Genomic DNA, 56585 nt, shown 5'->3' with positions numbered 1-56585 from the left:
TTCGCGGCCACCTCGTGGGCGAGGTCGCGCGCCGCGTGGGCGAAGGCCTGCGCGGCTTCACGCGCCGGCTTCGTGGAGAAGATCGCCACGACGTGCTGCGCCGACGTCTTGCTCCCGACGGGGACGAGGAAAAACGCGAGGCTCCCGAGCAGGAGCACCACGCCGTTCACCAGGCGCTTGACGAGATCACCGAGCACGCTGGGCCGACCGTAGCCCGCCCACCCCCGATCCCCCCAATTTTCGGCCGCGATCCTTGCCAGGGAGTAAGCTCCTCCCGCGATCGCGGCCCGCTTGAACATCTGGGGGCGTGGGCGCACCTTAGGCGGAGCCGGCCAGCTCGGCCGCCCTTCCATTGGCCACCGTGACGGACGCACCTGGAACCTCGACCCTGACGCCCAAGCCGACCCAGGCCGTGGAGCGCGCGCCCGAGGGGGCCCTGAGCCCTGCCGTCGTCTGGCAGATGGTCCGCAAGTATTGGTCTACGGCGCTCGGCGCGGCGCTCGTGGTCTCGCTCGCGGCGACGTTCAACACGCTCGGCCAGGTCAAAATCTACCAGGCGCAGTCCACGATCCTCTTCGACCCGAACCCGCCGCGTCCCCTCGGCCAGAAGGTCGAGAACATCGTGGACCTCGGCTCGGGCAGCTTCTGGGACAACCGCGAGTATTACGAGACCCAATACAAGATCATCCAATCGATGAAGGTCACGACGGCCGTCGTGAGCGAGCTCGGGCTCCAGCACGACGGCGGCTTTCTCGGCAACCTCCCGCCGGGCACGCCCTCGCCGGACGCGAGCGTACCCGAGGAAATCGCGGCGGAGGTGCTCCGAAGTCGGATCAAGGTCGATCCGGTCAAGGAGAGCCGGCTCGCCGTGATCAAGCTCGAGGACGCCGATCCGCAGCGCGCCCAGCGTATTCTGAATGTCCTCGTCGATACGTACGTCCAGCAAAACCTCGACGACGCGGTGACCTCGACCGCGACGGCCGCGGATTGGCTGCGCAGCCAGCTCGACAAACTCAAGGTCGACCTCGAGTCGAGCGAAATGGCGCTGCACGAGTACAAGGAGACCAAGAACATCCTCTCCGTCGCGATCGACGACCAGTCGAACATGCTGCGCGAGGAGATGAAGCAGCTCAATGACACGCTGACGACGGTCCGGACGCGAAAAGAAGAGTTCCAGGCGCGGCGGGACGAGCTCGCGAAGGTGAAGGGGGAAAACCCCACGGATTTGCCGGCGAGCGAGCTCTTGGAGAGCCATGTCTTGATGGGCCTCCGGACCTCGTACGAGGAGGCGATTCGCACGCGGGACGGCCTGCTCGGCGAGGGCAAGGGGCGCAATTACCCCGACGTGAAGGAGGCCGACGCGCGGGCCGATGCGGCGAAAAAGGCCTTGCTCGCCGAGGTGAAGAACATCCAGCGCGCCCTCGACAAGGATCTCGCCGTCCTGAAGCGTCAGGAGGCGGGCCTCTCGGGGCTCTTCGAGCGGTCGAAGAAGCAGGCGCTCGACCTGAACCTGCTCGAAATCGAATACAACCGCCTCCGCCGCTCGAAAGAGAACAACGAAAAGCTTTATTCGCTCGTCCTCGAACGCACGAAGGAGAGCGATCTCGCGCGTGTCCTCCGCGTGAACAACATCCGCGTCCTCGATCGGCCGCTCGTCCCGCGTGCGCCGGTGCGGCCACAGGTGACGCGCAGCATTGCGATCGGCGTGTTCTTGGGCGTCCTCCTCGGCATTGCGACGGCGCTCGCGCGTGGGCTCCTCGATCGCAGCTTGAAGACGCCCGACGAGGTCGAAAAAGACCTCGGCTTGCCCTTCCTCGGCCTCCTGCCCGAGATCGATGAGGGCGGGAAGCCCGGAGCGCATTCGCCGCGGCGGCAGCGGGGCAAACCCGTGCGCGTGATGAACTCCGAGCTCATCGTGCACGAGCAGCCGACGAGCGGCATCGCCGAGGCGGCGCGCACCATTCGGACGAACCTGCTCTTCATGGCCCCCGACAAACCCTACCGCACGCTGCTCATCACGAGCGCAGGGCCTTCGGAGGGCAAGACCACGGTGGCCACGTGTATTGCGATCGTCATGGCCCAGGCGGGGCAGAAGGTCGCGCTCATCGATTGTGATCTGCGCCGGCCGCGCGTGCACCGCGTCTTCCGGAAGACCTCCGAGGTCGGCGTGACCACGGCGATGCTGGAAGATTCGCTCGACGAGGCCGTGCTCGAGACGGACGTGCCGAACCTGTCGGTCATCCCCGCCGGCCCGATCCCGCCCAATCCGGCGGAGCTGCTCCACAGCGAGAAGTTCAAGAAGTTCCTCGACGACGTGAAGAAGCGCTTCGACCGCGTGATCATCGACAGCCCGCCGATCGTGCCAGTCACGGACGCGGCCGTGCTCTCCACGCTCGTCGACGGCACGGTGCTCGTCGTGCGCGCCTTCAAGACGACGAAGGACCTCGCGCGGCACGCGGTGCGCGCGCTGCAGGACATCAGCGCGACGAAGGCGGGCGCGGTGCTCAACGCCGTGAATTTCAATCGTGACGAATACAAGTATCGATACTATTACTACCGTCGCGAAGGGTATTACGAGGGCGAGGACGCGGCGGCGGCGCGGCCCGCGCGGAAGGCGGCGCGGGCAAAAGCGGCCGCCGAGGACGAGCAAGGCGCAGGGAGCGCTCCGCCGGCTTGAATCGGCCGGCATCCGCGGCCCGGGGCGCCTTCCTCGTCGCAGCGGCCTTCGTCGCCTTGGACCCCTTCTCCAGCGTGAATCCCCGATAACGGCGAACCGCCCAAACGTGGCTCAGAACATGTCCATGTCGGCGTCGCGGTATTCCCACCCCTGATAGAGCGAGAGATCCGCGTTCGACGTCGCGATCGCCACGATGGGCGTCGTGGAGCGTCTCGATAGGAAACCCAGCGCGGCGAGCGAGCTCCCGAGCCGGGCCGAGCGTGCGATCGTATAGACCTGTTCGAGGCCGCGGTGCCGGGCCTCCATGGCGCAGGCCGCAAACAGCGCCCGGAGCGCGCCGCGGCTCCATGGGTCGACGAGAGAATCACCGACGTGCAGCCGCGGCGGCTCGTCCGGAATGGGCAGGCGGGCCGAAGCCCAGGCGCGGAGCACGCCCGCCTCGTCGCGGAGCAGCACCTCGATGTATTCGCGCCGCGGGCGCGACAGGCGCCAGCGGACGTAGGCGTGCGGGCGTTCGAGCATGCAATCGGAGGCGGCGAGCACCCTCGCCATGAAGCCTTGCCATTCGTGCTCGCCCGGAGGCCCGATCTCGTACCGGTAGCGCCCGAGGCGCAGCGGCAGCATTCGATCGAACGCGGCGCCTGCGCATTCCGCGGCGAAGACGCCCTGCGGACCGAATCGCGCGCCGAGCGGGCCCCACGACACCGGACGGGCGGAGCGGTCCACGGGGAACATCGCCGAGAAGCCGAGGCGGCCCAGATAGATCCGCAGCGCCGTTTCGTTGGGCCAGCCGAAGACGGCTTCGTGGCCACGTGTGGCCGCGGCCTCGACGAGGAACCGGATCAATCGCTGGAAGAGCCCTTTGCCGCGGTAGTCGGGATGCGTGAACGCGCTGCTCAGGATCGCGGCGGAGACGCGCCGCCCCTGCACGCGAAGGTGCTGCGCGGCGAACCCCACGTAGCCGACCAGCCTGTCGCCGTCGAACGCGCCTGCGAGCAGCCCCTCGTGTGTGGGGTTCTGGAAGAACCACCAGACCATGAAATCGGCGTCGAATTCCTCCGGCCGCACGCCGTGGAGCAACGCGAACGAGGCGACGTGCTCTCGGACCTCGTCGCGCGTGACGGCACGAATCAAAGGCTTCGTCATGGGCTCCTCAGGCGCGACGGTGCAGGCTCGCGCGCAAGCGGCGTTCAACGCGGAACGTGAGGAGCTGCCGCGCGAGGGGCGAGAGACGATAACGATCCCGCGGGCTGCGCATCGACGCGCTGATCACGTCGCGATACATCCAGAAGAGCGAGGTGGCGTCGTTCCGCGCCGGTCCGAAGCTACAACATGCGGCCTCGTAACCGGCGTGGCGCACGGCGCGGACCACGCGCGCGGAGAGCGAGCCGCCCGGATACGCGAACAATGTGACGGGTTTGCCGAGCAAATCCTCGAGGTCCTGCCGGCTGCCGCGCAGCTCGTCTTCCAGGCGTGTTTCGTCGAGTCGCGCGAGATCCGGGTGCGTCCGCGTGTGCGAACCGATCGTCATGCCCGCGTCCACGAGCGCCCGCAATTCCGCGGGCCCCATTCGCTTCGCGCAGGAAACCCCCTGGCGCAGGTGGTCCGTCGTGACGAAAAACGTCGCGGAAATTCCGAGCGCTCGCAGGATCGGCAGCGCGTATTCGTGCTGGTTCCGCCAGCCGTCGTCGAAGGTCACGAACGCCGACCGATCGTCCTCCGTGATGCCGTCGTCGAGCTGACGAACGAGCTGATCGAGCGAGCCGAACCGATAGCCTCGCCGCTGGAGCTCCTCCAGGTGAAATCGGAACGCCTCGGGGCTGTGCCGGAACGTGAGCCCATCTTCGGCGGAGAATCCTGCGTCGTCGTCCTCGGGCAGGAGATGATGATAAAGCAGAATCACCGCGGGGCAGCCTTGGCGATCCGAAAGCGGCCGTCAAGCCTTCTCCTCGGCGTGCTCACGTCCCCGACGTGGCCTCCAGCGCCGGCGCTTCGGCCGTCGCCGCTTCCGCCAGCACCCGCGGCGCGAGGTGGCTCTTTACGCGCGTGAGGCTCGCCTCCACCATGTCCGTCACGACCTGGAGGAGCACCTCGGTTTGCGGCGAGACGTCGCCGAAATCGCTGCGCAGGCCGAATTTCAGCTCCGCGCGCGCCGCGTCGTCCCGGCCGATCGGATAACGCGCGGACACCACGTCCCGGCCGTAGGGATCGTCGTCCGTCGGGTTCGTCCAGCGATACGCCGTCGGTTCGCCGCCGGCCACAGGGAGAATCTCGACGTACGCGAGTTGTCCTTCGAGCCCGAAGAGCCCGAGCGCGGCGAGCACGTCGGCCTCCGATCGCGCCGCCTCGAAGCGCGCGGGGAGCCGCGGCAGGAGGCGCCGCAGGATCTCGCTGTCGCGCGAGCGGAGCCGCTCTTTTTGTCGCCTGCGCCCGTGGGCTTGCTCGAAATACCCCACGGCGCGCACGAGCCCGATGAACACCACGCTGCTCGCCACGAGCGCGAGCCCCACCTGCCAGCTCCGGCCGAGCGAGATTCCGATCGCCGCCACCGTGAGCAGCACGCTCACGCCGTAAATGAGGAGCACCGCGCGGCGGTGCGTGATGCCCATGTCGAGCAGGCGGTGATGGATGTGCCCGCGATCCGGCGAGAAGAGCGGCCGCCGTTCGAGCCAGCGGCGCACCATCGCGAAGAGCGTGTCGAAGATCGGCACGCCGAGCGCCACCACCGGCACGAGGAGCGAGACCGCGGTCGACGCCTTTTGCGTCGCGCCGATGAGCGACGTCGCAGCGATGACGTACCCGAGGAAATAACTCCCCGAGTCGCCCATGAAGATACGCGCGGGGTTGAAGTTGTAAAAAAGAAACCCGATGATCGCGCCCATCATCGTCGCCATGAAGAGCGCCGGCAGCGTGCCGAACGACAGATACGCGACGACGAAATTCGTCAGGGCCGCGAAAAACACCACGCCCGCGGCGAGCCCGTCGAGCCCGTCGATGAGGTTCACCGCATTCACGATGCCCACGATCCAGAGCACCGTGACGGGCAGGGCGAAGATGCCCATCGAGAGCTCGCCCACGAAGGGCAAGGAAATCGCATCGATCCGAAATCCGCAGGCGAACGCGAGCACCGCCACCACGACCTGCGCATAAAGCTTGTGCAGCGCGCGGAGGCCCCGCGTGTCGTCGATCGCCCCCACGCCGCAGAGGATCGCGCCGCCCGCGAAGAGGCCGATGACCTTGCGGACGTCCTGCGTGAACGCCTGCGCCACCACCGATTGGACGAAAAAGAGGCCCACGAGCGGCGCGAAGAACCCCACGAAAATCGCGAGGCCGCCGAGCCTGGGCGTCTCGTGGCGATGCACGTGCCTTCCACCGGGCCGCGCGACCGCACCAAGACGGAATGCGAGGAGGCGCACGAGCGGCGTGAGGATCCCACTGACGAGCGCCGAGAACGCGAACGCCGCCAGGTAGGTCCTCATGATCCGATGCCTCCCATCATCGCTGGATCTTGGTTGTTCGGTGGGCTTGCCACATTCAAGCGCGCTGCGCGAGCGGCGGCGGCTCTTTCGACGCCTCCTCCAACAGGGCGCGGAAGCGGGCCGAGGATACGGGACGATCGTAACGTTCGTCGAAGATCCTGCGGGCCCGCGCGCCCTTTTCATCCCAGGACGTTCTTCGCGTCACCGCATCTTCGAGCGCGTGGCATAGGCCCTCGACGTCGCCGGGGCGGCCGGTCCAGCCGAGATCGTGCTCGTGCACCACGCGGGCGACTTCGCAACGCGGCGGTCCGAGGTAGATCACAGGCCTCCCCGCGGCGAGCGCGCCGTAGAGCTTGCTTGGGACGAGCAGGCCTTCGAGATCCTCGCGCAGCGAGACGAGATGTACGTCCGCGGCCGAGAGGCTCTCGCCGATCGCGTCGTGGGGCTGATACGGCAGGAAACGCACGTTTTCGAGGCCCTTCGCGAGCGCCTCGGCCTCGGCGCGTCGCACGCCGTCGCCGATGAAGAGCATGACGAGCTCGGGCAGGCGGTCTTTCAAGCGTCGCGCGGCCTCGACGAAGGTCCGTACGTCGTGGCCGATGCCGAGGTTGCCGCTGTACATCGCCAGAAATCGTCCGTCCAAACCGTGGGTTTTTCGGAAAGGATGGTCCTCGCGTCCGCGCGGCGACACGAGGCGGCCGTCGGACCAGTTCGGCAGGACGCGGATGCGCTCGCGGGGCGCGCCTTGCGCGACGAGGCGGTCGGCCATGCCTTCGGAGAGCGCGACGATGCGGGCGGCGGCGTGGTGCGTGGCGCGGCCGAGGCCGAGCAACGCGAGCGACGCGAGGCCACGGGGCGCGAGATAACCGAGCTGGATCGCCGCCTCCGGATAGACGTCCTGCACCCACGTGACGAGCGGCAAGCGGCGCGCGAGGGCGACGAGCGCGCCGCCGGCGGCGATCATGGGCGGCGTCGTGAGCACGAGCAGCACGTCGGGTTTGGCTTCGAGGGCGGCGGCGAGCACGCTCGTGGCCCAGAACGACAGGTAATCGGCGAGGCGGCCGGCCATCGTGGCCTTGCCGAAGCGCGTGGCGTAGGGGCGGACGACGTCGACGCCGCGCCGGAGTTCGCGGGCGGGGAGCGCTTCGCCGCCGAGGTATCCGCCGCGGCTCGCAATGACCGTCACCTCGTCGCCCGCGGCGGCGAGGTCCTCGCAGAGCTCGGTGAGGAGCTGCGAGGTGGCGGCGTGGTCGGGGGCATAAAACTGGTTGACGGCGACGACGCGCATGCGAAGGGATCCTGCGGGCGCGGGCCGCGCCGGCTTGACGTTGCCCGCTTTTGGTCGTTACCTTTCGCCTCCGCGCGGCCTGGGCGCAACGGAGAAATGAATGTCTCGTCTGGTCTTGGGCATCAATTCGGCCCACGGGGATGCGTCGGCGGCGCTCCTCGGTGAGGGGGGCATCCTGGCGGCGATCGCCGAGGAGAGGATCAACCGGAAAAAGCACTGCGCAGGTTTTCCGCGCCTCGCCGTGGCAGAGGTCCTGCGCCTCGCGGGGGCGACGCCCGAGGACATCACCGACATCGCGGTCGCGCGGGATCCGCGGGCGAACGTGGCGGCGAAGGTCGCGTTCATCGCATCGAGGCCGTTCACGGGCGTCCCGAGCGCGGTGAAGCGGCTCGCGGTGCACCGCGAGGTCGCGACGAGCGGGGACCTCGTGGCCGAGGCGCTTGGCGTCCCGGAGGCCTCGATTCGGGCGAAATTCCACCGGGTCGAGCATCACCTCGCCCACGCGGCGAGCGCGTATTACTGGTCTCCGTTCGACCGGGCGACGACGATCACCTGCGACGGCGCGGGTGATTTCGCGACGAGCCTCGTCGGCCTTTGCGAGGGCAATCGCATCGAGGTCCTGCGAAAGAACCTCTGGCCTCACTCGCTCGGCGTGTTTTACACGGCCATCTGCCAGTTCCTCGGCTTCGACAAGTTCGGCGAGGAATACAAGGTGATGGGTCTGTCGGCGTACGGCGTCAATCGATTCGCCCGGGAGATGCGGCGCATCGTGCGTTTTCATCCGGAGCAGGGCATCCGGCTCGATTTGACCTGGTTTCGGCACCACAAGACGAGCGAGGGGATGGAGACCGTGGAGGGCGCGGAGATCCAGGTCCCTCGGCTCTGGTCGGACGCGATGGCCTCGCTCTTCGGCCCTGCGCGGCGGCGCGGGGAGCCGATCACGGATCGGGAGCGGGACATCGCGGCGTCGCTGCAGACGCGATTCGAGGAGATCTACCTCGCGCTCGTGGGGGACGCGGTCGAGCGGACGGGCGTGCGCAGCGTGGCGATGGCGGGCGGGTCGGTGCTGAATTCGGTGGGCAATGGTCGGATGATCACCGAGGGCTGGGTCGACCGGGCTTATTTCCAGCCTGCGGCCTCGGACGACGGCACGGCCGTGGGCGCGGCGCTTTGGGTGAAGCACGGCGTGCACGGCGAGGCGCGGACGCCCGAGGTGCGGCATGCGTACTGGGGCACGAGCTTCCAGGACCATGAGATCGAAACGGCGCTCGTGCATTCGGGCCTCCCATTCAAGAAGCTCGGCCGGGATGGTTTGCTCGCGGCGGCTGCGCAGGCGCTCTCCGAGGGCAAGATCGTCGGCTGGTTCCAGGGCCGCGAGGAATGGGGCCCGCGCGCGCTCGGCAACCGGAGCATTCTGTGCCATCCCGGCTGGCCGGGAATGAAGGCCACGCTGAACGCGCGCATCAAGAACCGCGAGCCCTTCCGCCCGTTCGCGCCCGTCATTCGGCTCGAAAAGCTGAGCACCTGTTTCCGCGGGGATCACGAGGTGCCGTTCATGATCATCGTCTACAAGGTCCGACCGGAATGGAAGGACAAACTATCGGCGATCACGCACGAGGACGGCACGGGCCGCGTGCAGACGGTGCGGCGGGCCGATAATGAACTCTATTACGACTTGCTCGGGGTGTTCGAGGAGAAGACGGGGATCCCGGTTTTGCTCAACACGTCGTTCAATGAGAACGAGCCGATCGTGCACACGCCGGACGAGGCGATCGATTGTTATCGGCGCACGAAGATGGATGCGCTGGGGATCGGGTCGTTCTGGCTGGAAAAACCGGGCGGCGAGGGGGGCTGACGGCGAAGGGGCGGGCGTGCTACGTAGTGCGTGGAGGTTCGGTCATGGCGGAGCCGGCGGGGAAGCTGAAGGTCACGTTTGCCGAGTACCTTGCCCTCGAAGAGGCGAGCGAGACGAAGCACGAGTTCCTGGACGGACAGATCTACGACATGGCCGGTGGCACACCGGACCACGGACTCCTCGCGGGGAACGTGCTTCGGGCGCTCGGCAACCAGCTCGAAGGGCGCCCTTGCCGCGTGCATCCCGCAGACGTTCGCATCCGGATCCAAGCGACCGGCTTATCGACCTACCCCGACGTCAGCGTCGTCTGTGGCAAGCTCCAGGTGGATGCCGAGGACAAGAACGGCGTCGTGAATCCCATCGTGCTCGTGGAGATCCTCTCGGAGAGCACCGAGGCCTACGACCGCGGCCAAAAATTCGCGCACTATCGACGGATCCCCTCGCTCCGTGAATACGTGCTCATCTCGCACCAAACCAAGCTCATCGAGGTCTACCGTCGAGCGGACGAAGGCGCTTGGGTTTTGCACGAGGCGGAGAGCGGGTCGATCGACCTCGTATCGATCGGCTGCGCGCTGTCCGTGGATTCGGTCTATCGCGGAGCCTTCGAGGAGCCCGAGCTCGTCTCCTGATCAGCTTTGCGCAGCTCCAGGCCGCGTGACGCGGCGCGAGATTGCGCCGCCCGTCCGCTTCGTGGTACCGTGCGATATCGCATATCCGCCGAGGAATGGCATCATGGCGAGATCGCTTGGTATTTGCTTGATGGTCGCCGCGCTCCTGACGCTCACGTCGCTCGTGCGCGCGGAGGAGCCTTCGCCCGCGGCGCCTGCCGCGCCGTTCACCTACGATCCCACGTTCCTCGCAGCGGGGCCGCGGATGTGCAGGCCCGGCGCGCAGGCTCGTTGCGCCTGCCAGGATGGGCGGCCGGGCACGCAGACCTGCGATTCGCGAGGCATCTTCTCGCTTTGCGCGTGCGCCTCGGTGACGATCGACCTCCCGCAGGCGCCCTCCGTCTCCGTGGTCCCCGTCGACGTCGACGTCGAGCGGCTGCGCCGGCCGAAGCAAAAGAAGAAGAAGAAGCGCTCGTCGGGCGTGGGGCTCCTGATCGGCGGCGCCGTCACGCTCGGGATGGGCACCGCGAGCCTCGCGTGGGGCATCGATCGGGTGCGGGACAAGGGCAAGGACCCGCTCGGCATCGTGCTCATCTCGACGGGCGGAACGGCCATGCTCGTCGGGTTGCCGCTCACCATCGTCGGCATCGTCTTCGTGGCGACGCGCTCGTCGAGCCCAGACAAACCAACGAGCGCGGCGCGGAAGGACGAGAACAAGGTCCGCTTCATGCCCACGGCGGACGGGTTTGCCCTTTCATTCTGAGCAGGGCGTTTCTACCAGAACAAATGCAACACGAGGACCTCCCGCCCAGCCGCGGTCTTCTCGTGCTCGATGCGCGCCTCCTCATCACCCTCGCCCGTGTGAACCACCACGAGCGCGCCGTGCGCGACTTCGCCGCTCTGCAAGCAGCGCTCAATCTGTTCGAATTGTTTTGGCAGAGCGTCCCCGATCCTCCGTAACAGATGCACCTCGATGATCGAGCGGATCGCCGGGACATCGTTCGGATTTCCGATGAAAATGTCCGGCCGCGTCGCCTCGGGGAACGAGCGCTCCACGGAGACGGGCCCATCCACCACGTGGCTCAGCGCCGTGGCGATGAGCTGCACGAGCATTTCCTCGCGGGCCGCATCCTTCGCCACCTTGCCGCGGAGCTTGCGGTGAATGAACTCCGCCACCCGCCCGAGCGCCTTCTCCAAGAAGTGAGGATCCGACCGCGGAATACGCGTCGACCCTTCCGCTTCGAGCTCGTCGGCAGCCGTCTTGCTCAGCGCCGTGCTCATGCGCCGTTCGTCCACCACGTTCGCGAGCAACGCCGGATCGTCCACCTTCGCCGCCGCGGCACGCGCGACCTTCTTCGCCACCGCTTTCGACATCCGGCTGCTCGGCGCCTCGATGCCGAGCTCCTTCGCCACCTGCCTTTGCACGGCCTCCGGCGCCGCTTCCACGGCCTCTTCCGTTGCCCGGGCCAGATGCCTTCGCAAGGTGCTCGGCGTCCGTTTCTTTTCGGGTACGCCGAACGTGTGCGCGTAGCCGTCCTTCGCGTCGTCGGGGAACACCTTGGTATCAAGCACCCAGGGATCCGCGCCCGAGGCGTACGTGTACGGGGTGATTCGCACCTTGCCCGAGCGCGGCCGAAGCTCGCCGAGCAGGCAGCCATTCGGCCACGGGCTGCCCTGGTAGGCCGACGGAGCCGCGAGCTCGACGAACCCCCCGCGCTGCGAGGCAATGCCGCGGCTCTTCGGCTGGTGCATGTGGCCGCGCAGCACGAGGTCGAAGAGGCGTTCGAAGCGGTGCTCGATGATGTCGCGTTCCAGCTCGTGCAGCTCTTCGAACGGATGGTGCATGAGCGCGATCGCGGCCCGCGCGCCCTCGTCGGTGATGCGATCACTGGCGCGGTCCACGTTCGGCTCGCCGAGCCAGAGCTTTCCGTGATCGTCGTCGCCCTGCGCGAAAAACGCCGAATTGAACGACGCCACCGCGATCCGCACCCCGCGCACCGTCACGACCTCCACCGCATGCGCGCCGACGCCGAGCCCGAGCGCGCGATCTTGCCCGAGCAGCGGCGCGAGCGCCGCGCGATAGGCTTCGAGCTTCTGCATGTGGAACCGCCTTGCGTGCTCGTCCTCGAAGAATGCAATCGCCTCCTCGTCCTTGTCGAGCGTGCGCCGGAGCCAGCGGCCCACGTCGCGGTCGACGTCGTGGTTGCCGGGGACGACAAAGAAATGGGAGGGCGCGACGCCCGTCACCTCGAGGAGGTGCTCGAAGAGATCGACCACGAGCGCGAACTCGTCGGGTTTGCCGCTGTGGGCGAGGTCGCCCGTCACGAAGATCAGATCGAGCGGGAACCGCGCGCGGTCCTGCGCGAGGAAATCGACGAGGCCGCGGAGCACGCGGTCCTGATCGTATCGCTTCACCCGCTGGGGCCTCAAATGGAGGTCCGAGAGGTGGAGGAATCGAAGGGGCGGTTCTTCCGAGGGCACGCCCGGCGCGCGCTCGGGCAAGGCGCCGAGCTTTCGGGCCATCGCGACGAGCTCCGCGGGCGCGGGCAGCTCGTACGTCCGCGCGGCCCACGTGAAGAAATCGGGCGCCTTTTGCCGGAGGATTCGCTCCGTCTCGCGGGAGACGACGAGCAGCACGGGGCCGGCGAGCCGCCGCAAGAACTCGCGTTCGGCGTTCAGGAGGCCCGCGAACGCGCCGCCGCTGAAGGGGCCCCACGGCGCAGCGGAAAGCACGTAAGCGTCGGCCGCGCGCTCGTGCGTCAGCTCCACCCAGCGCGCCGGGCCCATGTCGACGTCACACGCGCCGAGGTCCTCCATGTGCATCGGCGCTCGCTGCAAAATGCCCACGAGCAGACCGCGCGCCTCGTCGAGCGTCGCGTCGGATTCGGCCACCACGACGAGCAAGGACGGCGAACCCTGCGCCAGCGAGAGCCTCGCCGAGAGCTCCTCGATGCGCGCTTCCGGCGTCATCCGGCCCAGGTCTCCATTTGCCGGAGGAGCTGCTCGACGGGATCGGGCAGCGAATACCAGGCGATGCCATTGCGATATTCGATCACCCAGAGCCCGTAGAGGAGCTGCTTCGTCACGTCGCCCTGGCCTTCGAGCCGGAACTCGCGCCGCACCTTTTCGAGCACCGACAAGAAGCGTGGATCGTACGCGCGGCGGAACGATTCGCGCTGGTCGGCGATCGCCGCGGCGACGTCTTGCTCCTCGATGAACGTGCCGCGGCGGACGTGCGCCTTCACGACGCTCGATTGGAGGAGCCGCGCGAGCTCGCGGATGTTGCCGCCCGAGCCCACGATGGCGCGCTCGACGGCCTCGGGCATCACGATTCGCGCGTCGATCGGCTCGACGCGCGCCTCCACGATGCGGCGCATGATGCTCACGCCCTGCTCGGAGCGCCGCCGCGTGTTCGTGTGCGGGTTGAGATCGTAGAGACGAACCGCGGGCAAGACCGCGCTGCCCGCGTTGTTGTACCGCTCGGAGAGGACGTTGAACGTGGGCTCGTAAATCAGCGAAATCGGGATCGTCAGAATCGCCGCGCCCGGCGCCTCGACCATCGGCTTCTTCTCGTCGCCGAGGAACGCGTCGCGTGCCTGCACGGGCGGGAGTTTGTCGAGGCCGTCGAGCAGCACGACGGGGCTGTGTTCTTCGAGGTCGTCGAGCAGGCCGGCCAGCATATCGATCGGCTCGAACCCCGATTCCTTGATTTGCCGGCGCAGCTCGTCGCGCAAGAGCTTGCTCTCGCGCACCGTGGAGAGCAGCCGGCGCAGCGCGGCGCCGAGGGCGTCGAGGTCGGGCGTGACGGGCGAGCCGAGCAGGCGTTCGAGGGCGCTGCGCAGCATCTCGGTCGTCTTCTCCGAGAGGCTGATTCCCGCTTGTTTCACCTCCGCGACGAGCTCGGCCTTGGCGGCAAGGTACATCTCCAGCGAGCCGAGGTCCTGCACGGCCGTCTGTGCTTCGAGGTCGACGAACGCGACGAGCCGCCCCTCGCGCCGCAGCCGGTGGGCGATGCTGAGCAGGAGCGTGGTTTTGCCGCATCCGGGCTGGCCGGCGAGCAGGAGCTTCGCGTTGTCGTTCAGATCGAGCGCGGCTTCGAGCTCGGCGCGATAGTGCTCGTGCGCTTCCGGGACGTACGAGGAGCCGGGGCCGTCGTCCGCGTCGAGGTACGGCCGGTAAATCGGATCGAAGACCCGGGTCAGCGCGCGGAATTTCGCTCGAGGATCGGGGCTCATGCCGGCACCTCGGATGAAACTAGCGGCCTCGCGGCCGGGGGGCAAGCGGGCGACACGGTCAGCCCCGCGGCTTCTGCGCGACGAGGAGCTGGATGTCGCCGATCTGCGTGACCACGCGCTGCCTGCGGCGCTCCCACGCGTCCGCGTCGAAATGGCGCAGCGCGCGCCCGAGGACGACGCCGACGAGCACGTTGCGCAGGCGCCGCGCGACGTACCTGGGCGCCGAGCGCTCGAACGAGGGCGTCGAATACACGACGTCGAGGCCCGCGGCCCAGACGAGGCGCGAGAGCGACCCGTACGAGAACACGTGAATGTGCTCGGGCGGGCAGAACCAGTGCGAGCGCGCCGCGACGTCGCGCTCCGAGGCGTCGCCGCAGAGGGGCGTGTCGCAAAAGAAAAAACCGCCCGGCTTGAGGACGCGGCGCACCTCGCGCATCGCCGCGTGCGGGTCGCGGACGTGCTCGATCACGGCCCAGGACGTGACGGCGTCGAAGCTTCCGTCCTCGAACGGCAAGCCCCCTTCCGCGTCGAGGTTGCCCGGAAAAACTTGGACCCCGGGTGCATATTCCTTCCGCACGGAGTAATCACATCCGACGGCGTCGAAGCCGGCTTCGAGGGCCTGCGAGAGGAACCCACCTTCCCCGCAGCCGACGTCGAGCAGGCGGCCCTTCGGCTGGTGTCGACGCACGAGCGCGAGCTTCGCGGCGTGGCGCTTCGGCATCTCGCGGGCGAACCGTTCGGCGCCCATGCCCGCGGTGTAGCTCTCCGAAAAACCAGCGTAATGTTTTGCCAGCTCCTCCACCGTGGGCAGAACGTTCGATTGCACGGTGCCGCAGGTGGCGCAGCGGAAACAGGCGATCTCCTCGAAGGACTCCTCCGGCGCTCCACGCGCCCCGCAGATTCGGCACGCGGAACGCGTGGTTTCGCGGGTCATGCTCATCGCGCCGCCAAACGTAGCGGGAGCGCGGCGCGGGGGCAAGCGCGTGGTTTCATCGCACGCGCAGCCGATCGAGCCGCGGACCGAGCGCCGCGAGCGCGCTCATGGCGAGGTTTCCAAGGAGCGGCGTACGCGCGCGGGCCGGACCTTCGGCGATCGCGCGGGCCACGGGCAAGAGCCGCGCAGGATCCTCGTCCCGCGGAGGACCCCGCCGCGCCTCGCCCCGCGCATAGCGCAAGAGCGCCGCGCGCAGGGATTCGGCATCCTCGGCGACCTCGATCCGCCCTTCTTGCCCGAGGGCCGTGACGATTTCGAGCTGGTGGTCGTTCACGATCTCGCCGAACCCGGCGCGGCGCGGGGCGACGATCGGGCGATGGCCGCGGCGGAGGGCATCGGAGAGCGTGCCGACGCCCGCGTGGCAGACGACCACGTCGGCCTGATCCATTTCGCGCTCGAATTCAGCGCGGGAGAGGTGCTCGCGTGGCGCGAGCGCACGCGGGCGAACCCGGCTCGGCCCGTGCTGGCAAAGGCCTTCCACGGGCACGTCGAGCGCCGACGTGGCCTCGTCGACCCAGCCGAGCAGCCGGTCGAAGGGCACGAGCGCATTGCCGACGGTGACGAAGATCCTCATCCGAAATGAATGCTCGCCTTCTCGGCCCGCGGGAAGAACCGCGCGAGCGTGTCCCATTGATAAAAGAAATGGTGCGCGAGCGGCGCCATCAGGCGGCCCGTGAGCGTCGGGCGGACGATCGCCGCGGCCGTCTCGACGAACACGATCCGCGCCCGCGTGCCGAGCCGCGCCACGAGCGCGACCGGGACCGCCGGGCCCGCGCCGGCCGAGAGCACGATGTCGGGATCCTCGTGCCGCAGGATCCGCGCGGCTTCGAGCAGGTTGAAGAGCACGCGCGCGTCTCGCTCGGCGTGCGCGATGCGGTAGACCCGGGCGAACGGAAAATCTGGCAATGCGGCCTCGTCGTTGAGGACGAGGACGACCTCATGGCCCGCGAGGACCGGGGCGAGCTGCATGATCTCGGTCAGGTGACCACCGACCGAGGAGACGACGAGGATTTTCATGATCGCCTCCCGCGCAGGGCGAGGGCCTCGTATTGCCCGAGCATCTGCTCTGCAATGGCGTTCCAGCCGAACCCCGCGGCCACGGCGCGCCCCGTTTCTCCCATGCGCCGGGCCCGCGCGGGGTCTTCGAGGATCAAAAGCAGCGCCTCGGCGACACGCTCGGGCGTATTCTCGACCCACGCACCCGCGCCGCGCTCTTCCAGGATCTTCCAGGGACAAGCCTTGCTCACGACGACGGGTGTACCCGCGGCGAGCGCCTCGGCCACGACGATGCCGAAGTTCTCGCCGTGCGAGGGCAACACGAGGACCGTGGCCGAAGCGAGGAGCGCCTGTTTTTCCCTCCCGTACACAGGCCCGAGAAACTGCACGCGGGGACGGGGCGTGACGCGGGCGAGCAGCGCCTCGACGCGTGCTTGTTCGCCATCTTCGTCCGGGCCCGCGACGAGCGTCTCCACCTCGGGCAGGACGGCGGCGACGCGTGCGAGCGCGGGCACGAGCACGTCGAACCCCTTCACCGGATGGATGCGGCCCAAAAAAACGATTCGCGCCTTCTCGCGCGGCACGTCGGGGAGCACATCGGGCACATCGACGCCATTGGGTACGACAAATGTACGCGCGCCGGGGACGTGGCGGAGGATCTCGCGCGCCTCCTCGTCGCTCGTCGCGTGCACGCCCGCGGCGGAGAGGACGTTTTTTCGCTCGACGAGCTCGAAATAGGGAGCCTTTTTCCAGCGCTTCGAGCCGATGGCCCACGGCATCAGCGTGCCCTGCGGCGAGAGGACCGCGGGCACACCCGCGCGCCGCGCGAGGGCCATGGCCGCGGCCGACGAAAACGAGAACAGGGCCGTGACATGGACCAGATCCCAGCGCAGGATCTCCCGGGCAAGGTGGAGCGCGAGCGGCGCGGAGACGGCGAACCGCGTGCGAGGCCTGCGCGGAAAATACCGGACGGGCACGCCTTCGGCGAGCGTTTTTTCTGCGTGGGGTACGGCGAGATCCCCCGCGCCGTCGGCGTCCGTCGTGACAACCTCGACCGTCACGCCGAGGCCGAGGAGGCGCTGGCAAAGACGAAGCACGCCTTCGATCGGCCCGCCATACCGCGTCGCGGGCCAGAAGCTCGGAATGACGTGGAGGACGCGGAGGGACATGAGAACGTCAGGCGAAATCCGCGAGGATGGTTTCGAGCCGGTGTCGATACGTGTGCTCGGCGAGGGCGCGGCGCGCGCCGGCTTCGCGAATCGCGAGCATGTCGGCCGGGAAGCGGCGCGCGTGTTCGAGGTGGCCCCGGAGCTCCTCGTACGTCTCGAAGGTGAGCACCTCTTTTCCGGGCTCGAAGCACTGGAGCAGCGTCGGCCGGAACTCCACGAGCTGGAGCCCGCCGGCGCCCGCGATCTCGAACGCACGGCAATTCAGCGAATTGCCCTCCGCCAGCGCGAACGTGTTGAGGCAAGCCATCCCCGCCCCGAACACGCGGCTCTTCTCCTCGCGGACGACGTATTTCCCGGAAAAACTCGCGCGGATCTCCTTTGCCGACCAGGGCGGCGGCTCGGTGCCATACAGTTCGAGCCGCGCGCCGTCGCGGAGCAGGCGCAGGAGGACGGCCTGGCGAAAGGCGTAATAGTTTCCTGCGACGACCACGGCGTCGCTCGTCTGCTTCGCGAGCGGCCGATGCCAGCGCGGGTTCATCGCCTCGTGCAGGAGCGCGCATTCCTTGCCCGCGAGCCGTAGCTTTTTCACGGCGTCCGGGTCCTTGACGTACACCTTGTCCCAGAAGGGATTCACGAGCCCGAACCTGCGGCTGTTCGCGGGCGCGTCGCCCCACCAGAGAATGCGCCGGCCCGGGACGAAGCGGCCGAGCGCGTCGAGGACCTCGGGGTGCACGTCCCACGTGAGCGCGAGCAAGACGTCCGGGCGGCGCGCCTCGACGAAGCGGAGGAGCTTGCGATCCTGCGGCAAGGGCGCGTCCCCGAAGACCCGCTCTTCCACCATACGGAGCGCGCGGCGAGGGACGGACCAATACGCGGCGTGATCGACTTCTTCCGCGCCCAGCACCTCGTGGCCCATCTCCACGAGCGTCTCGGCGACGTTGTCGGCAAAGCCGTCCGCGAATCGAGGGCCGAGGACGAGGACACGCATGGCGCTCAGGATTCCTTTCGCAGCCGGAAGAGCATGTCCGACGAATAAATCCCGTCGCGCGGCGCCCCGTTCTCCACGAGAAACCACGCCGCAATCGCGCCGCGCAGCGCGCGCCAGGCGACATACCGGATCGCGCTCTTCACGCCGTACGGCACCGGGCCGCACTCGCGGAACTCCACGCGGTCGCCCCAGCCCGTCATCGCAGCGAGTTGCGTGAGGCTGTTCGGCGTGAACGCGATCTGATGCGTGATGTCCCAGTAGCGCGCGGCCGCGCCGAAGGGAGAGACGGCGTTCGGCACCATGCCCACGAGCGCGCCGCCGGGGCGAAGCACGCGGCGCGCCTCGCGGAAGAAGTCGACGAGCCGCTCCTTGGGCAGGTGTTCGACGATGTTGAACGCCGTCACGAAGCCGTAGGAGCCCTCGCGCTGGGCCGCGAGGTGATCGATCACGTCGCCGACGACGAGCTCGGCGCGTACGAACTTGCGGGCCTCGTCGAGCTCCTCGACGCAGAGGTCGACGCCGTGTGTACGGGCGAACCCGCGTTGTTCGAGCGCGTAGATGAGCTCGCCGCAGCCGCAGGCGAGGTCGAGGCACGGGGTCGTGCGATCGCTCGGGAGCCAAGGACCGAGGCGGCGCAAGAGGCCCGCGGCGCTCGTGGCGTAGTGCTCGGCGGTCGGGCGGTGGCCCCGCGAGGCCGTCGTCTCGTAGTAACGCTTGGTGATGTCATCGAGCGACGCCATGTGCGGGAGCGCATGGTGAAGAAGCCGGAGCGCCGAGGCAAGGGCGCGGCAGCGGTTTCCCTCGTGCCCGACATCGCGTGGTCGTGCAGGGCCGCGGCGCGGATTGCGCCCGTGCGCCCGACCGCGGTAGCATTCCTTCCATGGCACGCCCCGGGATCCGAGCGAGGCAGATGCGCGCGCTGGTTGTTTCGGCCCTCCTCGTGGCCACGCCGGCCGTCGCCGCGGCCCAGACGGTCGTGGTGAACGAGGTGATGTATCGCCCGTGGAACCAGGGGACGACGGGCAAGTACGAGTTCATCGAGCTCTACAATCATGGCGCGCAGGCCGTGGCCCTCGGCGGTCTTTTCCTCACGGACTCGCAGGACCTCACGAGCATCTGCGCGGGCCAGGCGCCCGCCGACAACGAGGGCGTGTTTGCCATTCCGTCGGGCGTCTCGATCCCGGCCGGCGGATACCTCACCTTCTGGCACACCGCCCTCCCGGGTGTGACGGATCAGCCCGGAAATGTGGTTTATTCGAGCTTCGTGTACCTCGGAAACATCGTCCTGAACGACGATGGGGATCAGGTCACGGTGTTCGGCTGCAACGGCGCGACCCCGGTCGTCCTCGCGTCGCTCGATTACGGCGCGCTGGGGCTGGCGAAGTGCGCGCGGAACGTGTCGCTGGAGCGCAAGGATCCTCTCGGCGAGACGCAGAGCGCCTCCCGTTGGGGATTTTCCAAGGCGCCGGCCGGTGGGCAGATCCTCGGCGGTGGTTACACGCCCGGCGGCACGCCCGGCGCGAAAAACACGAAGGCCGGTCCCTGAAAGGGTTGTCCTATGCCGCATCGTTCCCACCGCTGGGCGCTCGTCGCCGCGCTCCCCGTCGTTTTCGGCATGGGGTGTTCGCTCCTCCCCCTGCAAGTGCAGACGAGCGGCTTTGGCGAGCCCGAGCCGGTTCAGGTTCCCGCGGAGAATCGCGCCGCCGCGCGGGCCGCGGAGGCGGAACGAGAAGATGCGGCGGAGGATACGCGCGTCGAGGAGATACAGGCCGACGAAGCTGAGCGCGTCGCCGCCGGGGCCGCGGCGCAGGAGGTCGAACGAAAGGCGCAGGCGAAGTCGGCGCGTTACGTGGCCGCCGCGGTCTTCGCCTCGGGCCGTTGCAAATTCAGCAATTGCTTGAAGGACGGCTGGACGACCTCGACGCCCGAGGGCGACGTCGACGTGCGTTGCTCTTTCAGCGACTGCATGAAAGACGGCTGGGAGGCCCGCTTCCCCGATGGCACGACCGCGCGGACGCGGTGCTCGTTCTCCAATTGCATGAAGGATGGCTGGGAAACGAGCTTTTCGGACGGGACCACGGCGCGTACGCGGTGCTCGTTCTCGGATTGCATGAAAAATGGCTGGGACACGGACTTGCCCGGCGGGGACACGGCGCGTACGCGGTGCTCGTTCTCCGATTGCGCCAAGGATGGCTGGAGCACGGACCTGCCGGGCGGCCGGCAGGTCCAATGCCGTTGCAACTTTCAGAAGTGTTTCGTGGACGGCGCGACCTGCAATTGAGTCGCGGCGGGAGTGTCAGAAGTCGTCGGGCAATTGGAGCGTATTTCAGTCGGCCCACTGCGTCGAGGCCCCCGGGGAGAAGATCCACGCGTGGCAACCTTACCGCCTTAAAAGCCCCTCCATCGCCTCGGCAAATCGCCTCCCGATGGCCTCCTGCCCTTCCCATCCAAAATGCACCGCATCCTGGAGCGGAAGATCGTCCGTGCGGATACGCGCGACGCCCGGCATCCCGACAGCGCGTTGCTGCTCCTTGACACGCTCCCACGCGGGGAAACGTTCGTCCGTCGGGCGCGGGCCGAGCTCGGCGAAAACGACGGGCAGATCGGGCGCGCCGAGGTCGCGGCGGAGGTCAGCCACAAAAGATTCGAACGCACCGGCCCACTTCGACGGATCGGGATGGGCATCCGCCGCTGTGAAGGCGGGATCCATGGCATCCGTTTCGCCCTGATAGAAAAGCACGCCGGCGATCGTGCCCGCGGGAGACGCCGCGCGGGCGCGCTTCAGGCACGAGCCGTACAGGGTGTCGTCGCCGAGGTGGCGGCGCCATTGCGCGAGGGACGAGCCACCCTTCGCGCAAGGAACCAGGCCGATGGGGCGATGTTTCTGTTTGTCGCGGAGCGCGGCCGCGAACGCCACGGAAGGACCCGCGCCCGCGCCGGGGTCGGCGGAGACGTCGTCAATCTGGCCCTCCGCGAAATCGACCGGCTCGCGACCCTCGTGCCAGCGGCCGTCATTGCCGAAGATGTAGACGCCTGGAATCGCCGCAGGAAGCGGGTTCGGCAAAGCCGCCCGGCCCGACATGTTGGATTGGCCGGCGAGGACGAACAACGAGAGCGCGCCGAGGTGCTCGGGCGGGAGCGTGACGCGGGCGGGGATCGCGGCCTCGGGGCGTGGCGCCGGGGCGCGTTTGTCCACGTGGCGGAACACGAGCACGCCGGCGAGCGCGCCCGCAGCGAAGGGGAGGGCGAGGAGCGCGGCGGCGCGGAGGTGCGAGCGCATGGCGCGCGTCAGGCCGTCGGCAGCGGCGCCGCGGGTTTCGGGCGGAGGGATTTCGCGAGGCGTCGCGCGAGCTTCTGCGACGGGTCCTCGCAGACGAGGAAAAACACGTAGGAGACGCCGAGCACGAGGGCCATGAGGAGCGCCCAATCGACGAGGTGGCCGAGCTTGAGGTGATAGTATTTCTTGAAGACCTCCCACGCCGCCAGGTGGACGAGGTAAAGCGAGTAGCTGAAGAGGCCGAGGCGCTCGGAGAAACGAGGCACGCGCGAGGCCGCGAGGTGCGGGATCTCCACGAGGAGCCACGCATAGACGAGGAGCGAGAAGGCGTTCAGGGTCCAGGGATACCCGATCGGAGAATGGAACCGCAGCGCGAGGGCCGCCGCGCTCGCGAGCCAGACGGCGAGGCGGTAGGCCCAGATGCGGGGGTGCGCTCGGGCCGGGCGCTCTTGAATTCGCTCGGCGAGCAAGCAACCGAGCAGCCAGCAGGGCAAGCCGATGACCCATTGCAGCGCCCAGCCATACGCCGGGTACGGGAGCGCGCGGGGATCGACGAGGACGATCACCGCCGTCGCGAGGGCAAACGAGCCTGCGATGAGCGGGCGCCAGCCAAACCGATCACGAAGGGCGAGGAGGAGCGGATACAGCGTGTAGTAAACGAGCTCGCACTGGAGGCTCCACAGGATCGACGCGGAGAGGCCGATGTAAGGGATGCCGACGGCGGACGAGAGCGCAATCGAGGCGAGGAGGGGAATGCCGATCCGGACGTAGCGGCGGACGAAATACTCGGGCCAATACGGGCGCCGCGCCAGCGTGGGCCAGTGGATGCAGAGGCCCGAGATGACGAAAAAGACGATGACCGCGGCCGGGCCATTCCACGCGACGCCATACGAGGCGGAGAGGAACCAGGCGACGCGGTGCGTGCGTTCGAGGCCCGCGAGCAAGGGCGGCGGGCCGAGGTGGGAGAGGACGACCATCGCCGCCGCGAGGAAACGGAGCGTGTCGAGGCCGGCGATGCGGGCCGGCTCGTTCGTCCCTCGTGCGTCGCGGCTCATGAGGGGGACCGTACTCCGGCGAGGGCCTCCGCGCGCCTTTTCGCCGTGCGGTCGAGCAGGTACATCGACGGTACGAGGACGATGGTGCGGAAGGCAATGTTGACGACCGTGGTCCCCGCCTCGGACATGTCGATCATGTTGAAGACGATGCCGATGTAAAGCACGAGCCGGATCGGATCCTGCTCGGGGAACGCCGTCGAGAGCCGCCAGAGAGATCCAAAGAGCGCGCCAATCGTGCCGAGGCCGAGGAGGACCCCGGGGAAGCCGAAGTTCCAGTACATCTCGCCCGCGGCGGTCTGGGCGATGGAGGTCGTGGCCTCGGCCTCGGTGCGGGCGGCGCCGATGTAATAGTAGAACCAGCCGCCGCGGGAGACGGTCGGTTTGTCGGGCCAGAAGATGCGGGGGACGAACGCGTAGGCCAGGTAATCGAAGGTGTCGCCCCAGCGGAGGCCGTGCCGCTCGACCTCGCCGTACAGGAAGGAGGCGGGGATCGGCTCGAAGGAGCGCTCGAAGAAGGCGGTGGCCTGCTCTTCGATGCCCTCGCCTTCGCCATAATCGCCCTGCGAATAGGTGCGGACGATCCGATCGCTCTGGCTCTCGCCGGCGAGCTCCGTCGCCTGGCGGGAGGCGGCGACGACGGGTGCGACGACGCCGAGGTAAAACGCCGTGAGGGCGAGCCCGAGGACGGGCATCCAGCGGCGCAAGGCGCGCTCGCGAGCGAAGAGGAGGCCGGCGGGCAGGAAGCTGAACATGAGGAACGCCTTCGAGCCCGCGCGCAGGTTGACGGCGAACTCGATGGCCGTGCCGAGGAGGAGGAGCAGCCAGAACGAGGCCCGGCGGTGGTCCTTGGACGCGGAAATGACGTAACGGGTGAGCGCCGCGAGCGAACCCCATTGCAAGAGGCCGCCGAACGCGCCGATCCCGACGATGAATTTGTCGCCGAACCGGACGAGGATGCCGATGACCCAGAGGAGCAAGAAGCCCGCGCCCCCGGACGGCGCGCGCTCCCCGGGCTCCGGTATCGGGCGTACGAGCTGGAGCCCCGCGTGGAGGCCAAACGAGCCGAGGAGGTACATGACATACCCCGCGGCGAGGTCCTCCGGATAGATCGTCTGGACGCTGAAGCGGATGGGGATGCCGTCCGCGAGTTTGTTGCCGTGGTGGATGGCCGCGAGGCCGAGGGCCATGGTGTTCCAGCCGAAATAAAACGAGATCGGGCTCAGCCCGAGCGGCGCGCGTCGAATTTCGAGGAGGATGATCCACGGAAAGACGACGGTGACGGCGGCGCCGGTGACGTAAAGCGTGGTGGCGGGGGATTCGGCGAACCCGAGCGTGGTGAAGCCGAGGAGCACGAGGAACGCATGGAGGACGAGCGGGCCATAACGCCGATCGAGGAGGCCCCTCGGGCGGGCTTGCGCCGTCGTGGCGAAGGGCGGTGCGAGCGTCGCGGCCATGGTTCCCGAGGTTCAGCCGACCTCGGCGGCGGGCGTGTGCGCGGGGCGGCGCTCCGCGGGCCGGTAATCGGGGAATCCCTCGGTGGTCGCGGGCGGCGGCGGGAGCGCGCCGCGGTGCGTGCGCTCGGGTTTGTCGAGGTCCTTCACGGCGAGGAGCTGGCCGCCGGGCGGGCCGTAGGTCTGCCAGAGCGCCATCGCGAGCTGGAGCGGCGCGCGCGGGCCCGGCTCGACCTTGCGGCCGCAACGAAAGCCGAGGGAGCGCAGCTCGGAGGGCGTGAACGCCGAGCGATGCGTTTCGGCGAAGGTCCAGGCCTGGACGTCGGGGTCGGGGGTGTCGAGGCGCAAGAAGGGGCGCTCGTCGTGGCCGGTGTGCGGGTCGAGCGACTCGCGCGGGACGGTGATGACGATACGCTTGCGGGCGATGCGCTCGAAATCGCGGAGGGCGCGCAGGGCCGCAGGTTTGTCGAGGTGTTCGAGGACCTCGATGCAGAGGAGGGTGTCGACGTAATCGTCGGGGTAGGGGAGGGCGTCGGCGCTGGCGAGGGCGAGCTCGTCGTAGCTGCGGTGGTGGCTCGTGCGGCGGAGGTTGTGGACCGTGAGGTCGCAGCCGCTGAGCAGCTCGGGCTCGTCGAGGCGCGGGTCGCGGCGGTCGTATTCGCGGACCTGGCGAAAGCCGATCGGCGTGTCTTGCCAGCGATGCCGGAGCATGAAGCCATAGACGCCGACGCCGCAGCCGACGTCGAGGATCCGGCTGCCCACGATCTCGTCGAGGACGCGCGGGATCATGTCGAGGGGGCTCTGGCCGACGAGGAGCGAGGTCTTCACGAGCGTTTCTCCTGAAGGAACAATTCGAGCGGGCCCACGAGGGGCAAAAGGGCACGCGAGAGCGGGCCCGCATGGTCGCAGAGGGGGCCGAGCGAGGCGCCGAGGCCGATGGGTTTTCCGTGGCGGAGGCGCGAGGCGACTTCGTGCAGGACCTGCTTGTCGGCGCGAAGCGCGAGCGCGGCTTCCTTGGCGAGGCGCACGGGGCCCTCGAAATGGCGCGGGACGTATTTGCGGTGAATGGCGAAGGAGAAGGCGTGGATGGGCCACGGATTGACGTCGACGTCGTGGCCGTCCTCGCGGCTCCGCACGCGAACGAGCGGGCGGGCCGCATACGCGACGTCGCCGTGCTCGCAGAGGCGCATCCACATCTCGACATCGGCGATGAAGCCAAACGCGGGGTCGTAGAGGCCCAGCCGCTCGTGCGCCTCGCGCCGCACGAGGGTCAATGCGCAGACCGGGGAGCTGAAGCTCCGGAGCATGAAGTCGAGCCAAGCCCGGCCGCGCGTGAGCTCGGGCCAGGGGCCGACGTGGACCGCGCCGAGGGGCCTATCGTCCTGGTCGACCATTTCGAGGCCCGTGTGCGCGAAGAGCGCGCGCGGGTGACGATCGAGCAGGCGCACGAGCTCGGCGAGGAAGTCCGGGTGATAGAGGTCGTGGTCGTGGCAGACCGCGATGAGCTCGCCGACGGCGTCCTCGATGCCGGCGTTGAGGTTCGCCGGCATGCGCAGGTTCTTCGGGTTGTGGTGATATTTGACCCGCGGATCACCGGCCGCGGCCTCACGCACGGCCTCCTCGGTGCCGTCGCCGCCCGGGCCGTCGTCGCGGACGAGCAGCTCGAAATCGCCGAACGACTGGGCGAGGATCGAGCGCAACGTCGCGCCGAGCAGATGCGCGCGTTTGTACGTCGGCATGACGACGGAGACGCGCGGGCGCACGTCTCCGTCCCGAAGCGGTGGCCTGGGTGAGAGCTTCGGAGGCAAAGGAATCTCAGTCGAGGCGCTCCGCACGAATGTACTCCACGCTGTCGCGAATGACGGTGTCGAGGTCGAAGCGAGGACGCCAGCCGAGCTCGCCCATGGCCTTGTCGGCGTCGGGGTACTTGTCGTTCGCCTCCTCGAAGAGCGGGCCGAAGAGGGCCTTCGGGTCGACGTACTCGATGCGGCTCTCGGAGGCGGTGATGCGCACGGTGCGCTCGGCGAGGTCGCGGATGCTGATCTTGTTCTGCGGGTTGCCGATGTTGTAGGCCTCGCCGCGGCGGCCGAGGCGCAAGGCGCGCACGATGCCCTCGGCGACGTCGACGACGTGCGTGAAGGCGCGGATCATGCCGCCGTCGCCGTAGACCGTGAGCGGCTCGCCCGCGAGGCATTGCTTGATGAAGCGCGGAAGGACGAACCCGCCCTTGCCCGACTGGCGCGGCCCCGCGATGTTGAAGGGGCGGATGATCACGGCAAAGAGGTCCGAGACCTTGCACGTGTTGACGAGCGCGATCTCGCACGCGAGCTTGGCCACGGCGTACTCGAGGCGGACCGAGACCTTGGGCGTGATGATCTTGTTGTCGTTCTCGGAGCAGTAGCCGTCGCGGCCGCCGCCGTAGATCTCGCTCGTCGAGACGTCGCAGAGGCGCGCGCCCGTGCGGTTCGCGATGTCGATCACGCGGTAGGTGTCGTCCGTGATGCTCTTCGTGATCTTGCCGGAATGCGCGAGGACGCCGACAGGGCCGACGACCGAGGCGAGGTGGTAGATCTCCGCGAACGGAGCGAAGGCACCACGCGAGAAATATTCCTCGACGGAGAGGATGTCGTAGGTGAGGCGCGGGTTGTTCACGCGGCGCACGTAGGCCTCGTGATCGAGGGGGCTCGTGCTGAGGTTGTCGACGACATGGACGCGCGCGTCTTCGTCCGCGAGCAAGCGCTCGACGAGATGGCTTCCCAGGAAGCCGAAGCCTCCCGTCACGAGGATGTGTTTTTCTTTCATGAAACGTTGTCCTTCGCGTCGTGGGTCCGGATCATGCGGCATCTCCCCGCGTGCCGCCGAGCTTTCGACGGATCTTCCCGGCGAGCCCCCGGGCAGTTTCGCGCTCCTCGGGGGCGAGCGCGATCCAGAAGAGCAAAAGCGCGAGGGCGCCGAAGACGGGCGGCACGAGGATGGCCCGGACGATCCCCTCGGGCAAAAACCACCAAAACACGGCCGCGAGCGCAGCCGGGACGAGCAAGCCGAGGCCCAGCGCGCCCAGGATTTCGCGGGCGTAGCCGCTGAACCTGTCGCCGAGCGCCTGGCAAGCGGCGCGCGGGACGATCCAGGCCGCGAGCGCGAGATCCGCGAGGAGCGCGGCCGCCGCGACGCCCCGGATGCCGAAGCGCGGGACGAGCAGGACGGACAGGACGAACACGAGCGCCGCGTTCGCCGTGAGCAGGACCGCGACGCGGCCCTGGCGGTTCGTCGCGAGGAGCGCGGTGGAGCCGACGCCCCAGAAGCCCCAAAAGACGGCCTGCGCGACGAGCATCCCGAGCGTGGGGAGGTCGAGCGTGAGCTTTTTCAGGGTCCACGCGGTGTAGACGGGCTCGGCGAGGGGCAAGAAGCCGAGGAGCGCGAGGCCGATGAGGAAACCCGAGAGCTTCGTCGTGGTGCGATGGGCGCGCACGAGCCGCGAGGGATCGCCGAGCGCGTCGAGCGCGGTGAGCTCGGGCCAGACGACGGTCGTGAGCTGGATCGAGAGCATGCGGCCCATGTTCGCGATGTTGCGGTGGGTCGCGAAACGAGAGACCTCCTCGCCGCCGATGACGGACTGGATGACGAGGAGGTTGCCCTGGTTGGCGAGGAACTCGCCGAGGCCCGCGAGCAAGAAGAGCGCGCCGGGCGCGAGCATGCGCAGGCCCGCTTGGCTATCGCCGCCGAGGGGCGTGAGGCGGAACCAGGGGTTTTGGCGGTGCAGGTCGCGCACGACGTACACGTCGAGCGCGAGGGCCCACACGACACGGGCGAGCGCGACGACGGGGAAACGCGCGCCGGCGAGCATGAGCACGACGGGCAACGCGAGCTCGACGCCGCGCTTCAAGGCCGTGAGGTACGCGGCGCGGACGAGCTGGCCCGTGGCGCGGTAGGTGCCGCGGAGGGCGCCGAGCGGGACGCCGAGGAGGAGCTCGAAGCCGAGGAGCGCGAGCGTGAGGTACGTCTCGAGGTGCGTCGCGGTGGTGATGCCGAGCCACGTCTCGAGCGGCAAGACCGCGGTGACGAGCGCGGCGAGGATCCAGATGCCGATCGCGAGCGGGCCCTGGAGGCGAAGCGCGCTGTGGAGGTCGGCGAGGAAGAGGTCGTGATCACCACGCGCGTGATGCGCGCACATGCGGTTGACGACATGCGACTGGACGCCGAGGTCGGTCATCGTCAGGAACGCGACGAGGGCCGAGAGCGAGGTCCATTCGCCGTACCGCGAAGGGCCCCAGGCGTGCATGCCGACGGGGACGATGACGAGCTGGCCGACGTAACCGACGATCGCGACGACGCTCATGGCCGCGACGCCACGCAGCACACGCTCGGCCATGCCGGGCGCGCCGAGCCGCTGGGTTTGCTGCTCGGCCTGCGCGACGCTCATGCGGGGCCTGCCGCGAAGGCGCGGGGGTGAAGCGCGGCGAGGGCGTCCCAGATGCGCGTGCCGAAATGGTCTTCGGTGAAGGAGGCGAGGACACGCGCGCGGGCGGCGCGGCCGAGGCGGTCGCGGAACTCGGCGTCGCTGAAGAGCTCGACGAGGGCACGCGCGAGGCCTTCGTGATCGCCGTAGCGCACGGAGAGGCCGGTCTCGCCGTCGACGATGACCTCGCGCGCGGCGTCGTCGAGCGAGCCGATGCAAGGGACGCCCGCGGCCATGGCTTCGAGGTAGACGAGGCCAAAACCCTCGCCGCGGCTCGGCATGGCGAAGACGGTGGTGCGCTGGTAGAGGGCGCGGAGGTCGTCGTCGGGGATGCGGCCCCAGAAGCGGACGGCGCCGCTTTCGAGCAGGCCGAGGCGCTTGGCCTGGGCCTCGTACGCGGGGCGCGCGGCGCCGTCGCCGACGATGTCGAGGCGCGCGTCGGGGCACTGGCGGCGGACGTGGTTCCAGATTGAAATGAGCTCGGCGTGGCCCTTGTAGCGCTCCTCGGGGTGGATGCGGCCGACGATGAGGGCGGAGAGGCCGGCGTCTTCGGGCGGAGGCGCGAGATCACGAGTGGCGCGGTCGTTCGAAAGCCCGAGCCAGCAAACCTTGCTCGGGATGGACCGGTGCTCGGGATTCCAGTCGAAGAAGCGGTCGAGCGTGAACGCGCTGTTGCTGATCAAAAGCTGGGAGCCCCAAAGACCGACGCGCTGGTGCGTCGGCAAGGGGCGCCAGCACTCCACGCCGTGGAGGAACTGCACGATGGGCGCCGCGCGCGGGCGCAGGAGGCGCGCGACGGGGCCGAGGCCGATGTGCGTCGTGAAGACGAGGTCCGCGTCCGAGCGCTCGCGCGCGGCTTCGGCGAGCATCCCGAGGCGCGAGCCGCCGAAGGAGCGGAAGCGTCGCGGCGGGGTTTGCAGGCCGACTTCGCGGGCGACGGCGCGCGTGTCGTGGGGCGCGTCGTGCAGGGCCCACACGTCGAACGCGAGCGGGACACGGCGCTCTCTGGCGATTCGTTCGAGCTGGCGCAAGAGCTGGCGGCTCACGGTGGGGATGCCGCCGTGGGGCGCGTCGACGAGATCGGGGCAGAGGAACGTGATCTTCATGCGCGCGACGCGACGGCGCGGGCCGCGCGGACGAAGCCTTCGGCGGTGTGCGGGATGTCCCAGGCCGCGATGCGGCGAAGGGAGGCTTTTCCGCGCGAGGCGCGCCCGTCGTGTTGCGCGAGGGCCTCGTCGAGGACACGCGTGAGCGCAGCGACGCTGCCCGCAGGGTAGACCCAGCCATTGTCAGGGCCGACGAGGTCGGGGACGGCGCCGACCTGATCGGAGGCGATGATGGGCAAACCGAGGTTCATGGCCTCGTTGACGGCGAGGCCCCAGGGCTCGAAGCGCGAGGGCAAGGCGAAGACGTCGCCGAGGGCATACGCGGCCGGCATGCGCTTCTGGTTGACGAAGCCGACGAAATGGACCCGCGCGGAGAGGGACTTTGCCAGGGATTCGAGCTCGCCGCGGAGCGGGCCGTCGCCGATGAGGACGAGGTGGGTCTTCGGGCGCGGGCGCGCGGCGAAGGCGCGGATCAGGTCGGCGCATCCCTTCACGGGGATGAGCTTGGCGGCGTAATTGACGACGAGGTCGTCCGCGGGAATGCCGAGCTCCTTGCGGAAGGCGCGGGCTTCTTCGCGGACCGTCTCGGCCTGGGATTGAAAGAACGAATTGTCGACGGTGTAGGGGGCGATGAAGACGCGATCTTTCGGGACGCCGTAATGCTCGAAGTAGTGCGCGGAGAGGGTGCCGATCGCGAGGGCGCCGCCGAGGCGGCGGAAGATCGGGGGCAAGGCGAGGCGCTTGGCGAGCGCGACGTGCGACGGGCGCTCGGCGAGCAGGTTCGATTCGCCGCGGAGCAGGACGGGGATGCCCTTCTGGTGGGCCCGCACCATGACCTCGTGCTCGGTGAAATGGGCGTAGCCGTGGACGATGAGGACGTCGGGCCGGAACGCGGACATGCGCGCGAAGGCGCCGGGGTTCACGAGGCCGAAGAAATGGTCCGTGCCGGGGCGCTTCGAGACGTTCGGCACGAATTCGTGGTCGTAGCCTTCGAGGAGGGGGACGTCCCAGCGGATGGTCTTTCCGAAGCCGGGGTCGCGGGTCTCCTTGACGCCGAAGTCCCAGCAGAAAAAGAGCTTGAGGGCGACGTCGTCGCGGGCGGCGAGCGCGCGGTAGAGCGGCGCCTGGTACTGGATCGGGTGCGTCGCGAGGATCGCGATCCGGACCATGGCGGAGCCTATCGTCCTTTCGGGCTGCGCTCGGCGAGCCGGGCCTGGAAATCGACGACGGTGGCGCGGAGCCCGTCGCGGAGGCCAATGCGCGGCGAGAAGCCGAGCAGCTCGCGGGCGCGGGTGATGTCGGGCTTGCGCTGGCGCGGGTCGTCAGCGGGCAAAGGCGCGTGGATGATTTCGAGGTCGGAGCCGACGATGCGGAGGACCTCTTCGGCGAGCTCACGAATGGTGAATTCCTCGGGGTTGCCGAGGTTCACGGGGCCAAACGGGGGTATGGGGGCAGAGCCCGGCTCGTCCGGGCGGAGCCCCCATCGTCCGAGAAGGGGCTCGGGGCGGGCGAGGGCGAGGATGCCTTCGATGAGGTCCTTCACGAAGCAGAAGGAGCGGGTTTGTTTGCCGTCGCCGAAGAGGGTGAGGGGCTTGCCGCGGAGCGCCTGGACGATGAAATTGGAGACGACGCGGCCGTCGTCGAAGGCCATACGCGGGCCATAGGTGTTGAAGATACGCGCGATGCGGACGTCGACGCCCCAGGCGCGGCGGGCGTCGTTGAGGAGGGTCTCCGCGCAACGTTTTCCTTCGTCGTAGCAGGAGCGCTCGCCGATCGGATTGACGTTGCCCCAGTAGCTCTCGGGCTGCGGGTGGACCGTGGGGTCGCCGTAGACCTCGGAGGTGGAGGCGTGGACGATGGTGCAGCGGCGGCCGCGGGCCATTTCGACGAGGCGGAGGGCGCCGAGGACGCTCGTGGTGAGCGTGGCGTGCGGGTCGCTCTGGTAATGGACGGGCGAGGCGGGGCAGGCGAAGTTGAAGACGAGCTCGGCGTAGACGTGGATGGACTCGCGGACGTCGCCCATCTGGAAGTGGAAATGCGGGTCGCGGCCGGCGCGCTCGAGGTTGCCGAGGTCGCCGGTCATGAGGTTGTCGATACCGACGACCTCGTAGCCCTCGTCGAGCAAGCGATCGACGAGGTGCGATCCGAGGAATCCCGCAGCGCCCGTGACGAGCGCGGTCTTGCGTGCAGCGCCGAGTCCCATGTCAGCAGAGTCCTCCGTCAGATCGTTGCGTCATGGCTTTGCAGATAGGCGATGAGCGTGGCCCAGGCGAAGAGGTTGGGCGCGGCGTGTGTGCCTTTGTCGTCGAAGATGCCGCGCCAGAAAACGGCGAGGACGTGTGCGTCGAGGAAAGGAGCGTAGCGCCGAGCCTCGTCGAGGAGCTTTCGTTCGGCCCAGGCGCGGAGCGGGCCCCGAAGCCACGCGGCGAGCGGCGGCGTGGGCGCCGGGCGAGCGCGGGTGTGGCGGAACGTGCCGCGGAGCGGGAGGCCGAGGGCGTGCTCCACGATGGCGCGATCAAGGAGCGGGGCGCGGAGCGAGAGGCCAAGGCGGCGGCACGCGAGGTCGGCGTCGCGGAGGGCTGTGCCGTGGAGGTCGTTCGCGAGGTCGAGCGCGGCGAGCGCGCGATCGAGGCGGATGTTCCGACGCGCGAGGGAGGGCTCGAGCTTCTCGGGGATCCTGACCGGCAGGAGCGCGTTGCCTTCGAGAAGGAGCAGGTTCGGGTGCGTGGCGATTCCGCCGTCGCGAAAGGAGGCCGCAGCGAGCGCGTCCGTCCTTTCCATGCAACGGAGCCCGGCGTAGGCGCGCTCGACGGACCGGTCTCTCGCGAAGAGCGCTCCGAAGTGGAGGATGCGGCTCGCCGCGGGGAAAAGCGCGCTCCGGCCGAGGTCAGAAAAGGCCGCCACGCCCGCGGACTTCGCGGCACGGAAGGCGTGGAGGAACGAGGTGGAAGGTTGATCGAGCGCCTCGATGGCCTCCGTGATCTCGCGCTCGTCGGGGGCGAGGGGCGGGGCCGCCGGAGGCAAGGCGGCCTCGATGAGCGCGGCCTCGACGTCGCGCGGATCGACGTCGGAGCGTGGCTCGATCGGCAGCTCCCAGTACGTGGCGCTGCGCGCGTGGCCGTCGCAGTACGTGAGGATCGTCGCGGGAGGCAGAGGCGAGACGCCTTCGAGGATCGTGTCGGGCTCGGCGACGGCACCCGTGGCGAGGAAGCTCCCGACTGCGCGGCGAGACAACCGTTTTTCGGCAAAACCCTGCGCGGCGAGCGTCCAGACCTCGAAGGCGAAGGCGAGCTTTCCAGGGGCCGTGGCGACGTAGAGGGATTTGATGCCGATCGGATCCCGCGCGAGCAGGAGTGTCCGCTCGGTCGCGTCCCAAAGACCCAGCGCAAAACCGCCCCGCAGCTCTTCGATCGCACGCTTGCCGCGGGCGGCGTACGCGGCGAGGACGCCTTCGGGGGTTTCGCGGTCGCCTTCGAAGACGATGGTGAAACGGCCGTCGGCGGACGTCACGGCATTCGGGGAAAACCGGGCCTCGTCGATCGCGGAGCCGGGCCTGCCGTTGACGTACCCGAACGAGCCGTTCATCCCCGCGCCCGCTTTTCCCGGGCCGCGAGCTCGAGGTCCGAATCCACCATACGCCGCACGAGCTCCGGGAACGTGACCTTCGGCGTCCACCCGAGCTTTTCCCGCGCCTTCGTCGGGTCCGCGAGCAAGACGTCGACCTCGGCCGGCCGGAAATACTTGGGGTCGATACGCACGTATTCCTGCCAGTCGAGGTCCGCGTGGCGGAACGCAAGCTCCAAAAACTCGCGCACCGCGTGCGTCTCGCCCATGCCGATGACGTAATCGTCGGCCTGGTCCTGCTGGAGCATGCGCCACATGGCCTCGACGTAGTCCTCGGCGTGGCCCCAATCGCGGCGGGCGTCGAGGTTGCCGAGCCAAAGCTCGCGCTGGAGGCCCTGTTTGATGCGGCCGACGGCGCGCGTGATCTTGCGGGTGACGAAGGTCTCGCCGCGGCGCTCGCTCTCGTGGTTGAAGAGGATGCCGTTCGAGACGTGCATGCCGTACGCCTCGCGGTAGTTCTGCGCGACGTAGAAGGCATACGCCTTGGCCGCGGCATAGGGGCTCCGCGGGTGGAAAGGCGTGGTCTCGCGTTGCGGGATCTCGGCGACCTTGCCGTAGAGTTCGCTGGAGCTCGCCTGGTAGAAGCGCGCCGCGACGCGCATCTTGCGCATGGCTTCGAGGAGGCGAACGGCGCCGAGGGCGGTGACCTCGCCGGTGTACTCGGGGATGTCGAAGGAGACGCGGACGTGGCTCTGCGCGCCGAGGTTGTAGATCTCGTCGGGCTGGACCTCGGCGAGGATCGACTGGAGCGAGGAGGCGTCGTTGAGGTCGCCGTGATGCAAGAAGAGGCGGACGCCGCGCTCGTGGGGGTCGCGGTAGAGGTGGTCGATGCGCTCGGTGTTGAAGGAGGAGGAGCGACGGATGATGCCGTGGACCTCGTAGCCTTTGCCGAGGAGCAGCTCCGCGAGGTACGAGCCGTCCTGGCCCGTGATGCCGGTGATGAGCGCGCGTTTCATGCGGATGTACGGTTCATCCGGCGACCCGGGAGGCGGACCGTAGCATCGGGGGTGGGGGGCGCCAAGACGAGCGCGGGCTCATGAAAGGCTTGGTTGCGTGGGAGGTGGGGGACGTTCAGGGGGCGGGATCCGGAGGATCCAGGGGCGCCGGGGTCGGCTGCCGCCGCTGCTGAGGCGGCGGCGGCGGCGGGGTCCGTGGGTCGCTCAGGTGGGGTTCGGGTCCTTTGTTCTTGCGGCGCTGGGCGGGCACGAACGCCAGCGACGGTGTCAAGGGCAACTTGCTATGGGATGCCCTTTCGCAAGGCATCCCACGTCGTGAGCAAAGCGGAGAGGCTCTGCAAGTGCCCGGTCGAGGCACATCGCTGGCGCAATGCGTCTAGATAATCCTTCCCGACGACGACGCCTGGGTGCTCCTTCGAGTACCTCTTCCCATGCTCGAGGAGCATCTCCTTCAAGTACTTTCCATGAAAACTGGCTTTCGTGGTGTACCCGTCCGGCTTGCCCATGATCTCCGGATCGCTGTTGCTCACATCGTAAAAACGCTTCATCTCCACGAGCTCCGAAGAGGTGGGGTTTCGACGCAACATCCTCCCGTGCCCCAGAAACCACGTCTCCATGCAGCAATGTTGCACGACGACGTGCAGTCCGATGTTCGGGGCTTTTTCGACCAGCGAGCAAGCGCGCGCAGCGTCGTCGAGGACACCCCGTGTGAGATCGAGCGCGTCCTCGTAGCGCATCTCCTCAGAATCGCTGCACACGAAGAAATGATCGATCACGGGACGATCGCATATGTCCCGTAGCGCGCTTTCGATGCGCTTCAAATACGACGGGTTCCCGTAGCCCGAAAAGATGCAGTAACAGTTCGATTCCACATCGGCGAGATCTCGCACGGATCGCATATCGGGGAACGTATGGCGGATCCATGCCTCGTACACCCTGCGCTCGGTGTGCCTCCCCTCGACCAAGAAGTACAAGTTCACGCGATACCTTCGTCGAACTCGGGCAAATTCAGCAATCGATCGAATGCATCAAAATGAGACGCGCGTTGGAGCGCCGGCACGTCACGCGCGCTCCGTACACGTACGGCGCTGCTGCGGCGTTGAACGAGTTTCCATTCTGAAATGGGGATGTTGTTGATGACGTACGGGTGATGGCTCGTGATGATGAATTGCATTTGCGGCGCATACTCGAGAATCAAATCCACCAGCGCCGGGAGGCAGTTCTTGCCGAGGCTGTTCTCGAATTCGTCAATGAGTATCACCGACCCGGGCGGCGTGAGGCGCAGTCCGAGGATCGTCGCGAGCACACGGCGCATCCCCCCCGACACGTCTGCTCCGACGATCCAGTCGCTCGCGCCGCGCTCACGGAGCAGGAGGATGAATTGCGCGGATACCCTCCCTTCGACCGATCGGTCGAAACGAGCAATCCGCAAATCCTCCACCGTCGGAAAGATCGACGCGAACGTCTCCCGGACGTCTCGCCACTGCTCCGGAAGAGCCTCCTGCAGCATGTACGTCCGCAGCATGATGTCGGAATAGGGGCTCTGCTGGATTGCAGGGAGACTCATCGAGCCTCGCCGAAGACCGCTGAAAACACGCGCATCCGTGCTGGATGTGCCCGCAAAGACGTCCAGAGAACCCAGGGCCCGGTGGTCCGTGACGCTCTTCAGCCCCGTGGCAGCCCGCGCCACCTTGGCTTCGCCGGAAAGCAGCGCCAAAGCGGACTCGGACGGGTTGAGCTTCGGCAAATCCGCCCCCTTGAAACGAAACACGCCACCGTCTCGCCGCACGAGCTCGATATCGTCGAGGTCCACCTCCTCCCGCTGGAAATGAGCACCTGGGCCATGCCCCCAACCCATGCGGTTCATCCGCCGAGGTTGTTCGTCCTCCACGTCTCCCTGAGCCGGCTCGACGAACACCGCATGCCAGCGATACCGATGCCCTTCGTGCTCGAAGCGCATCGTCCACTCGACATCGCTCGGCAAGCCTGGTGCGGTCGGCTGAATCGCACTCCGCACCTGCTCGATTGCACGCAGGATTTTCGTTTTTCCAACACCCGAGACACCAACCAACAGGTTGAACGGGTCGAACGTCGTCTCCTCGAGCTGCCAGCCCGTCGAGCGATCCTGGAACGAGAAACTGTGGATACGCATCTTCCTCGCCGCATGGGAACTCTAACCGACCCCCCGCGTCAGGGGAAGGTTGGTCGCGTGGAGAGTCTGTTACGAACAGGTTGCGTGGGAGGCAGGGGACGTTCAGGGGGCGGGATCCGGAGGATCCAGGGGCGCCGGGGTCGGCGGCCGCCGCTGCTGCTGCAGCGGCGGCGGCGGGGTCCGTGGGTCGCTCAGGTGGGGTTCGGGTCCTTGGCTTTCGGGGCGCGCTCGGCGTCCGTCTCGGCGCGCGCTTGCTTGTTCTTGCGGCGCTTGTCGGCGGCCTTCTTGGCGTACTGGGAGCGGTACTCCAGGGTCTTGTTGAAGGCCGCACGCACCGACGGGTCGCCGTGCTGGGCGGTGGCGTCCACGAATCCACCGATGCGGCTGATGTCGGCTTCGCGTGCGTCCTCGTAGGAGAGCTCGCTCTCCTCGAGGACCTCCGCGAGCTTGAGGACATCCTTCTTGCGCGCGCGGATTTCGTCGAGCGCGGCCGTCTTTTCGACGATGTTCAGCCAGATGCTGGGGTGCATGCCGAGGATCTCGCCGTACTGCGGGATGGCCTTCGAGAGTTCGTCGAAGACCCCAGAAAACCTGGCTTCTCACGCTGCGCGCCTGTGAGCGTGCCATTGGCGAGATCCACGAGCCTCGGGCGAACCTTGGATGCGTCGGAGGTGGTTCGCTCGGACGCGAAGGCGGAGGGCTCGGACGCGAAGGCGGAGGGCGAGGGCGCGAACGCGGAGGGCTCGGACGCGAACGCGGAGGGCGAGGGCGCGAACGCGGAGGGCTCGGACGCGAAGGCGGAGGGCGAGGGCGCGAAGACCGAGGGCTCGGACGCGAACGCGGAGGGCTCGGACGCGAACGCGGAGGGCTCGGACGCGGACGGGGAGGGCTCGGACGCGAACGCGGAGGGCTCGGACGCGAACGCGGAGGGCTCGGACGCGGACGGGGAGGGCTCGGACGCGAACGCGGAGGGCTCGGACGCGAACGCCGAGGGTGAGGGCGCGAGAGGGGTTCGTGTGCACGAGAGAGGTGGTTCGCTCGGACGCGAATGGGGAGGGCTCGGACGCTCAGGCGATGCGGAGCGAAAGCTCGGCGAAGGCCGCTCGCACCTCCTGGGGATTCTCGATCCAAGGGAAATGCCCGGCGCCCGCGATGACGCGATCGATGACGTTGGGCGTCTGGAACCTCGGCTCGCGCCATCCGCCTTGCCAGACGATCCGATCGTCCGAGCCTGCCAATCGAAGGACCGGCATTCGCGTCGGCCACCATCGGGCCTGGTAGACGTGGTCGAAGTTCGCCTCCGACCACGCGACCGCCGCGCTGTTGTAAGGCATTCTCGCGAGGAGCTCTCGCCCCGCCGAGAGCCCGGCCGGGGTGAAGTTCCATTCCGCGGACGCCACCGCAACCGCGGCGATGTTCTCGTCGCGCGGATCCGCTTCATAGATCGCTGTCGCCGCCTCGACCTCGGGCAACGGGTTCGCCTGGGTCATCTCCACGAAACGAGGATGCCAGAGGGCGTCCGGAGCGGTGTCCAGAAGCGCCAGGGCTTCGAGGTGCGGCGCAAGCTCGGGCGTCGAAAGCAGATACATGCCGCCGGTCGAATGGCCGGCGAAGACGACACGCGGGAGCGCCATGGCAGCTTCGACCACGACATGGGGCCAGGTATCAAAGGGCACCTTCGGACTGCCGGGAGGGGCGCGGTTCGAGCCGTCTCCAGGCAAATCGACGAGCCAGAGGGCCCCCGGCACATCCAGGATGTCGGCGAGCCCTTCGAGGCTCTCCGACCCGATGCCGGGTCCTCCGGGCAGGAGCAGCCAGTTGAGGTCCCCAGAGCGGAGGGCGTGACGACGCAGCCGGACGCCCGAGGGGGTGAAGAAGAGGTCGGCCATGTCGGCCATCGTGAGCGCAAACGACGCCTTCGGCCAGATTGTGGAGAGGCGGGTTGGCCAACGGCGAACGCCGCGTCCCTTCCGCCTGAAGGGCCGCTCTGGCGCGCGCCACTGTCAAGCGCAGCTTAACGGCTCGTCCACCAACCGACCTCTGTTCCGTCGATGACGCCGAGCGCATGGTGGGGTCGCAGGAAGCCAAGGGGTCGCGGTGGCCTTGCGGCGAAGACCTCACCACCTCTCGGAGCCTCAAAATGACCATCAAAGCATTCGGCGCCCACGCCGCCAACAAGCCGCTGGAATCGCTTGAAATCACGCGCCGAGCGCCGGGCGACCACGACGTGCAGATCGAGATCGCATCCTGCGGCGTCTGCCACTCGGACCTGCACACCGTCCGCGGCGAATGGGCAGGCACGCTCTACCCCTGCGTGCCGGGGCACGAGATCGTGGGGCGCGTGTCCGCGGTCGGCGCGCACGTGACCGGCTTCAAGACGGGCGATCGGGTTGGCGTCGGCTGTATCGTCGATAGCTGCGGTCACTGCTCGGCGTGCGCGGCCGACCTGGAGCAGGATTGCGAGCCGGGCATGATCGGCACGTACAACTCCGCGACGCCCGATGCGCCCGGACACACGCTCGGCGGTTATTCGCAGCGGATCGTCGTCAAGGACAAGTACGTCCTGAAGATCCGTCACCACGAGGAGCAACTCGCGGCCGTCGCGCCGCTGCTCTGCGCCGGCATTACGACCTATTCTCCGCTCAGGCACTGGAACGCTGGGCCCGGCAAGAAGGTGGGCATCGTGGGCATCGGCGGGCTCGGCCACATGGGCATCAAGCTCGCGCGCGATGGGCGCACACACCGTGGCGTTCACGACGTCGGAGTCCAAGCGCAAAGCCGCGGTGGCGTTCGGCGCCGACGAGGTCGTCGTGTCGCGCGACGCGGGCGAGATGGCCGCTCATGTGGAGAGCTTCGACCTGATCCTGAACACGGTCGCGGTGAGCCACGACCTCGACGCCTTCACGCGCCTGCTCAAGCGGGACAGCGCCCTGGTGCTCGTGGGCGTTCCAGCGCATGCCCACCCGTCGCCCAGCGTCTTCAACCTCGTCTCCAAGCGCAAGACGATCGCGGGTTCGATGATCGGCGGCATCGCCGAGACCCAGGAGATGCTCGACTTCTGCGCGGAGAAGGGAATCGTCGCGGACATCGAGTTGATTCGCATTCAACAAATCGAACAAGCCTACGAGCGAATGCTGAAGAGCGACGTGAAGTATCGATTCGTCATCTACAACGCGAGCTTGGGGGCCGCGCCGTAGGAGCGATCCATGTGCATGTGATTGAACGATGGGCGGCGGTCGTGGTCCTCGCGCAAGCAACGCGTGGCCGGGCCGAAGCGGCAGCAACGTTCCGGTAAAACCGATTCGGTTCCCCGACGAACCTATCCCTTGTCCCGCCCGCGCTCTCGCAGTAGAGCGTTCTCGTGCCTTCCCTCTTGCACGAGGCGATCATCGAGCTCTTCCGCAACCGTCCGGTCCTGGCGGCGGAGCTGCTCCACGAGGCCCTGCACATCCCGTTGCCACCGTTCACGGAGGCCCGGATTGCTTCGGCGGATCTGACGAACATCATCCCGCGGGAGCTTCGCGCCGATCTCCTCGTGTTGCTCCTCGATGAACAACCTGTCCTGGTCATCATCGTCGAAGCGCAGCTCCAGTGGGATCCGGACAAGCCCTTTGCCTGGCCTGCGTACGTGGCCGGCGCGCGTGCGCGTTACCGGTGCCCGGCGTGCTTGCTGGTCGTGACGCCCGACGAAGCGCTCGCGGCGCGTCTTTCCCAGCCGATCGTGCTCGGCCCTGGGCAGGCTTCGATCACGCCTCTGGTGCTGGGGCCGGAGGGAGTGCCGGTGGTGAAGGACATCGAAGAAGCCAAGGAAAGGCCGGAGCTTTCGGTGCTCTCGGCGCTCGCGCACGGACGAACGGAGGGAGGGATTTCCATCGCGGTTGCGGCGCTGGCTGCGGGCGCGGGGCTGGATGCGGAGCGTGCGAAACTGTACGCGGATCTCGTGCTATTTTCCCTGGGCGAAGCTGCCCGGACAGCGCTGGAGAAGCTCATGAGCATCCCGAACTACGAGTACCAGAGCGAATTTGCACGCAAGTACGTGCAGCAAGGGCGAGAGGAAGGGCGCGCGGAAGGAAGCCTCGAACCCGTTTTGCGCCTGTTCGAGCGACGGCTCGCCCGGCCGTTGACCAGCGACGAGCGTGAGAACCTCGCCACGCAGCTCCACAAGGAGGGCGCCACCCGACTTACGGACATGGCCCTTGATCTCTCCGCGGCAGACCTCGCCGCTCTGCTCGTCGCGAACAACGGGCGCTGATGAGCCGCAGCGGCAGCGGCCGCGGCAGTAGCAGCTCCGCCCGCTACTTCTCCCCCATGGCCCGCGCCCGCTCCTCCGCAATCCGCTTTCTCAACGCCTCCGTCATTCCCCGCTTCTGCGCCGCGCGTTCGAGCGCCATCACGGCCTGCGCATGCGCACCTCCGCGACTCGCAGCATCCGCGAGCGTGAGCCACCGGGCCTCGGTCGGTTCCTCGCGGGCCGCGCGGTCGTAAAGCGTGAGCGCGGCGCCGGCGTCGCCCCGGGTCTCGCGGATGCGCGCGAGGAACGCGGCGGCCTCGGCGCACGCGGACGCCGAGAGGCAGGTCGCGGCGAGCAGGTCCTTGCTGGCCGCGTCGATGCGCGCGACGCCAGGGACCTGGGAGGCGATCTCGACGCGCGCGCGCAAGCAGGCGGCGCGCTCCTTGACGAGCGGGCAACGCGCCGAGCCTTTGATCAGGCGAAGGATCTGGCGGAGCAAATGGGCGTGCTTGGCCGAAGCGGCAGCAACGTTCCGGTAAAACCGATTCGGTTCCCCGACGAACCTATCCCTTGTCCCGCCCGCGCTCTCGCAGTAGAGCGTTCTCGTGCCTTCCCTCTTGCACGAGGCGATCATCGAGCTCTTCCGCAACCGTCCGGTCCTGGCGGCGGAGCTGCTCCACGAGGCCCTGCACATCCCGTTGCCACCGTTCACGGAGGCCCGGATTGCTTCGGCGGATCTGACGAACATCATCCCGCGGGAGCTTCGCGCCGATCTCCTCGTGTTGCTCCTCGATGAACAACCTGTCCTGGTCATCATCGTCGAAGCGCAGCTCCAGTGGGATCCGGACAAGCCCTTTGCCTGGCCTGCGTACGTGGCCGGCGCGCGTGCGCGTTACCGGTGCCCGGCGTGCTTGCTGGTCGTGACGCCCGACGAAGCGCTCGCGGCGCGTCTTTCCCAGCCGATCGTGCTCGGCCCTGGGCAGGCTTCGATCACGCCTCTGGTGCTGGGGCCGGAGGGAGTGCCGGTGGTGAAGGACATCGAAGAAGCCAAGGAAAGGCCGGAGCTTTCGGTGCTCTCGGCGCTCGCGCACGGACGAACGGAGGGAGGGATTTCCATCGCGGTTGCGGCGCTGGCTGCGGGCGCGGGGCTGGATGCGGAGCGTGCGAAACTGTACGCGGATCTCGTGCTATTTTCCCTGGGCGAAGCTGCCCGGACAGCGCTGGAGAAGCTCATGAGCATCCCGAACTACGAGTACCAGAGCGAATTTGCACGCAAGTACGTGCAGCAAGGGCGAGAGGAAGGGCGCGCGGAAGGAAGCCTCGAACCCGTTTTGCGCCTGTTCGAGCGACGGCTCGCCCGGCCGTTGACCAGCGACGAGCGTGAGAACCTCGCCACGCAGCTCCACAAGGAGGGCGCCACCCGACTTACGGACATGGCCCTTGATCTCTCCGCGGCAGACCTCGCCGCTCTGCTCGTCGCGAACAACGGGCGCTGATGAGCCGCAGCGGCAGCGGCCGCGGCAGTAGCAGCTCCGCCCGCTACTTCTCCCCCATGGCCCGCGCCCGCTCCTCCGCAATCCGCTTTCTCAACGCCTCCGTCATTCCCCGCTTCTGCGCCGCGCGTTCGAGCGCCATCACGGCCTGCGCATGCGCACCTCCGCGACTCGCAGCATCCGCGAGCGTGAGCCACCGGGCCTCGGTCGGTTCCTCGCGGGCCGCGCGGTCGTAAAGCGTGAGCGCGGCGCCGGCGTCGCCCCGGGTCTCGCGGATGCGCGCGAGGAACGCGGCGGCCTCGGCGCACGCGGACGCCGAGAGGCAGGTCGCGGCGAGCAGGTCCTTGCTGGCCGCGTCGATGCGCGCGACGCCAGGGACCTGGGAGGCGATCTCGACGCGCGCGCGCAAGCAGGCGGCGCGCTCCTTGACGAGCGGGCAGCGCGCCGCGAGCCGGGCCTCGGCGTCTTCGCTTTTGCCCTCGACGACGAGGGCGCGCGCGCGGATCCGGTCGGCCATGAAGTCCCCGGGGAACGCTGTTTCGAGCGCGGCCGCGTGCGCCTCGATCTCGCGCATGCAGCGGGCACGATCGTCACACGTGCCCTTCGTGAGCGCGTCGAGCAGGGCGTCCGCGGCGCGCACGCGCGGGCCGTGGGCGCCGGGGTTTCGCGTGATCGCCTCGGCGTCGAGGCGCGCGCTGAGCGCGGCGTTGCCCGCGTTTCGCGCCTGCACCGCGAGCTCGTCGAGCATGGGCGTGCCCGCTTTGCCTTCGGGGACGGCGCCGAGCAATTCACCTTCGTCCTTCGAGAGCCGGACCGCGAACACGCCTGCAGGGCCCACGAGCGAGCTGTCTTGCGTGACGGCGATCCGCAGCTCGAGCAAGGCCTGGCGGCGCGCGCCGCGGCTGGCGAGGACCTGCGCGAGCAAGAGGTGCGCGCGGCCATTCACGTGGCCTCGTTCGAGGGTGCGCTGGAGCCACGGGAGCGCGCGCTCGTGTTTGCCTTGGTAGGCCGCGAGCGCGCCGATGAGCGGGAAATAAGGTTCGGCCGGGTGGCGGCGCATCGCTGCGCGGAGGGCGGCTTCGAGCGCGTCGTGCGCGGCAGGATCCGCGAGGTTCGTCGCTTCGTACATCCTGCGGATCACGTCGCGCTCGGCGTCGACGTCGGGATGGCCGAGTCGGAAGGATGCGGCCGCGAGCGCGAGGCCCACGAAGAGCGCGAGGGCCGGCGCGAGGCGCGTGAGCTTGCCCGGGGCCTTCGCGGCGAGGCCACGCGAGGGGCGTGAGCGCGCGCGGTCTCCCCACAAGGAGCCGAGCACCGTGGCGAGGGCGAAGCAGACGGCCGGGATCTCCAGCGAGAGGTCGGCGAGGTTCTGGAGGAGGACCACGACGACGCCCGTGAAGGCGGCCGCCGCGAGGCGGCTGCGCAAGGCGCCGAGGCGCGAGGGGGCGAGCGCCCTCGCAAACAGGACGAGCGCCGCGAGCGCGACGGGCGCGCCCCACTCGACGAGCCACTGCGCCGGGAAGTTCTCGATGTACGCAAAGACGACGTGGCCCGCGCTCGCGCGGTACGCAGGGAAGACGCTTTCGAACGCGCCACGGCCGATGCCGAAGATCGGGTGCTCGCGCAAGACGGGCAGCGCCCAGCGCACCATCTGGAGTTTGTCGAGGTTCTTGTCGTAGAGCTCGAACCACGTGTCGCGCGTGCCGCCGAGGAGCGCGAGCGAAGCGCCGCCGAGGAGCGCGGCGCCGAGGAGCCAGCGGAGCGAGGGGTCGGCGCCGTCGCTGCCGCCGCGACGCGCCGCGCGGATGCGAAGGAGGAGCGCGAGCAGGAGGACGCCGAAGATCAAGGCCATCACGCCGCCGCGCGAGGCGGACGTGACGTCGACGGCGACGAGGAACGCGACGCCCGCAGCGACGAGCCAGCGCGGCGCGACGGGATCGTGCATGAGGGCGAGGCCCATGCCCGCGAGCGCGCCGAGGTTGAGGTAACCGGCGAGGGTGTTCGCGTTGATGAGCGGCCCGACATGCCACGGCGGCAGCGCGACCGAGGGCGTGTAGAAGCCGTAGACCTTCGTCAGGCCCGCGAGGCCGTGCACGACGGTGACGAGCGCGACGGCGAGGGCCGAGAGGAAGACGATCGTGATGCCGGCGGCGGCGCCGCGACGCGCGGACACGGCTGCCGAGGCGGTGAAGATCGCGGCGTAGGAGGACCACTTCAGGGCCTCGACGATCGAGCCGCCGGGATCGAGCGAGAGGCTCGCGAAGCGCGGGCCCGCCTCTCCGAAGGGAAGGAGCGCGCGCGACCAGACGTCGGCGTTGCCCGGCGCGAGGCGTTCGAGCAGGGCCATCGGCAAGGGCACGGCCTGGAGGAGCGTGTAGGCGGCGAGCGCGGTCGCGAGGAGCGCAGGCAAAGCGAGGGAGACCGAGCCCTTGCGCTCTTGCTCGCGGCGAAGCGCGAGGGCGGCGGCAGCGAAGGCGAAGGGCGCGAGGAGGGCGACGACGCGGACGTGGACGCCGCCGAGCGCGAGGGCGGAGCTCGCGACGGTGAAGGCGACGAGGACGACGAGGGGTCGAACGGAGCCGGAGCTTCCGCGATCTCGGCGCGGGCTGGATCGGGAGGTGGGAGGCATCCGAGGCTCGTGATCGGGGCGCGCGGGAGGGCGCCGAGTGTATCGCAGAACGATCGGGCGTCGGGGCGCGAGATGGCGCCGCGCGTTCGTTGACGCCGGGCCGTGTTCCGCAGAGGATCCCCGATCATGGAACGTTCGTCTCGCCGCGGGCGTCGCGGCCTTGCTTCTCTTGGGATCTCTGGCATCGGGGCGCTCGTGATGGGCGCGTGGCTCGGCGCGTGTAGCCTCGATCAGCTCGGGTCGGCGCCGATGGGACAAGCGTCGTCGTCGTCGTCATCGTCGTCGTCATCGTCGTCGTCGTCTTCGGGTGAGGGCGGCAGCGGCGCGTCCATGGGACCGGGCGGGACCGGCGGCGTGGGCGGCGTGGGCGGCGTGGGCGGCGTCGGTGGAATGGGCGGCGCGGGCGGGGTCGCCGTCGGTGGAATGGGCGGCGTCGGTGGAACGGGCGGCGTCGGTGGAACGGGCGGCTCGGGTGGCGGGGGGCCGGTGGTGATCCGCGAATGGACGGCGACGACGCTTCCAGCGGCCACGTTACCCATGTACACGTTGCCGGACGACTGGCTCAAGATCGAATGTCCGACGGTCGATAGGACCTCGCAGGTGGGTCCGCACAGCCTGAAGCGCCCCTATCCTGCGAACGCAGCACGTCCGAGAAACGTGGGGCCTGCCTGGGGGCTCAGCGTGGAGAGCAGGCGGAGAAACAAGATCTGGAACGGAGAATCGTGGGTGGGGACGGGCTGGGTGACTCCGGCCTTGGTCGGGATGACAGTCACGACGGGGCACCCGGATCCGGCGGGAGGTATGAGCGCCACGAGATTCGGTTCCACGGGAAAACAGCAATCGAACTATTCGACGCTTCCCAAGGGATACGGGTCGGGGTGGTTTCGTGGTGAGGGTGATGTCGGCCCCTACGGTTATTTCGTCATGGAGCCGGGAAACTCCGGGTGGACGGTCGACGTCATCGATGATGCCGCGAACTGGAAGCGTTACGAGGTCGGCGAGGACGACGGTTATTTCCTCCTGGAGACCCGCGGCGATGGAGACGGGGATCCTGCGCCGATCGAGACGTCGACGGCGGTGTTCGCCTATGGGGCGCAGCTCGAGACGAAGGACAACAATAGCAGCGTCAAGTATCCATCGAGCTACATCCCGACGACGCAGGCACAGGAGCGCACCCGGGAGGCCGACAAACTCTCCGTCATCGCCCCGCCGATCGTCGCGCCGGACGGCTATTTCCATGTGAAGATCCGTTTTGCGCCCAATTATGCCACCGCCGAGACCACGGAGAACGAGCACGATCTGCTCAACATCAACAATGATAACCGTCTCTTTTTTCGGTTCTCGGACAGAAAGATCGTGTTTCGTATCAACAAAGTGGAACTCGCGTCTGTGGAACTCGCGTGGATCCGGGATCAGGAGATCCAAGTGGAGGCGATTCACTCGGCGACCGAACAAAGGCTGATCGTGTCCGCGGGCGGCACCTTCTCGGGGCCGGCGCAGCCCCCCGTCCCGGTGAACAACTCATTCTACGTCCTCGGCAACGGGTCCGGCGCCCAGGAGTGCGCGGATTTGCGTTACCTCGGGTTCTTCGAGCCCAATTGAAATCGTCTTGTCGTCGTAGAGTTTTTTCGCCGAGGTGGAAGTCGCAACCCAAGGAAAATCGGTCCCCGTCCGCTTGACGTACCCGTGGACCGTGCGCAAAAAGACCCTGCTCTCCCGGAGAACCAAATGAGCAAAACTCTCGCGGTCGTTCTCGCTCTCGGTGTTTGCGGCGGCGCCGGCGTGGCGGCGTTCGCCTACATGAAGAAGCCCGAGCGCGCTGCCTGCGTGCGTATCGCCGACCTGTGCGGCGAAAAGAACGGGACGAAGGACGACCTCGACCGGTGTGTCGAGGAGGTCGAGCAGTGGCGCAAGGTCGCCGGCGACGAGCCGGTCGACAAGGGGATCGCGTGCGTCGACGACGCCAAGACGTGCGGCGAAGCCATGGGCTGCGTCGCAGGCGCCGGCATGAAGGGCTTTCAGAACGTCGTCGACGACTTCTTCAAGGGCCTCGGCAAGGGGCTCGGCGGCAGCAACAAATAGCCGCCGGTCCGCCTCAACCCGGGCGCGATCGGAGGTAAGGCTTGCCAAGGTCGCGCCCGCCCGACGGCAGCGGCGCATCCTCGGGAAGATCCAGGCAACGGACGAGTCCCTCCTCCATCCGATATCGATATCCACTCTCGGGGCAAACCATGAGCCCGTCGGGCCCAGGCCGCCCGAGTTTTTGCCCGTGCCGGCTCATGGTGCCCGTGCGCCGCGCCGGGACACCCGTCATCAGCGCATAGTCGGGGACGTCCCGCGTGACGAGAGCGCCGGCGCCGACGAACGCATGTCGCCCGACGGTCGTGCCACACACGATCGTCGCATTCGCGCCGATCGTGGCGCCGCGGCGGATCAAGGTCGTTTCGTAGAGGCCACGGCGATCGATTTCGGCGCGTGGGTTCGTGACGTTCGTGAGGACGCAGGAGGGGCCGAGAAAGACCAAGTCCTCGACGATCGTGCCTTCGTAAAGAGAGACGTTGTTCTGGATCCGCACGTCGTCCCCGATGACGACGCCGCTCGCCACGAAGACGCCCTGACCGAGCACGCAACGCTTGCCAATTCGAGCGCCCGGCATGACGTGGCAAAAATGCCAGACGCGCGTGCCTTCGCCGAGGGAGGAAGGCTCGTCGACATAAGCGGAGGGGTGCACGAAGGGGGATTGCATCAATCAGCGGCTCCCGTGCTCCCATAACCCGAACGAGCCATGGACGGCGCGCGGCGGGCCGAGGACGGCCGCGGCAGGGCTCGTCGTGCGCCCAAGGAGGTAGCGCGCGCGGGCTTCGTCGAGGCGGCGCGGGAGGGCGTCAGGGGCGTCGAAGGTGGAGGCAGAGGCCGGTTTGCGAGGATCGAGGTCGCGGTCGAGGACGACGTCCTCCGGGCGGCCGAGGGCCGCGGTGATGGCGAAATGGCCATAATCGCGCACCTCGACGAGGACACGCTCGCCGGGAGGGACGAGCGCGCGCGCGGCGTCGCCGATGGCGACCTCGTCCGTGCGCGGGACGAAGTCTTCGCCGCGGAACCAGCGGCGGACGATGACGAGGCTGAAGACGAGGAGGGCGAGGGCCGCGGTCGCCGCGCCGAGGCGCGCATTCCGGCTCGCGCGAGGGAGCAATGTGGCCGCGAGGTCGGAAGCGACGAGGGCACAAAGGAGGAGGCCGACGAGGACCGCACGCTCGGGGTGATGCGTCGGGGCGCCGTCCTTGACGAGGGCCGCCGAGAGGGCGACGAGCTGGAAGAGGGCGAGGGCGACAGGGCGCGCGTAAGGGCGAAGGGTTTCGCGGGCCGCGGCGCGCAGCGAGGGGAGCGCGGCGAGGGCGAGGAGGACGGCGAGCGCGCTGAAGAGCTCGGGCTCGTGGCGAGCCATGGCGAGCGGATAGGCGAAGAGGCGCGCGAGAAGGGCGTCGGCGTCGCCGCCGAGGGCGCGGCGGTAGGCGGCGACGCGGTCGAGGGAGTCGAAGGCGTTGCCGCGGGTGAAGTGGTTCCAGAGGACCCACAAAGAGGGGCCGAGGAGCGAGAGGGCCGCCGCAAGGATGAAGAGGGCGCGGTCCTTGGCGGATCGCTCGCGATCGCGGAGAGCGTCGAGGCCGGTGAGGGCGGCAAACGCGGCCGCGATGGGCCAGACGTCGTACCGCGAGAGGGTGGCGCCGAGGAGCGCGAGGCCGCCGAAGAGGCGCGCGCGGGGCTCACGCGGGCCCACGAGCGAGGCCATCGCGAAGAGGGCGAGCGCCGCGGTGGGGAGCTCGGGGACGGTGGCGACGCCGAGGCGCGCGCTCCACGGGAAGACGGCGGCGAGGACGGCCCCGAGGAGCGCGGCCGTTCGGTTCTTCGTGAGGCGCTCAGCCGCGAGCGCGACGAGCATAGCCGAGAGGACGCCGAGGACGAAGGCGGCGACGCGCGCGACGAGGAGCGTACGCCCCGCGCCGAACATGGCCGCGCCTGTGATCCAGAAGGGGAAGGGAAGCCAGCTCGTGCCGGTCGGATCGAGCTTCGGGGCGTGGGCGAAGTCCTGCGCGATGACGACACGCGCGAAGTCGTCGTCGCTGACGGCGCGAAAGCCCGTGGCGATCACGATCGCCGCCGCGATCACCTTGACGAGCGCAACGAGGCCGAGATCGCGTCTCTGCAACAACGCGGGCAAGCGGTCCGCCTTCGACGCGGAGCTACTTCTGCTGCGTGGTCTCGAACTGCTTGAGCTCGCGATCACCCGCGGAGGACAGGTACGCGAGGGACATGCTGGTGAGCATGAAGATCGCGGCGCAGATCGCGGTGAGGCGGGTCATGAAGTTACCCGCGCCGCGGCCGCCGAAGACCTGCGCGCCGCCGCCGAACGACGAGCCGAGGCCGCCGCCGCGGCCCTGCTGCAGGAGCACCACGAGGATCAGGAAGATACAAACGATGACGTGGATGACGTTGAGCAGAGTGGTCAGCATCGGCGCACGGCGACGTTCTACCCTCGTTCCGCGGCGTCCGCCAGCCGCTCGGCGCTGTCGATGATCTTGCCGAAGCCGGCCGCGTCGAGGGAGGCGCCGCCGACGAGGGCGCCGTCGACGTCCGCCTGGCCGAGCAGACCCTCGGCATTGTCCCCCTTCACGCTGCCGCCGTAGAGGATCCGCGTGGACGCGGCGAGCTCCTCCGAGACGCTGGCGCAGAGGCCGCGGATCATCGCGTGGACCTCCTGGGCGTCCTCGGGACGAGCGACCTTGCCCGTCCCGATCGCCCAGACCGGCTCGTAAGCGATGACGCCGAAGCCCGGGCGCTTGGCGAGCTCGTCGAGGAAGGCGCGGGTCTGGCGCTCGACGACCTCGAGCGTCTTTCCAGCTTCGCGTTCTTCGAGCGTCTCGCCGACGCAGGCGATCGGCTGGAGCTCGGCGCGGATCGCGGCGGCGATTTTCCGAGCGATGAGCTCGTCCGTCTCGCCGAAGATCTGCCGGCGCTCGCTGTGGCCGAGGATGACCCAGGTCGCGCCGGAGTCCTTGAGCATCGGCGCGCTGATCTCGCCGGTGAAGGCCCCGGCAGGTTCGGGGTGCATGTTCTGGGCGCCGAGCATCACCGCGCTCTTCGACTCCCAGAGCTCATGCGCGGCCGCGGCGAGCGCCGTGAACGGCGGGCAGATCACGACGTCGACGCGGGCCGAGCGGCGCGCCGCCTCGACCACGCCGAGGGCCAGGCTGCATGCGTCCTGGCCACCGGCGTTCATTTTCCAGTTGCCCGCGATGAGGGGGCGGCGCGCGACGTTCACGACGCTTCCTCCGCCACGGCAGAACGAAGCGCCTCGACGCCCGGCAACTTGCGGCCCTCGATGAGCTCGAGCGCAGCGCCGCCGCCCGTCGAGATGTGATCCATGCCCTTCGCGATCTCCTCGCCCGCGGCGCGCACGGCCGCCGCGCTGTCGCCGCCGCCGACGACGGTGAACCCCTCGGCGCGGCTCATGATACGGGCGATCTCGAAGGTGCCGTTCGAGAACGGCTTCGACTCGAAGAGGCCCATGGGGCCGTTCCAGAAGACGGTCTTCGCGCGCTCGATGGCGCTCCCGAAGAGCTCGACCGTCTTCGGGCCGATGTCGAGCGCCATGGTTCCGTCGGGGATCGCGTCCACGCTGACGGCCGTGCCGCTCTCCGCGTCGAGGCTCTTGGCCACGACGACGTCGACGGGCAGGAGGACCTTGGCCCCGCGTTCACGCGCCTTCTGCAGGATCGTGCGGGCGAGCGGGAGTTTGTCGTCCTCGATCTTGCTCGCCGCGACCTTCTTGCCTTGCGCCGCGAGGAAGGTGTTCGCCATGGCGCCGCCGATGCAGAGCGTGTCGACGACGTTGAGCAGCGACTCGACGACGGCGATCTTGTCCGACACCTTCGCGCCGCCGAGCACCGCGACGTACGGCTTCTCGGGACGATCGAGCAAGCGGGCGAGCGAGCGCAGCTCCTTCAGCATGAGCAGGCCCGCGGCGCGATCACGGATCATGCGGGGCAGGGCGTGCACGGAGGCGTGGGCGCGGTGCGCTGCGCCGAACGCGTCGTCGACGTAGATGTCGCAGAGCTCGGCGAGCTGACGCGCGAAGTTCTCCTCGTCCTTCTCCTCCTCCTCGTGGAAGCGGAGGTTTTCGAGGAGGCAAACCTGGCCGGCGCGCAGGTCGTGGGTGACCTTCTTCGGGCCGTCACCGATGCAGTCGTCGGTCAGGTGCACCTCGTAGCCCGTGAGCTCCGCGAGGCGCGCGCCGGCCGGTTCGAGCGAGCAGCCCTCGTGCTTGCCCGGCTTCGGTCGGCCGAGGTGCGAGGCGAGGATCACCTTCGCGCCCGCGTCCACCGCGACCTTGATCGTGGGGATCGACTCGCGGATGCGCGCGTCGTCGGTGATCGCGCCGGTCTTCTTGTCGAGCGGGACGTTGAAGTCGACGCGGATGAAGACGCGCTTGTTCGCGAGTCCAGAATCTTTGGCGAGGTCCTCGATCGAGCGGATGCCCGTGAGCTTCATGGCTCAGACGCCCTTCTCGGCCATGAGCTTGGCCAGGTCGATCATGCGGTTCGAGAAGCCCCACTCGTTGTCGTACCAGGAGAAGACCTTCGCGAACTTGTCGCCGATGTGCTGCGTGAGCGTGGCGTCGAAGATGCTCGAGTGCGGGTTGCCGATGAAGTCGCCCGAGACGAGCTGGAGCTCGGTGTACTGGAGGATGCCCTTCATCGGGCCCTCGGCCGCGCGCTTCATCGCCTCGTGGATCGCGTCCTTCGAGATCGGCTTCTCCGTCTCGAGCGTGAGATCCACGAGCGAGACGTCGACCGTCGGGACGCGGATCGCCTGGCCGTCGAACTTGCCCTTGAGCTCCGGGATGACCTCGCTGAGCGCCTTCGCCGCGCCCGTCGACGAGGGCACCATGTTCACCGCCGCCGCGCGGGCGCGGCGCAGATCCCCCTTGCGGTGCGGGAGATCGAGGATGTGCTGGTCGTTCGTGTACGAGTGGATCGTGGTCATGAGGCCGCGGACGATCCCGAAATTGTCGAGCAGGGCCTTCGCGACCGGCGCGAGGCAGTTCGTCGTGCACGAGCCGCACGAGATGACGCTGTGCTTGGCCGGATCGTACTGCTTGTCGTTGACGCCGAGGACCACGGTGAGGTCGTGGCCCTTGGCCGGCGCGCTGATGATGACGCGCTTGGCGCCCGCGTTCTGGTGCAGGGCGGCCTTCGCCTTGTCGGTGAAGAGGCCGGTGCACTCGAGGACGATGTCGACGCCGAGGTCCTTCCAGGGCAGCTCGGCGGGGTCCTTCTTCGCGAGGACCTGGATGCGCTTGTCGTCGAGCGCGATGTAGCCGTCGCCGTGGCTCACCTTCGCCGCGCGGAACTCGCGGTGGATGGAGTCGAAGCGCAAGAGGTGTGCGAGCGTGCCGGCATCGGTGAGATCGTTGATCGCCACGATCTCGAGATCCTTCTCGCCGCGCTCGACGAGCGCGCGCACGATGCAGCGACCGATCCGACCAAACCCGTTGATTGCAATCCTCGTCGCCATCGGAGACTCCTGGAAAAGGTGTGGTTTCGGGCACGATACCTAGCCAGGTGGCCCCGATCGGTCAAGCGAAGGTTCCGCGTCGAGCGAAGACCACGTCCGGGCCGCGATCACGGTTTCCTTGGAGTCGTCGCGTTGTGCCCCTTCTGCCTTGTGGCGACGCTTGGTAAGCTTCGTACCGATGGACGTGCTATCGCTGTGTCCGCTGCGGGCGCTGGGGTTCGTCTGGCAGCCGCGCGCGGGGACGTGCGCGCAGACGGTCGTTGTCAAGGCGACGTTTCGGCTGGTTCCTGGGGAAGCGGTCCTCGCCGAGGCGCAGGACGCGCCGGGCGAGGAGGAGCGGCGCTGGGACGAGGGGCCTTCGTCCAGCGTGCGCGTTCCGAGCGACGGAGCGCCCTACAAAGCGCGGGCGGACGTGGTGCTCGTCGGGCATGCGTATGCCCCGGGCAAGCAGCCGTCGCGGTCGTGGATGGCGCGGCTCGTGGTGGGGGAGCTCGATAAGTCGATCGAGGTGTGGTGCGATCGGGGGGTCCGATGGCAGGACGGGCAGCTCCTCGAAGGGCCGCGGGTGACGAAGGTGCCGCTGCGGTGGGAGCGGGCGGCGGGGGGGCCGGAGACGAACAATCCGGTGGGAATGCGGTTCGATGCGGCGCCGGATCGATATGGGATGGTGCCAATCCCGAATTTGCAGCCGCCGGGCATGTTCGTGGCGTCGCGCGCGGATACGTTCGCCCCGGCGTGCTTCGGGCCGATCGCGCCGGAATGGCCGCGCGTGTCGGCGCGGCTCGGGCGGCTCGGGCCGGGGTGGAATGGCCGGCCGTTTCCGGAGGGATTCGATTACGGAACTTTTCAGGTGGCGCCGCCGGATCAGCAGGTGGCGGAGATCCGGGCGAACGAGCGGATCGTGCTGGAGAACCTGCATCCGGAGCATGCGCGGCTGGTGACGAGTTTGCCGGGGCTGCGGCCGCGGGCGGTGGTGGATCGGGCGACGGGGGAGCGGGAGGAGGTGGGGCTCGTCGCGGATACTTTGTGGATTGATACGGATCGGGGGGTGTGCTGCGTGGTCTGGCGGGGGCGGATCGGGCTGCGGCACGCGGCGGAGGCGGGGCGGATCGCGGTGTGGGTGGAGGGGATGCCCCTGGTCGAGGTGGGGCGGGAGGTCCGTGATCGTGATATCGAGGAGGATGATGGGGGGGCGACGATGACGCTGGTCGCGCCGCTCGAAAAGAAGGGGGAGCCGGCGCTGCCGTTCGTGCCGGGGTTGTCGAGGTTGTCGGAGCCGGAGCGGCGGGAGCTTCTGCAGGCGCTTTCGCGGTGGGCGGGGCGTGAGTCGGGCGATGGGTCGGAGACGGTCTTCGCGCCGATGGCGCGGCCGGCAGGGAAGGCGCTTCCGTTCGAGGGGGCGAGGGAGGTGGCGGAGGACGACGACGGCGATATGGCGAAGACGTTGCCGCCGATGGGGAGGCCGGCGATGATGGCGGCGCCGTTCGTTCTGCCAAGCGTGCCCATGAGCCCGCCGGTGCCGGTGATCGAGGAGCTGGCGGATCGGGAGGAGGCGCCGGGGCCATTGCCAGCGCCGCCGCCGATGATTGGGCCGTTGGCGACAGCGGAGATGGTGCAGGCCAAACTCGAAGAGAAGGCGGGGGAGGCAAAGGAGACGGCTTCTGCCGGGGAGAAGGAAGCCGCGCCGGTCGAGGTCGAGGAGGAGGGCGTCGACCTGTCGATCGAGGAGACGGCGGCGATCGCAGCGGAAATCGCCGAGGGAAAGGTGGAGCGCGCGACGGTGCTGGAGGCGCGCGAGTTGAGCGAGCGGGCGTGGAAGAAGAACGTGGCGCGGTGGGACGAGGCGATGGAGGAGGAGCAGGGGCGCGGGAGGAATGCGCTACGGGGGGCGTATGACGCGGCCTATGTGGAGAGAGTGGAAGGGTTTCGGGGCGTGATCACGGTAGAGGAGTACGCGAGGATCCTGGTGGGGATGGAGCGCGGGAGGGTGGAGGGGGTGCTGGATGCGATGGGGATCCAGCGGGCGGCGTTGATGCCGATCGTGAGGGTTTGGGCGAGGAAGGTGGCGAGGGATGGGAATCTGGCAGTGAAATCAATGCGGGCGGTAAGGGATATGCGTGCGGATTGACGTGTAGTCGGACCGCAGATACTGCTCTACCCTGCACCTGCAGGCGAGGGATCGGGGGTCCAGTCCGCACCGGTTGTCGTGAACTCGAAAATATAGGGCGTGCTCCTATTGGAGCCGTACTCGATCACGACGATCAGAATCCTGAGTCGCGCTCCGCGCGCCCCATCTGACTCGGCCGTTGTCTCCACGATTTCTCCGTCGATCTGTTGGTTCCAAATCGTGAATGCTTCCTCTGGTTCGTATCGAAGATCAGAGACTCCGTAGAAGGCGAGTGTGCCTTCGATGATTTCCGGATCCTTGGATGCATCGTAACCGACTTGATTGTAGTTGCCGAGCTCGACCCGAAGTCGTAGCTCGCCATTCGAACTGTCCCACACGACAGAATTGACAACACTGTCGTGCAACGAGATGTGGTCGAGGAGATCGGATGGGTTCGTCATGGCATCTTGCTGCGTTCGACTGGGGTCAAGGGCCCGTTCCTACAGGAATATGTGACGCATTGTTGTTCTTGGATACGGGATTGCCGTTGATATCGAGGTAAAGATCTTTCTTGCCGGTGCTGTTCGGGTTGTACATATGGTAGTGATCTTTACCCTCCCATCCGGGTTTGCCTGGTACCCCTTTGTCGAATGCTACCTTACTCCCAGTAGCTGGGTCCTCGAACTCTCGTCTATTCTTCATTTGAGGGTGCGTGACCTCCTTCCAGCCGCCTTTCTTGACAAGATCGTCGGGATCTGCCGGTAGATTTTTCGTGCCGTAGCGAATTTTGGGCGGTGTAGGCACGCTCCCGCCATCATTCGGATTCTCCGGCTTCTTCGGATTCGGGGCCTCCGGCGTGCCTCCCCCTTTTTTTCTTCTCAGTGCATCCGCGATCTTGTCTTTGGCCTTCTTGATGAGGTCCTGTGTCTTCTTGAGCTTGTCCTTGAGCTTCTCGAGCCGCTGCGTCAGCTTGGCGACCCTTGCAGCGGTCCGAGCTCCCTTGATCGGCTTGGCTACAGCGTCTCCAAGATATGGAATCCATGAGAGCAGACTTAGGCCCGCTCCTGCGATATCACCATCACTCAGCGCCATCCCTGCTGCGACCGTGTCGGAGATCGGCGTCGGGTCGACAAGGCCCGCGACATCTGCGGCCGTTTTGGCGCCTTCCCAGATCAGTTCCTTGTTGATGACGTCGATTTCCGCTTGCGCATCGGCCTGCTCCTTCAACGCTGCCTGATACTCAGGATCCGAGAGTAACGCCGGGTCATCGTCAGCGATGTCGAAGTCAGCAGCAGGCGCCTCACCGACACCGGAATCGACGAGGCTGGACTCGACCGAGAAATTGCGATTCGAAGGGTCGAAATTCCCAGTCATCGTCTTGCACGTTTGAGCTCCGCTCGGGTCTGTCGTCACCGATGCGCTATGGGTCTGGATGGCTCCTGTCTTGGGGTCAATTTCCGTCCGTTGTCGCGTCTCCGTGATGGCGCCCGTCTTCGGATCACGCGTGACTGTCCGCTCTTCCACCACCGTCTTGCCGTTCTTTTCATCAACGGTGACCTTCGACTCTTTGTGGAGCGTCTCCCGCGAGACCTCTCCTGCGGAGCCCGTGCCGATGTACTCGATGCGACCGAACGTATTCCACGGACCGTCCGGGCCATTGCAGTTCATGTACATCAGGTCGCCCTGACGTACCACGTACTGCTTGTGTGCCTTCACCGTGCCGCTATGCTCGACGGGGCGACAATATCCGAGGTTCACCTTCGATAGGATGCCTCCGCCCGTCCCCTGCTCGTCGCCCTCCACGCGCGGCAGGCGGCTCGCCATCGTGAATGCAGGCAATCCCCCGTAGTTGACCTTGGGAGCCGTGCCCTCGGCGACGTTGAAGTGGGCGGTGATCGTATACGGCACTGGCACCATGCTCGAACCCATCGGGGTCAAGCACACGTCCGGCGCGAGGCATGTCACCTTTGCTTCCGCGTCCTTATTGACCGCTCGCTCAGGCATCGCGCGCGTCTCCTCGACTCGATCCGCTACCCGTCGCGCGAGCGATCACCGCTTCGAGCGACTCTCTCATCGCTATATCGATGTACCGGATTCCGTGTTTGTAGAGCGGCAGCACGGCGCGCCATGTGAGTATGGCTTTCGAACGCTCTGCGTCGATATGGAGCGTGTCGAGCCGAGCCG

50 protein-coding genes and 2 pseudogenes (2 of these 52 only partly in view) are annotated in these 56585 nt (G+C 68.1%); 12 read left to right on the top strand and 40 right to left on the bottom strand.

All coding sequences use genetic code 11. The features are described from left to right. Positions 1-197, bottom strand: the 5' portion of a protein-coding gene (locus E8A74_RS28800; RefSeq protein WP_136932292.1) for a hypothetical protein. 67 nt of this gene lie to the left of the window's left edge; only the first 197 of its 264 coding nucleotides appear in the window; the start codon lies at positions 195-197; its stop codon lies beyond the left edge, outside the window. A 164-nt stretch (positions 198-361) separates the two neighbouring features. Between E8A74_RS28800 and E8A74_RS28795 the strand changes: the two genes are divergently transcribed. After that, entirely contained in the window at positions 362-2677 is a 2316-nt protein-coding gene (locus E8A74_RS28795) for a GumC family protein (RefSeq protein WP_232379785.1), read from the top strand. Positions 2678-2788: 111 nt separating this feature from the next. Here the strand turns inward: E8A74_RS28795 and E8A74_RS28790 are convergent, their stop codons facing one another. The 4 genes from E8A74_RS28790 to E8A74_RS28775 are packed head-to-tail and all read right to left on the bottom strand — an operon-like array spanning position 2789 to position 7444. Then, positions 2789-3823, bottom strand: coding sequence for a GNAT family N-acetyltransferase (locus E8A74_RS28790; RefSeq protein ID WP_136932291.1), 1035 nt, complete (start codon positions 3821-3823; stop codon positions 2789-2791). Between the two features lie 7 nt (positions 3824-3830). After that, a complete protein-coding gene (locus tag E8A74_RS28785) occupies positions 3831-4580 on the bottom strand; it encodes a polysaccharide deacetylase family protein (protein WP_136932290.1) in 750 nt (249 codons plus the stop codon). A gap of 55 nt (positions 4581-4635) precedes the next feature. Continuing rightward, entirely contained in the window at positions 4636-6156 is a 1521-nt protein-coding gene (locus E8A74_RS28780) for a glycosyltransferase family 4 protein (RefSeq protein ID WP_170229453.1), read from the bottom strand. Positions 6157-6211: 55 nt separating this feature from the next. Then, positions 6212-7444 (bottom strand): glycosyltransferase family 4 protein, encoded by a 1233-nt coding sequence (locus E8A74_RS28775; RefSeq protein ID WP_136932288.1) that lies wholly within the window; start codon positions 7442-7444, stop codon positions 6212-6214. A 100-nt stretch (positions 7445-7544) separates the two neighbouring features. On the opposite strand from E8A74_RS28775, the gene E8A74_RS28770 reads away from it, so the two are divergent. The 3 genes from E8A74_RS28770 (at position 7545) to E8A74_RS28760 (ending at position 10670) form a co-directional block, all read left to right on the top strand. Next, positions 7545-9299: a carbamoyltransferase family protein gene (locus E8A74_RS28770; RefSeq protein WP_136932287.1), complete on the top strand. Its 1755-nt coding sequence runs from the start codon at positions 7545-7547 to the stop codon at positions 9297-9299. Positions 9300-9343: 44 nt separating this feature from the next. Beyond that, a complete protein-coding gene (locus E8A74_RS28765; protein WP_136932286.1) occupies positions 9344-9928 on the top strand; it encodes a Uma2 family endonuclease in 585 nt (194 codons plus the stop codon). A gap of 103 nt (positions 9929-10031) precedes the next feature. Continuing rightward, on the top strand, positions 10032-10670 hold the full coding sequence (locus E8A74_RS28760) for a hypothetical protein (protein WP_136932285.1): 639 nt from the start codon (positions 10032-10034) through the stop codon (positions 10668-10670). 11 nt (positions 10671-10681) lie between these two features. On the opposite strand, the gene E8A74_RS28755 is transcribed toward E8A74_RS28760, so the two are convergent. From E8A74_RS28755 to E8A74_RS28720, 8 genes are all read right to left on the bottom strand, one after another. After that, positions 10682-12877 (bottom strand): metallophosphoesterase family protein, encoded by a 2196-nt coding sequence (locus E8A74_RS28755; RefSeq protein ID WP_136932284.1) that lies wholly within the window; start codon positions 12875-12877, stop codon positions 10682-10684. Further along, the gene (locus E8A74_RS28750) at positions 12874-14142 is read right to left on the bottom strand and encodes an AAA family ATPase (RefSeq protein WP_136932283.1); all 1269 of its coding nucleotides are present in this window, start codon (positions 14140-14142) and stop codon (positions 12874-12876) included. Before E8A74_RS28750 ends, E8A74_RS28755 begins: the two co-directional genes overlap by 4 nt. Positions 14143-14200: 58 nt before the next feature. After that, on the bottom strand, positions 14201-14968 hold the full coding sequence (locus tag E8A74_RS28745) for a class I SAM-dependent methyltransferase (protein WP_170229452.1): 768 nt from the start codon (positions 14966-14968) through the stop codon (positions 14201-14203). A gap of 163 nt (positions 14969-15131) precedes the next feature. Next, complete coding sequence (locus E8A74_RS28740; RefSeq protein WP_170229451.1) at positions 15132-15710, bottom strand: glycosyltransferase; 579 nt, start codon at positions 15708-15710, stop codon at positions 15132-15134. After that, on the bottom strand, positions 15707-16153 hold the full coding sequence (locus E8A74_RS28735; protein ID WP_136932280.1) for a glycosyltransferase family protein: 447 nt from the start codon (positions 16151-16153) through the stop codon (positions 15707-15709). Before E8A74_RS28735 ends, E8A74_RS28740 begins: the two co-directional genes overlap by 4 nt. Then, the gene (locus E8A74_RS28730; RefSeq protein WP_136932279.1) at positions 16150-17301 is read right to left on the bottom strand and encodes a glycosyltransferase; all 1152 of its coding nucleotides are present in this window, start codon (positions 17299-17301) and stop codon (positions 16150-16152) included. The genes E8A74_RS28735 and E8A74_RS28730 overlap by 4 nt, the downstream gene beginning before the upstream one ends. Positions 17302-17308: 7 nt before the next feature. Further along, positions 17309-18289: a CgeB family protein gene (locus E8A74_RS28725; RefSeq protein ID WP_136932278.1), complete on the bottom strand. Its 981-nt coding sequence runs from the start codon at positions 18287-18289 to the stop codon at positions 17309-17311. 5 nt (positions 18290-18294) lie between these two features. Then, complete coding sequence (locus E8A74_RS28720) at positions 18295-19029, bottom strand: class I SAM-dependent methyltransferase (RefSeq protein ID WP_136932277.1); 735 nt, start codon at positions 19027-19029, stop codon at positions 18295-18297. Between the two features lie 140 nt (positions 19030-19169). Between E8A74_RS28720 and E8A74_RS28715 the strand changes: the two genes are divergently transcribed. After that, positions 19170-19835: a lamin tail domain-containing protein gene (locus tag E8A74_RS28715; protein WP_136932276.1), complete on the top strand. Its 666-nt coding sequence runs from the start codon at positions 19170-19172 to the stop codon at positions 19833-19835. A 12-nt stretch (positions 19836-19847) separates the two neighbouring features. After that, positions 19848-20570, top strand: coding sequence for a hypothetical protein (locus E8A74_RS28710; protein ID WP_136932275.1), 723 nt, complete (start codon positions 19848-19850; stop codon positions 20568-20570). A gap of 99 nt (positions 20571-20669) precedes the next feature. Here E8A74_RS28710 and E8A74_RS28705 read toward each other — a convergent pair whose 3' ends face one another. The 16 genes and pseudogenes from E8A74_RS28705 to E8A74_RS28635 form a co-directional block, all read right to left on the bottom strand. Continuing rightward, on the bottom strand, positions 20670-21569 hold the full coding sequence (locus E8A74_RS28705) for a sialate O-acetylesterase (protein ID WP_136932274.1): 900 nt from the start codon (positions 21567-21569) through the stop codon (positions 20670-20672). 8 nt (positions 21570-21577) lie between these two features. Next, positions 21578-22621 carry an acyltransferase family protein gene (locus E8A74_RS52820; protein ID WP_170229450.1) on the bottom strand — a complete coding sequence of 348 codons (1044 nt, stop codon included), beginning with the start codon at positions 22619-22621 and terminating at the stop codon, positions 21578-21580. After that, positions 22618-24075: a hypothetical protein gene (locus tag E8A74_RS52815; protein WP_170229449.1), complete on the bottom strand. Its 1458-nt coding sequence runs from the start codon at positions 24073-24075 to the stop codon at positions 22618-22620. Before E8A74_RS52815 ends, E8A74_RS52820 begins: the two co-directional genes overlap by 4 nt. A gap of 12 nt (positions 24076-24087) precedes the next feature. Then, positions 24088-24900: a class I SAM-dependent methyltransferase gene (locus tag E8A74_RS28695; protein WP_136932273.1), complete on the bottom strand. Its 813-nt coding sequence runs from the start codon at positions 24898-24900 to the stop codon at positions 24088-24090. After that, on the bottom strand, positions 24897-25835 hold the full coding sequence (locus E8A74_RS28690) for a glycosyltransferase family 2 protein (protein ID WP_136932272.1): 939 nt from the start codon (positions 25833-25835) through the stop codon (positions 24897-24899). The genes E8A74_RS28695 and E8A74_RS28690 overlap by 4 nt, the downstream gene beginning before the upstream one ends. A 52-nt stretch (positions 25836-25887) precedes the next feature. Beyond that, a complete protein-coding gene (locus E8A74_RS28685; RefSeq protein ID WP_170229448.1) occupies positions 25888-26874 on the bottom strand; it encodes an NAD-dependent epimerase/dehydratase family protein in 987 nt (328 codons plus the stop codon). A gap of 31 nt (positions 26875-26905) precedes the next feature. Further along, complete coding sequence (locus tag E8A74_RS28680; RefSeq protein WP_136932270.1) at positions 26906-28492, bottom strand: lipopolysaccharide biosynthesis protein; 1587 nt, start codon at positions 28490-28492, stop codon at positions 26906-26908. After that, positions 28489-29634, bottom strand: a complete 1146-nt coding sequence (locus tag E8A74_RS28675; protein WP_136932269.1) for a glycosyltransferase family 4 protein — start codon at positions 29632-29634, stop codon at positions 28489-28491. The genes E8A74_RS28680 and E8A74_RS28675 overlap by 4 nt, the downstream gene beginning before the upstream one ends. Continuing rightward, positions 29631-30803: a glycosyltransferase family 4 protein gene (locus tag E8A74_RS28670; RefSeq protein WP_136932268.1), complete on the bottom strand. Its 1173-nt coding sequence runs from the start codon at positions 30801-30803 to the stop codon at positions 29631-29633. The genes E8A74_RS28675 and E8A74_RS28670 overlap by 4 nt, the downstream gene beginning before the upstream one ends. Positions 30804-30811: 8 nt before the next feature. Then, a complete protein-coding gene (locus E8A74_RS28665) occupies positions 30812-31837 on the bottom strand; it encodes a UDP-glucuronic acid decarboxylase family protein (protein ID WP_136932267.1) in 1026 nt (341 codons plus the stop codon). Positions 31838-32907: 1070 nt separating this feature from the next. After that, positions 32908-33219, bottom strand: a pseudogene (locus E8A74_RS56095) (hypothetical protein); the annotation flags it as partial. Beyond that, on the bottom strand, positions 33216-34214 hold the full coding sequence (gene gmd, locus E8A74_RS28655; RefSeq protein WP_136932265.1) for a GDP-mannose 4,6-dehydratase: 999 nt from the start codon (positions 34212-34214) through the stop codon (positions 33216-33218). The pseudogene E8A74_RS56095 and the gene gmd, both read right to left, overlap by 4 nt. Before the next feature lie 281 nt (positions 34215-34495). Continuing rightward, complete coding sequence (locus E8A74_RS28650; RefSeq protein WP_136932264.1) at positions 34496-35113, bottom strand: hypothetical protein; 618 nt, start codon at positions 35111-35113, stop codon at positions 34496-34498. 77 nt (positions 35114-35190) lie between these two features. Next, positions 35191-36366: an AAA family ATPase gene (locus E8A74_RS28645; protein WP_136932263.1), complete on the bottom strand. Its 1176-nt coding sequence runs from the start codon at positions 36364-36366 to the stop codon at positions 35191-35193. A 191-nt stretch (positions 36367-36557) separates the two neighbouring features. Further along, positions 36558-36896, bottom strand: a complete 339-nt coding sequence (locus E8A74_RS28640; protein WP_136932262.1) for a hypothetical protein — start codon at positions 36894-36896, stop codon at positions 36558-36560. Between the two features lie 537 nt (positions 36897-37433). Beyond that, entirely contained in the window at positions 37434-38255 is an 822-nt protein-coding gene (locus tag E8A74_RS28635; RefSeq protein ID WP_136932261.1) for an alpha/beta fold hydrolase, read from the bottom strand. 251 nt (positions 38256-38506) lie between these two features. Between E8A74_RS28635 and E8A74_RS56090 the strand changes: the two are divergent. Continuing rightward, positions 38507-39563, top strand: a pseudogene (locus E8A74_RS56090) (NAD(P)-dependent alcohol dehydrogenase). A 164-nt stretch (positions 39564-39727) separates the two neighbouring features. Then, a complete protein-coding gene (locus E8A74_RS28625) occupies positions 39728-40618 on the top strand; it encodes a hypothetical protein (protein WP_136932259.1) in 891 nt (296 codons plus the stop codon). Between the two features lie 43 nt (positions 40619-40661). Here E8A74_RS28625 and E8A74_RS28620 read toward each other — a convergent pair whose 3' ends face one another. Further along, positions 40662-41096 carry a hypothetical protein gene (locus tag E8A74_RS28620; protein WP_136932260.1) on the bottom strand — a complete coding sequence of 145 codons (435 nt, stop codon included), beginning with the start codon at positions 41094-41096 and terminating at the stop codon, positions 40662-40664. A gap of 106 nt (positions 41097-41202) precedes the next feature. Here E8A74_RS28620 and E8A74_RS28615 point away from each other — a divergent pair, with 106 nt between their 5' ends. After that, positions 41203-42093: a hypothetical protein gene (locus tag E8A74_RS28615; RefSeq protein WP_136932259.1), complete on the top strand. Its 891-nt coding sequence runs from the start codon at positions 41203-41205 to the stop codon at positions 42091-42093. 43 nt (positions 42094-42136) lie between these two features. Here the strand turns inward: E8A74_RS28615 and E8A74_RS28610 are convergent, their stop codons facing one another. Further along, positions 42137-44719, bottom strand: coding sequence for an O-antigen ligase family protein (locus E8A74_RS28610; RefSeq protein ID WP_136932258.1), 2583 nt, complete (start codon positions 44717-44719; stop codon positions 42137-42139). Between the two features lie 126 nt (positions 44720-44845). Between E8A74_RS28610 and E8A74_RS52810 the strand changes: the two genes are divergently transcribed. Together E8A74_RS52810 and E8A74_RS28595 are read left to right on the top strand one after the other, a co-directional pair. Continuing rightward, positions 44846-46321, top strand: a complete 1476-nt coding sequence (locus E8A74_RS52810; RefSeq protein WP_170229447.1) for a hypothetical protein — start codon at positions 44846-44848, stop codon at positions 46319-46321. A gap of 126 nt (positions 46322-46447) precedes the next feature. Then, positions 46448-46801 (top strand): hypothetical protein, encoded by a 354-nt coding sequence (locus E8A74_RS28595; protein WP_136932256.1) that lies wholly within the window; start codon positions 46448-46450, stop codon positions 46799-46801. Between the two features lie 13 nt (positions 46802-46814). On the opposite strand, the gene E8A74_RS28590 is transcribed toward E8A74_RS28595, so the two are convergent. From E8A74_RS28590 to gap, 6 genes are read right to left on the bottom strand one after another with little or no spacing between them, the layout of a single operon-like run. Continuing rightward, complete coding sequence (locus E8A74_RS28590; RefSeq protein ID WP_136932255.1) at positions 46815-47465, bottom strand: acyltransferase; 651 nt, start codon at positions 47463-47465, stop codon at positions 46815-46817. A 3-nt stretch (positions 47466-47468) separates the two neighbouring features. Then, positions 47469-48929: an ArnT family glycosyltransferase gene (locus E8A74_RS28585; protein ID WP_136932254.1), complete on the bottom strand. Its 1461-nt coding sequence runs from the start codon at positions 48927-48929 to the stop codon at positions 47469-47471. A gap of 31 nt (positions 48930-48960) precedes the next feature. Further along, positions 48961-49230 carry a preprotein translocase subunit SecG gene (secG, locus tag E8A74_RS28580; protein WP_232379784.1) on the bottom strand — a complete coding sequence of 90 codons (270 nt, stop codon included), beginning with the start codon at positions 49228-49230 and terminating at the stop codon, positions 48961-48963. Between the two features lie 17 nt (positions 49231-49247). Then, entirely contained in the window at positions 49248-50039 is a 792-nt protein-coding gene (tpiA, locus tag E8A74_RS28575) for a triose-phosphate isomerase (protein ID WP_269749894.1), read from the bottom strand. Beyond that, the gene (locus E8A74_RS28570; protein ID WP_136932253.1) at positions 50036-51268 is read right to left on the bottom strand and encodes a phosphoglycerate kinase; all 1233 of its coding nucleotides are present in this window, start codon (positions 51266-51268) and stop codon (positions 50036-50038) included. The genes tpiA and E8A74_RS28570 overlap by 4 nt, the downstream gene beginning before the upstream one ends. 3 nt (positions 51269-51271) lie before the next feature. Continuing rightward, positions 51272-52294, bottom strand: coding sequence for a type I glyceraldehyde-3-phosphate dehydrogenase (gene gap / locus E8A74_RS28565; RefSeq protein ID WP_136932252.1), 1023 nt, complete (start codon positions 52292-52294; stop codon positions 51272-51274). Positions 52295-52472: 178 nt separating this feature from the next. Between gap and E8A74_RS28560 the strand changes: the two genes are divergently transcribed. Next, positions 52473-54422, top strand: coding sequence for a DUF2169 family type VI secretion system accessory protein (locus E8A74_RS28560; RefSeq protein ID WP_136932251.1), 1950 nt, complete (start codon positions 52473-52475; stop codon positions 54420-54422). Positions 54423-54448: 26 nt separating this feature from the next. On the opposite strand, the gene E8A74_RS28555 is transcribed toward E8A74_RS28560, so the two are convergent. The 3 genes in view from E8A74_RS28555 to E8A74_RS28545 are tightly spaced (at most 25 nt apart) and all read right to left on the bottom strand, a layout consistent with a single transcriptional unit that may run on beyond the window. Then, on the bottom strand, positions 54449-54862 hold the full coding sequence (locus E8A74_RS28555; RefSeq protein ID WP_136932250.1) for a hypothetical protein: 414 nt from the start codon (positions 54860-54862) through the stop codon (positions 54449-54451). 25 nt (positions 54863-54887) lie between these two features. Beyond that, positions 54888-56405, bottom strand: a complete 1518-nt coding sequence (locus E8A74_RS28550) for a PAAR-like domain-containing protein (protein ID WP_136932249.1) — start codon at positions 56403-56405, stop codon at positions 54888-54890. Further along, a protein-coding gene (locus tag E8A74_RS28545; RefSeq protein ID WP_170229446.1) for a DUF2169 family type VI secretion system accessory protein crosses the window boundary here: on the bottom strand, positions 56398-56585 show its 3' end. Its footprint extends 886 nt past the window's final position; only the last 188 of its 1074 coding nucleotides appear in the window; the start codon falls outside the window, past its right edge — the gene reads right to left on this strand; it ends in the stop codon at positions 56398-56400. Before E8A74_RS28545 ends, E8A74_RS28550 begins: the two co-directional genes overlap by 8 nt.

Origin of the sequence: Polyangium fumosum, from assembly GCF_005144585.1 — a bacterium.
GTDB lineage: Bacteria > Myxococcota_A > Polyangia > Polyangiales > Polyangiaceae > Polyangium > Polyangium fumosum.
This window is presented reverse-complemented; position numbering and strand designations above follow the sequence as displayed.

Bases quoted from the DNA above. Each gene is read 5' to 3' on its own strand.
- E8A74_RS28760 (WP_136932285.1), top strand. From the start codon at position 10,032: ATGGCGAGATCGCTTGGTATTTGCTTGATGGTCGCCGCGCTCCTGACG.
- E8A74_RS28740 (WP_170229451.1), bottom strand. From the start codon at position 15,710: ATGAGGATCTTCGTCACCGTCGGCAATGCGCTCGTGCCCTTCGACCGG.
- E8A74_RS28645 (WP_136932263.1), bottom strand. From the start codon at position 36,366: ATGCGTATCCACAGTTTCTCGTTCCAGGATCGCTCGACGGGCTGGCAG.
- E8A74_RS28755 (WP_136932284.1), bottom strand. From the start codon at position 12,877: ATGACGCCGGAAGCGCGCATCGAGGAGCTCTCGGCGAGGCTCTCGCTG.
- E8A74_RS28725 (WP_136932278.1), bottom strand. From the start codon at position 18,289: ATGCGTGTCCTCGTCCTCGGCCCTCGATTCGCGGACGGCTTTGCCGAC.
- E8A74_RS28665 (WP_136932267.1), bottom strand. From the start codon at position 31,837: ATGGGACTCGGCGCTGCACGCAAGACCGCGCTCGTCACGGGCGCTGCG.
- E8A74_RS28610 (WP_136932258.1), bottom strand. From the start codon at position 44,719: ATGCCTCCCACCTCCCGATCCAGCCCGCGCCGAGATCGCGGAAGCTCC.
- E8A74_RS52810 (WP_170229447.1), top strand. From the start codon at position 44,846: ATGGAACGTTCGTCTCGCCGCGGGCGTCGCGGCCTTGCTTCTCTTGGG.
- E8A74_RS28560 (WP_136932251.1), top strand. From the start codon at position 52,473: ATGGACGTGCTATCGCTGTGTCCGCTGCGGGCGCTGGGGTTCGTCTGG.
- E8A74_RS28595 (WP_136932256.1), top strand. From the start codon at position 46,448: ATGAGCAAAACTCTCGCGGTCGTTCTCGCTCTCGGTGTTTGCGGCGGC.
- E8A74_RS28635 (WP_136932261.1), bottom strand. From the start codon at position 38,255: ATGGCCGACCTCTTCTTCACCCCCTCGGGCGTCCGGCTGCGTCGTCAC.
- E8A74_RS28775 (WP_136932288.1), bottom strand. From the start codon at position 7,444: ATGCGCGTCGTCGCCGTCAACCAGTTTTATGCCCCCGACCACGCCGCC.
- E8A74_RS28555 (WP_136932250.1), bottom strand. From the start codon at position 54,862: ATGACGAACCCATCCGATCTCCTCGACCACATCTCGTTGCACGACAGT.
- E8A74_RS28780 (WP_170229453.1), bottom strand. From the start codon at position 6,156: ATGAGGACCTACCTGGCGGCGTTCGCGTTCTCGGCGCTCGTCAGTGGG.
- E8A74_RS28670 (WP_136932268.1), bottom strand. From the start codon at position 30,803: ATGGTCCGGATCGCGATCCTCGCGACGCACCCGATCCAGTACCAGGCG.
- secG (WP_232379784.1), bottom strand. From the start codon at position 49,230: ATGCTGACCACTCTGCTCAACGTCATCCACGTCATCGTTTGTATCTTC.
- gmd (WP_136932265.1), bottom strand. From the start codon at position 34,214: ATGAAACGCGCGCTCATCACCGGCATCACGGGCCAGGACGGCTCGTAC.
- E8A74_RS28675 (WP_136932269.1), bottom strand. From the start codon at position 29,634: ATGAAGATCACGTTCCTCTGCCCCGATCTCGTCGACGCGCCCCACGGC.
- E8A74_RS28650 (WP_136932264.1), bottom strand. From the start codon at position 35,113: ATGCGATCCGTGCGAGATCTCGCCGATGTGGAATCGAACTGTTACTGC.
- E8A74_RS28715 (WP_136932276.1), top strand. From the start codon at position 19,170: ATGGCACGCCCCGGGATCCGAGCGAGGCAGATGCGCGCGCTGGTTGTT.
- E8A74_RS28790 (WP_136932291.1), bottom strand. From the start codon at position 3,823: ATGACGAAGCCTTTGATTCGTGCCGTCACGCGCGACGAGGTCCGAGAG.
- E8A74_RS28550 (WP_136932249.1), bottom strand. From the start codon at position 56,405: ATGCCTGAGCGAGCGGTCAATAAGGACGCGGAAGCAAAGGTGACATGC.
- E8A74_RS52820 (WP_170229450.1), bottom strand. From the start codon at position 22,621: ATGAGCCGCGACGCACGAGGGACGAACGAGCCGGCCCGCATCGCCGGC.
- E8A74_RS28570 (WP_136932253.1), bottom strand. From the start codon at position 51,268: ATGAAGCTCACGGGCATCCGCTCGATCGAGGACCTCGCCAAAGATTCT.
- gap (WP_136932252.1), bottom strand. From the start codon at position 52,294: ATGGCGACGAGGATTGCAATCAACGGGTTTGGTCGGATCGGTCGCTGC.
- E8A74_RS28705 (WP_136932274.1), bottom strand. From the start codon at position 21,569: ATGCGCTCGCACCTCCGCGCCGCCGCGCTCCTCGCCCTCCCCTTCGCT.
- E8A74_RS28720 (WP_136932277.1), bottom strand. From the start codon at position 19,029: ATGGCGTCGCTCGATGACATCACCAAGCGTTACTACGAGACGACGGCC.
- E8A74_RS28770 (WP_136932287.1), top strand. From the start codon at position 7,545: ATGTCTCGTCTGGTCTTGGGCATCAATTCGGCCCACGGGGATGCGTCG.
- E8A74_RS28750 (WP_136932283.1), bottom strand. From the start codon at position 14,142: ATGAGCCCCGATCCTCGAGCGAAATTCCGCGCGCTGACCCGGGTCTTC.
- E8A74_RS28640 (WP_136932262.1), bottom strand. From the start codon at position 36,896: ATGCACCCCAGCATCTGGCTGAACATCGTCGAAAAGACGGCCGCGCTC.
- E8A74_RS28590 (WP_136932255.1), bottom strand. From the start codon at position 47,465: ATGCAATCCCCCTTCGTGCACCCCTCCGCTTATGTCGACGAGCCTTCC.
- E8A74_RS28735 (WP_136932280.1), bottom strand. From the start codon at position 16,153: ATGAAAATCCTCGTCGTCTCCTCGGTCGGTGGTCACCTGACCGAGATC.
- E8A74_RS28710 (WP_136932275.1), top strand. From the start codon at position 19,848: ATGCCGCATCGTTCCCACCGCTGGGCGCTCGTCGCCGCGCTCCCCGTC.
- E8A74_RS28730 (WP_136932279.1), bottom strand. From the start codon at position 17,301: ATGTCCCTCCGCGTCCTCCACGTCATTCCGAGCTTCTGGCCCGCGACG.
- E8A74_RS28765 (WP_136932286.1), top strand. From the start codon at position 9,344: ATGGCGGAGCCGGCGGGGAAGCTGAAGGTCACGTTTGCCGAGTACCTT.
- E8A74_RS28680 (WP_136932270.1), bottom strand. From the start codon at position 28,492: ATGAGCGTCGCGCAGGCCGAGCAGCAAACCCAGCGGCTCGGCGCGCCC.
- E8A74_RS52815 (WP_170229449.1), bottom strand. From the start codon at position 24,075: ATGGCCGCGACGCTCGCACCGCCCTTCGCCACGACGGCGCAAGCCCGC.
- E8A74_RS28685 (WP_170229448.1), bottom strand. From the start codon at position 26,874: ATGAAAGAAAAACACATCCTCGTGACGGGAGGCTTCGGCTTCCTGGGA.